Source organism: Pseudomonas sp. P4_C4 (genome assembly GCF_056402055.1).
The window spans coordinates 1-49,275 of sequence record NZ_JBFUID010000049.1 but is presented as its reverse complement, the minus strand read 5'-3'; the positions used below and the strand labels follow the sequence as shown (position 1 = coordinate 49,275).

The following is a 49,275-nucleotide window of genomic DNA, read 5'->3' as shown; positions in this document are numbered from 1 at the left end:
GTGGGTAGTTGCGATGTTCGTATTCGGCAATGAGGGGCCACCTTCTGAAGTTCTGAAATCAGCCGGGGCAAAAATACCAACTCGCCCATATCCGTCATACAAAGGCTGAAGACCCTGGTGGAAGACATAGGGCTGAAACTGGCCTGCGCCAACAGCCTGTGCTGTACGGCGGATACGATCTCCAGAACTGAATCCCCCATCTCCTCTGCGAAAGGCGTCGGCTTCATCGCATCGCCAATACGGACGAAGAGGGGGTCTTCATAAAACTCCCGGAGACGTCGTAGTGCATGGCTCATGGCGCTCTGCGTCAAACCAAGATGCTCTCCTGCTCGAGATACATTGCGCTCTTTCAGAAGCGCATCGAACGCTAGCAAGAGATTCAAATCGAATTTTTTACCATGAGTACCGCGCATATTCTGTATTAGCTCCATGATCTATGCGCATAGATGATCCACCGCTAGCATGGCGTCAGCAAGATAATTTCAACACCAAAAACAAGAAATGAGGTCGACGTCATGCTCGTTCGTAACGCTTGGTATGTAGCTGCTTGGTCGAGTGAGATCCCGGTCGATAAACTTCTCGCAAGAACGATTCTCAACGTGCCAGTGGTGCTATGGCGTGATACCAACGGAAAAGTGGTGGCTTTCGAAGACCGTTGCTGTCACCGAGGCGCTCCACTGTCGAAAGGGCGCCTAGAAGGCGATCAGCTTCGGTGCATGTACCATGGTCTCCTATTTGATACGGTGGGGCGCTGCGTCGAAATACCCGGACAAGAGCGCATTCCTCCGCAGGCTAAGGTGCGCACATTCCCAATTGTAGAGAAGCACAAGTGGATCTGGATCTGGGTGGGTGATGCCAGCCTGGCGGATCCGTCCCTGATCCCTGATACACATTGGCTGGATGACCCCGAGTGGCGAAGCCTGGAGGGTTACACCTATTACACCACCAACTACCTGCTGATCGCTGACAACCTGCTTGACCTCGCACATTTGCCCTACGTTCATCCGAACACGCTGGGCGGTGACGAGGCGTATGCGGCCTGCATACCTACGGTCGAAAAGCTGGAAAACGGCGTGCGAGTAACGCGTTGGGGTGAAGGAATCAAGCCCGCACCTTTTGTGCAGAAAGTCAAAAATTATCCGGGGTCTGTCGATCGTTGGAATATCTATGACTTCCTGCTGCCGAGCATCTTCCTGATGGATTCGGGAATGCAGCCCAGTGGGCAAAATGCCAAGGCGGGAAATCGCGTCAATGCGGCAGAGTTCCGTAGCACTCAGGCACTGACTCCGGAAACGGACGAATCCACGCACTACTTCTTTTCGCAGCCTCATAATTTCGCCATTGATGACCCCGAGGTGACGCTGGCAATCCACAACCAGGTCGTCACAGCGTTCCAGGAGGACAGCGATATGATTCATGCGCAAGATCGCATGTTGAAGTTGACTTCCGATTTCAAAATGATTCCGATCGGAGCTGATGCTGCTCTTTCGTATTTCAGGTGGCTGGTGGCGAATGCTTATAAGGCTGAGCAGGCGATAAGCAATCCCGTCAAGATCCAGGAGGTCTGAGATGAGCGACTGGAACCGCGTTCGAGTGATGGCGATCGTGAAAGCTGCTGACGCCATTATGGATATCCGCTTGCTGGCCTTGGACTGTCAACCTCTTCCTGTGGCCGACGCGGGCTCGCACATTGATGTTCGCCTGCCAAATGGTCTGATCAGGCAGTACTCCGTTCACCGGTACGATCCTTCGGACGGAAGCTACTCAATTGGGGTCGGATTGTCTGAGCCGTCACGGGGTGGCTCAGCGTTCATTCATGCACATCTGCGAGTTGGCGACCTGCTCGAAATTAGCGCGGTTCGCAATAACTTTCCGCTGGCACACGACGCAAGCACCTATTTATTTATCGCCGGCGGTATCGGCATTACGCCGATTCTTAGCATGATTCGTTGGTGCGATGCGAATGACAAACCATGGCAACTTCTCTATTGCGTCCGATCCCGGTCCCGGGCTGCTTACATCGAGCATCTTCCTCGTGGCGGAAAATTAGTATTTCACTCGGATGACGAAATGGCCGGTCGTCCCGATCTGCAGGCGTTTACTCGACAAGCAAAGGCAACGGACCACCTCTATTGCTGTGGGCCGTCACCGCTCATGAATGCGGTACGGGATGCCGCACAGGCTTACCTGCCTTCCGGCCAGGTGCATTTCGAGTTGTTTAGTGCACCTGAGTCGAATGCACCTGAAAAGGAACAGAACAAAAGCTTCGTAGTGGAACTTGCTCGCAGTGGCATGGAGTTAACCGTGCCAGCTGATACCAGCCTTCTAGATGCACTCGAAGAGGTGGGGATAATGGTGCCTTATTCCTGCCGGGAGGGCCTTTGCCGTACCTGTGAGTGCCGGGTGCTAGCGGGTGAAGTTGATCATAGGGACTATGTCCTCAGCGATGAGGAGCGTGCTTCCAATGCGGTCATTCTGCAGTGTGTTTCACGTGCCAAGTCATCAAGGCTGGTGCTTGATATCTGACTGACACTCCACGTCACTCTTTGATTGGTAGGCAAGAATGAGTAGTTGTGAACTGAATGCTATTCGTAATGAACTGCTCTCTCGAAGAGAAAATCCTCCTGGGTCGCTGCAGCAGGCTCGTATAGGTTTTGACCACTTGTGCAAGCGTTTTTCGCCTCCGCCTGATTGCAGCTCCACGGCGTCGACACTCGGTGGAGTTCCTGTGCGGAAGTTAACCTGTGTGGATTCCCAGCGCTCTTTGCTCTATGTCCACGGTGGTGGTTTCATGGTGGGCAGCGCTGAAGGTTTTGAGGGAATCGCCGGCACGCTTGCTGCCGGTACATCTTCCACGGCTTACGTGGTTGATTATCGACTGACACCTGAACATGCATACCCTGCTGCACAGCAAGATGTTCTGACTGCGTATGCGGCGTTACTCGCTAATTGCGAAGGAGCAAACGATATTGCATTGGTGGGGGATTCGGCGGGAGGCCATTTGATCATGGCCGCCCTGATTCACGCCAGGACCATGGGAATGGAAATGCCAGGTTGCGTGGTGCTGTTTTCTCCTTGGCTGGATCTGGCTCTTGCCGGAGAAAGCATCCATACCAAGATTGCAGTGGACTGCTTTCTTACACCTCAGAAGTTGCAAGCCAGTGCTGACGCCTACCTGGGAGATCAGGTCGAGACTGCTATCTTGGAGGCTGACCTGCAGGGGTTGCCGCCAATGATGATTCAAGTGGGGGAGTGTGAAATCCTTCTTGATGATGCAGTACGTCTGGCGAGAAACGCTGGATCAGCGGGCGTGGACACCAGGCTGGAGGTATGGCCCGGTATGTTTCATGTCTGGCAGGCATATGCGCCGGTGCTCTCCGAGGGGCGTGAGGCGCTCGCCGCTGCCGTCAATTTCATAAACGGGGTGCTGGTACGGCAAGGGGCGTTGGCGGTTGACTCTCGTTGCAGGTGATTGCTTTGAGCTACCGAATCAGGAAGCCCGTCTGGTTTCATAGTCATGACGTTAGAGGCTGAGGAAGTTTACTAACTTGCATCGAGTTGAACGGCACCTGGGGGCAGGTGCCTTTGGAGTGCGGTTACAGCCAACCTTTAATCTGTGCGCAAACGGCTTGAGTTGAGATTCCGTAACGATCATGCAACGTCGGCAGGGCACCTGCGTCAAGGAACGCGTCGGGCAAAGCAATCTGCCTGAAAGTTGGCGTCACTCCGTTACGCAGCAGCACCCCTGCAACGGCCTCGCCAAGACCGCCAATGATCGAACTGTTTTCTGCTGTGACCACCAGCCGACCTGGCTTCCTTGCCTCGGCAAGAATGGTTTGCACATCCAGGGGTTTGATCGTCKGTACGTGCAGCACGGCGACATCGACGCCGTCGGTTTGCAGTGCCTTGGCGGCTTCCAGTGCGCGCATGGTCATCAGGCCGGTGGAGATGATCAGAACGTCGTTACCGGTGCGCAGGGTCTTGGCTTTGCCGATCTCGAACTTGTAGCCGTACTCGTCCAGCACCAGCGGCACATTGCCGCGCAGCAAACGCATGTACACCGGCCCCTGATGCGCGGCGATGGCGGGCACGGCCTGTTCGATTTCGAGTGCATCGCACGGATCGACGATCATCAAGTTAGGCATGGCGCGGAAGATCGCCAGGTCGTCCGTAGCCTGGTGGCTTGGGCCGTAACCGGTGGTTAGGCCGGGCAGGCCGCAGACGATCTTGACGTTGAGGTTTTCCTCGGCGATGGCCATGCAGATGAAGTCATAGGCACGGCGCGAAGCGAACACCGCGTAGGTGGTGGCAAACGGCACGAAGCCTTCTCGGGCCATGCCGGCGGCCGCGCTCATCAGCAATTGCTCGGCCATGCCCATTTGATAGAAACGGTCGGGATGGGCCTTGGCGAAGATGTGCAGGTCGGTGTACTTGGACAGATCGGCGGACAGCCCGACGATGTCCTGACGCTGATCGGCAAGCGCGGCTAATGCATGTCCGAAAGGCGCCGACTTGGTGGCTTGGCCTTCCGAAGCAATGGAGGCGATCATCGCCGAGGTAGTCAGACGCTTCTTGATCGGCTCGGCAGTCGAAGTCGGAGTGTTTGCGGCATTGCTCATTGGTTTTTTCCTTCTTCAAGATTGTTCAGTGCCAGATCCCATTCGTGCTCTTCCACGCGAATGAAGTGCGTCTTCTCGCGGGTTTCCAGGAAGGGCACGCCCTTGCCCATTTTGGTGTCGCAGATGATCACTCGTGGCTGGGCGCCGGGATGATGGCGAGCGGCATCGAATGCCGCGACCAGTGCATCGATGTCGTTGCCATCGACGCGCTGGGTGAACCAGCCGAACGCTTGCCAGCGATCGACAATGGGTTCGAACGACAGGATTTCGCTCGAATAGCCATCGGCTTGCTGATTGTTGACGTCGACGATGGCGATCAGGTTGTCGAGCTTCCAGTGCGCCGCCGACATCACGGCTTCCCAGGTCGAGCCTTCATTCAGCTCGCCGTCCGACAGCAGGTTGTAGACGAAGGAGGCCGAGCCTTTGCGCTTGAGACCCAGGCAGGCACCGACAGCGATGCCCAGGCCCTGACCCAGCGAGCCCCCGGTGATTTCCATGCCCGGGGTGTAGGCGGCCATGCCCGACATCGGCAGGCGGCTGTCGTCCGAACCGTAGGTTTTCAGTTCATCGAGCGGGATGATTTTGGCTTCGATCAGGGCGGCATACAGCGCAATGGCGTAGTGACCGATGGAGAGGTAGAAGCGATCACGTTCCTCCCATTCCGGGTCCTCAGGCTTAAGATTCAACGCATGGAAGTAGGACACGGCCAGCAGGTCGGCCGCCCCGAGGGCCTGGCCGACATAACCCTGGCCCTGGACTTGCCCCATGCGCAGCGAGTGACGACGAATATTGTGGGCGCGCTGCGCCAGACTCTTGCTTGAAGCGTGTGAAGACTGGGTTGTCATGATGAAACTCCGTTAACTCAACGATTGACCAGGGCGGCGGGAATGCGCAGGACCAGCAGGGCGCCGCTCACCAGCACACCGGTGATCAGGTACATGCCGATGGCGCTGGAGCCGGTCTGTGTGGTGATCCAGCCGATCAGGTAAGGCGAGCAGAACCCGGCGAGGTTGGCGAAGCTGTTGATTGCCGCAATGCCCGCGGCGGCGGAAACGCCCCCGAGCAATGTGGTGGGCAGCATCCAGAACAGCGACGTCGCCGACAGAATGCCGGACGCCGCCAGGCACAGGCTCAGGATGGACAGGACGATATTGCCGCCCAGCAATGCGGCGAGGGTCAGGCCGAGTGCGCCGGCAATCATCGGGGCGATCAGGTGCCAGCGTCGCTCGCGGTGTTTGTCGCCACTGCGACCGACCAGCAGCATTGCCACGATGGCGCAGAGGTAGGGCAGGCTGGTCAGGAAACCGATGTGCAGCGGATCGGAAACCCCGGCGTTGCGTACCAGTGTCGGTAGCCAGAAGGTGATCGCGTACTGGCCCATTACAACGCAGAAGTAGATGCCTGCGAGCAACCACAGACGACGGTCGCGAATAAACTCGCCCACCGACGCATGGGTGATTTTCTGCTGGTCATCCTCGGCCAGCTCGCGGCGGATCAGTGCTTTTTCGTCGTCATCGAGCCAGGTGGCTTGATGTACGCCATCCTTGAGGTAGCTCAGTACCAGCAAGCCGATAAGAACGGTGGGCACAGCTTCGAGCACGAACATCCATTGCCAGCCGGCCCAACCGTGCAGGCCGGCAAAGTGGTTCATGATCCAGCCGGAAAGAGGGCCACCCACCATGCCCGACAGCGGAATGGCGATGAACCACAACACGGTCATGCGTGCACGGCGGTAGGACGGGAACCAGTAGGTCAGGTACAGCAACAGGCCCGGCGCCAGGCCGGCTTCGGCAATGCCAAGCAGAAAGCGCAAGGCATAGAATTGCCAGGCAGTTTCGACGAAGGCGAACAGGGCCGAGACGATGCCCCAGGTGATCATGATGCGGGCGATCCAGACCCGAGCGCCGACCTTGTGCAGGATGATGTTGCTCGGCACCTCGCAGAGGAAGTAACCGATGAAGAACATGCCCGCGCCCAGTCCATAGACTGTTTCGCTGAGGGCCAGGTCGTTCATCATTTGCAGCTTGGCGAAGCCGACGTTGACCCGGTCCAGATACGCGCACAGATAGCACAGCATCAGGAACGGCATCAGGCGCCAGGCCGTTTTACGGTAGGCGGAGGAGCGCACGGTCGAAACCGCTTCGAGCGACAGGGTTGTCATGATGGTTCGATCTCTTGTTTTTATTGACCGCCAGGGCCCGAGGCCCGGCTGCATCGTCGATCCAGAACCGCACGGGCCGGGCAGGCCCGCCCAGGTGTACTCAGTGAATCAGCATGCCGCCGTTCACATCCAGGGTGATGCCGGTCAGGTAAGAGGATAGGTCGCTGGCCAGGAACAGGGCCGCATTGGCGACGTCCTGAGCTTCCCCCAGACGCCCCAGGGGGATGCCGTCGATGATCGCGTGGCGACGGTCGTCCTGCATCAGGCCGCCGGTGATGTCGGTGTGGATCAAGCCGGGGGCGATGGAGTTGACGCGCACCTTGTCCGGTCCCAGTTCCCGCGCCATGGCTTTGGCCAGGCCCAGCACACCCGCTTTGGCGGCACTGTAGTGAGGGCCGCCGAAAATGCCACCGCCTCGTTGCGCGGAAACCGAGGACATGCAGACGATGCTGCCGCCGGACTGCTGGCGCATCAGCGGAATCACTGCCTGGGACATGAGCAGGGTGCCGCGCAGGCTTACGTCCAGCACCTTGTCGTAGTCCGAAGGGCGAATATCCAGGGTTTTGAGAGGCTGGGTGATGCCAGCATTGTTGACCAGAATGTCGATGCGACCGAAATGCTCGATGATTTTCGCGACGGCCTGCTGAACCTGTGATTCATCAGCGACGTTGGCGGCCAGACCCAGATGGCCTTCGCCCAGGGAGGCGGCGGCATCGCGGGCGGCGGATTCATCCAAGTCGAGGATCACAACCTGTGCGCCCTGTTGCGCGAAGGTGGTCGCTGTCGCGCGGCCAATGCCACGTGCGGAGGCTGCACCGGTGATGATCGCGACTTTGCCTTGGAGAAGCATGGGAGTACCTCATTGTTCTTATTGGAGAGTGCTATTGGGTCGATCCGTAGCGAATCGATGACTCAGCTTGTGCTCCACCCCGTTCCTGAGCAATAACGCGAACTTCACTGGGTACTGAAAAAAATTCAGCACTCGTCATTTTTGCAGTTGGATGGTTGAATGGCTCGATGCCCGGCTCAGGCTATTTACAGCGGAAAAACCATCACCATGCGTTCAACCGGCGAAGTACCCCCGACACTGCCACCCCTGAAAGCCATTCAGGCCTTTGAGCAGACAGCGCGCTTTGGCAATGTCGCCCGCGCTGCCGAATTGCTGGACTTAACGCCTTCGGCGGTCAGCCACCAATTGGCCAAGCTTGAGGCGATGATCGGGCGACAGCTGTTTTTCCGAACCGCCAGAGGCGTGACCCTGACGCCGGTGGGCGAGCAGTACCTGACCGAGGTGTCCGGCATCCTGCACAGCCTTGCCGTGGCGACCGAGCGCGCGACCAGTGACTTCAGCCTCGATTGCCTGCGCTTGCACTCATCGCCCAGTTTCGGACTGCTGTGGCTGATGCCGCGTCTGGAGCAATTCCGCCAGAGTCATCCTGACATCCAGCTCAACCTTTCGTGTTCCTATGAGTCACTGCACTTCAGCCGGGACAAGATCGACGTGGACATCCGCCACGGAATGCCCAACTGGCCCAGTTTCGAAGTGCGCACGGTGCGCAATGAAAAAATCGCGGTCATGGCTTCTCCCAAACTCCTGGAAAAACGACCCATTCATGCCATTGCGGATTTGCTGGACTGCAACCTGATTCTGTCGGAGGCGACGCTGATCAAGTGGCCACAGTTGTTTGCACAACATGGTTTATCGCGCCCTGAAAAGCCTTACACACTGAGTTTTGACCGTTCCTACATGACGCTGGAGGCAGCCAGCCACGGGCTTGGATTTGCCCTGGAAAGCACACTGCTTGCGCAGGATTATCTAGCGCGTGGAACGTTGGTCGAGGTAGTGCCGCAGTTGAGTGCGGCAATCACTGCACACCACCTGGTTTTCCCGAAAGCGCATTCCAACTTCCCAAGGGTCAGAAGATTTCTGGAGTGGATGCAGGCGGAGTTGGGGCATGACTTCAATTATTGAACTGGATGTCATTACACGCCGCATCTCATCAGATTGCCTAGTGAGTGTCTGCTTTTGGCCGTGGTATCAGATGCGTAACTTGTGTCGATCTCGTAGAGCGAGACGAGGGTTTGGAGCCCCACTGATACGTCTTATCAGTGAGGCCATTGAGCAAAATTTACAGCGCCGTGATGAATGCGTGTAGGTGAGGGCGCATGTTTTATAGACATACACCACCTCACCCACTATCGCCGGCTTACAAGCCGCCCAGTGCGACGTACTTGATTTCCAGGTAGTCGTCGATCCCGTATTTTGAGCCTTCCCGGCCAAGTCCGGAGGTCTTCACGCCGCCGAAGGGTGCAACTTCTGTGGAGATCATCCCCTCGTTGACGCCCACCATGCCGAACTCAAGATTGTCGACGACACGGAAGATCAGACCGACGTCACGTGCGTACACATAGGCTGCCAAGCCAAAAGGTGTGTCGTTGGCCATCGCAATTGCCTCGTCCTCAGTCTCGAAACGGAAGAGGGGAGCGACAGGGCCGAAGGTTTCATCATTGAAGATCAGTGCATCGCGTGACACATCGGTGAGCACTGTTGGCTCGAAGTAACTACCGCCCAAGGGGTGACGCTTGCCTCCGGTAGCAATGCGTGCACCTTTTTTCACCGCATCGGCAATGTGCTCTTCGACCTTTTGCACTGCATCCCCATTGATGAGCGGACCCAGTACCACACCGTCATCCATGCCATTACCAACCCTGAGCGCAGCGGCTGCATCCGCGAGCTTCTTCGCAAACTGATCGTAAACACCCGATTGAACGAGCATGCGGTTGGCGGCAACGCAGGCTTGACCTGTGTTGCGGTACTTGGCGGCAATTGCACCTTTCACTGCGGCATCGATATCAGCATCGTCAAAGACGATGAACGGCGCGTTGCCGCCCAGTTCCATACTCGCCTTTTTGATGGTCGGAGCGCACTGGGCCAGCAGCAGCGATCCAACTTCGGTCGAACCTGTGAAAGACAACTTCCGAACGACCGGGTTTGCGGTGAGCTCCCCGCCGATTGCGCGGGCCGAGCCCGTGACGACGTTGCACACACCAGGCGGCAGACCGGCGCGCTCGGCGAGTACGGCCAAAGCCAGTGCCGAAAGGGGGGTCTGACTGGCCGGCTTGATAACTCCAGCGCAACCAACCGCCCAGCCCGGACCGGCTTTGCGTGTAATCATCGCGGAGGGGAAGTTCCACGGTGTGATGGCTGCAAAAACACCGATAGGGGCTTTCTGCACGAGAATGCGCCGACCGTCTACATTCTGCGGAATGATGTCGCCATTCACGCGCTTCGCCTCTTCCCCGAACCATTCGATGAAGCTTGCGGCGTAAAGGATTTCGCCACGGGATTCCACCAAGGGCTTACCCTGTTCGGCCGTCAGGATGACCGCCAGGTCCTCGATGTTTTCAAGCATTAGCTCATAGAGCTTGCGCAGGACCTTTGCACGCTCCTTTGGCAGCGTCTTGCGCCATCCCTGCATGGCGCGTTCGGCCGCTGCGATTGCGCGGCGAGTCTCGGACTCTCCACCGTTTGGTACGCGCGCTACCCATTCACCAGTGGCTGGATTGTGGATCTCGATTGTCTGGCCACTGTCTGCCTGGACCCATTCGCCGTCGATCAACATTGCCTGACGCAGCAGGTCGGGGTCTTTCAGATTCAAGGTTGCGGTGCTATTCATCGGGCAGACCTCAAATGGAGTTACGACCGATGAAGAAGGCTTCATCGAGGTCGGTGGTCGGGTTCAGTCCAGCAGCTTCCAGCCCTTTACGTAGCACAGCCATGTCGCGCTGGTACACACGTTGGGTCGGGTGCGGCATAGGACCACCGTTGTAACCCTGCAACCAGCCTTGGTATTTCCACATCATGCGATTGAGAAGCCCGTTTGCCGCCATTGGGAGGCTTGCAAACGCTTTACGTGCCGGATCCATTTTGTACCAGAGCTGAGTTGCCTCATCGTAGTTGCCCGCACGGATCAACTTGTGGATCTGTGGTAGCAATGGGCCGTAGTAAGAGGAGTAGTTGGTTCCGCAGAATGGGATGTCCATCACTTGTGCCAAAGGCACGTACTCATACTCAAGCGGAGATGAGATAACGACTTCTTCATGGAATTCGCGGTGAACTTCGATCGCCGACATGATGTAAGGCAGTCCGCCTTCGGCTTTGATTGCAACGACGTTGGGGATCTCGTCGACCATGCGACGCAGCACCGCCAGCGGAATATCGGCAGGGTGCAAGCGGCTGAAACCCCAGGCGGGCAGCGGGAAGATGATTACGCCCAGGTTCGTCGCGTCGCAGATCGCCTTGGTGTACTCGAATACTTCGTCATAGGACTTCGGATAGAAGAACGGAGGATAGCCAAGCAGTACAAGGTCGGCGCCGGCAGCTTCGGCTCGCTTCACGGCCTCAATGTTATCTTCCAGCGTGTTGAACACCGCGTGGTGAACGATCACGAGACGGCCGGCTGCTTGATCGGCCATGATTTGACAGAACTCACCGTACTGCTCTTGGGTGATGGCTACCTCCGAGCAGGACAGCGAACCGACGAAGCCATGCTTGATTGCCAGTTCTACGTCGTGGCGAACGGCTTTCTCATTGATGCGTTTGAAGTCGGAGGTCATTGTTGGAATCGTAACGTTGGCGACCCCAACGAGTTTTTCGCGTGCCCAGTCTCGAGCGTCTTTCTTATTGTAATTGGCCATGTAAGGCTCCTGTTAGTCAGGGTTGGTGATAGTCGTCGCTGTTCGCTCAGCGCTTTGTTTCAAAATCGATTGGCAGTGGTGTTGCGAGCCCTGCTTCAAGTGCCTTGGTCAGGATGAGTTCCGCTACCACAATGTCTTGAAGACCACCGCCGACTGACTTAAACATCGGGGCCTTGGCTTGCTTCAACTGCTCACTGCAGGCGCCACTCATCAGGTCAGACAGGCTGAAGGCTTTGTGTCGAAATTCGATCCCGGCGGTATGGGCAGCAAGCATGTCTCCTGTCTCTTCCAGCACTTCTTCCAGGGTGTCGCAGATGATCAAGTCACTGCGCTCTACGACGGAAATGTCTATTTCACGCTGCTCCGGGATGGTCGAACCGATCGAAACGACAATGGCGTCCGGCTTCAACCACTCGCCGAACAAAATCGGCTTTTCATCGCGTGAGCGTGCGGCAGTCAGCACGATGTCGGCGCCTTCCACGGCCTCTTGTGCCGAACCAACTCCGCGAGCGGGTACACCGAGATCTCGCGTCGCCGCTGTGGCAAACGCTTCGCGCCGTTCAGGCGTCGGGCTGTAGACGGTTATTTCGGTCAGTTCGCGGACACTTGCGAAGGCACGGGTGTGCATCGAGGCTTCCAACCCACTTCCAATGACGGCTAGACGAACAGGTTTCTGTGGGGCGAGGCGGTCAAGGGCTGCTGCCGACGTAGCTGCAGTCCGGAATCCAGTCATCAGATTTGCGTCAATGAAAGCGGCAATGCGATTGGTCGTTCGGTCAAACAGAACGATGACGTATTCGATCCCCGGTGGCGCATCGCCCATGTTCGACCCCATCAGCTTGGCGCCGAAGTAGCGTCCACTTGCCGGAATTGCCGGCAAGGTGCGAAGCCAGGTTTTTTCAAGACTTGCAACGGTACGAGGCGGGGTAGCCCTGGCTGGCAAATGTTGCCCATAAGCGGCCTGAAGCGCGGCAATCGCATCTTTCCAACGGAAAACGGCCTGCGCGGCAGCGCTTGAAACGAACACGGGAGACTGGGAATTAGCGGTCATGCGTCGAGCTCCGAAACGGCAGAGAGAGTTGAAGTAAACGCGAGGCGGCCTACGTAAGCCGCGCTCCGGCTATGAATAGCTATCTAATTGAAGGTAGCACTAACAAAACGATGCGTATACAAAGTATTGTTGTCTGAGATTGGCGTTGTCAATGGCTCTATTGCGTAAATCTAGGTTTTACTCGGCATGGTTGCGGAAACAAAACGGAACGTATAGATTTGGTTTGTTCTTAGCAACGCCGATGTCTGGTGAGCGGCATGAAGCGCGGGATGCGAGGGTAGTTGAAGGCTTGGACAGTCCTGCCCAGTGGATTTGCTCGTCGCTGCAATTGAAGCAGTACTGCGCGACGCCTGAAGGCTTGCCGCAGATGACTATACGAGGGCTATACCCGGTCGCGGATGTCTCTTGCCGAGGCGTACTTCGATGTACCGGAATTGGCAAACAAGCTGTGTAATTGAGTAGCAGCTACCACCCGCCATAGAAGCGGAGAGGAGACAAGAATGAGTCAAGTTAAACGCATTTTGATTGTAGGCAGCGGAATCGGCGGTGCCACCGCAGCTTATGCACTGCGCAGGGCGGGAGTGGACGTCCACTGTATTGATATCAAGCCGGGGATTCCCTCGGCAGGGTCTGGCATTTGCCTGTTACACAACACGGTCCGAGCATTGGACATGATCGGATTGGCGGAGCCTTGTCTCGACAGTGGTATGCGATTCGACGCGTTTCGGCAATTCGATTCCTCAGGTCAACTCCTGCGATCGGACCCTGCCCCCCCCAGCTGTGGCATCCGTCGGCCAGAACTTGCTCGAATCCTGGAGTCGGCAGCGCAAGGGGCTGGGGCGGTTCTGGATAAAGGGTTGACGATCGAACATCTCGACGACCGTGGGGACTGCGTCGAAGTTAAATTCTCGGATGGTCGCGAGGCTACCTATGACTTGGTAGTGGCTGCGGATGGAGCCTACTCCAAGCTCCGCGATCAGGTTTTCGGTACTGAGTGCAGGCCGCATTTTGCAGGTCAGAGTGTCTGGCGTTTCAACGCGCCGCGTCCGGCTCAGATTGATGGGTTCTGTCTGTACCGCAGCCCGACAGGGAAAACGGTGGGTTCTTTCCCGACATCGGAGAACAGCTGCTACCTGTTTTATCTCGAGAACAGTGTGGAGCCTCTGCGGGTACCAGAGGATCAAGCGAGCGCGATGATTCGCGAACGCCTTGCCGAATATACCGCGCCCGCTGTATTGGAAGCTCTTGAGCAGGTGACCGATGCCAGGCAGGTTATCTTCCGTCCGCTGGATATCACGCTGGTGCCGGCACCTTGGTACCGCGGCCGCGTAGTGCTCATCGGCGATGCTGCACATTCACCAACACCGCATATGACGTCTGGAGGTGGCATGGCCATCGAAGATGCCGTCGTGCTTGCAGACTGCATATCCAAGACCCAATCTGTTAACGAGGCATTGGCGATGTATAGCGAGCGCCGATTTGAACGGTGCAAAATCATTTGCGAAGCTTCATTACAACTTTGTCGCTATGAGCAGGAAGACCCACTGAAAAATAGAGAGCAGTCGGCGGCTCTATTGCTGAAAACCTATCAATACTTGGGGCAGCCTATCTAAAGCACCAGGTTGACGTTATCTGTCAAAAAGTCCCGATTCACCTCTCAGGGTGAATCGGGACTGAGTCAACTCATACTTTATAACGATCAGCAGCCAAACAGTGCTGTTCAGTTTTCTGAGTTCGTTACTCCCAGCAAGTGGTATATGTAGTCGATATGCGACTTGGCAAACTCCTCGTTCAATGGGGCATGGCCAACCAACAAGCGCATGTAGACTGCTGAGTAGATGATGTCCATAAGCGACTCGACATCGGTGTCGCTTGGGATCTCGCCGCTGCGTTTCCATTCTTCAAGTGTTTCTTTAACTATCGCGCGTCGCCCATAGTGGAATCTCTCTCGAAAGGCTCGTAATACTGAAGGGTCAGATTGTCCCTCGGCTATGATTTGAGCAAGTATTCGGCCTGGCCAACCAGAAAACTGCTCTACCAGTGTGCGGAAATGAGCAGCGATGGCCTTTTTGGGACCGAGTTCAATTGGCAGTGGGGTCTTGAGAAGATGGTTTTCAATGAATGCGTCAATCACGAGCAATGCTTTAGAGTCCCACCATCTGTAGATCGTTGCTTTGCTGACACCGGCTTCCTTTGCAATTGCCTCAATCGAGATGGCCTGAATAGAGTTCTCGTGTAGCAACTTGATGGTCGAATTCAGTATTTGCAGTCGAGTAGCTTCGCTGCGTGGTCGTCCTAAAGACTTCTCCTGCATAAAGTATTCCTTAATAAATGACTAATTTTAACAGGAGCGTAAAGCTGCATGTGCTCACTCTGCGGCGTGGGCGGCTGCCTGCTGAAATCAAGCTGAGGCGTTTCTGATCGTAGCCAACAGACCACTCAAGAAGCAATGTAAAAAAACGCTTTGGGCTTGGCTTGGCGAGTGTGGAAGGCCCATGAGGGCTGACTCTGTAGGCAGGTGAAGGCTGCCAGCTGACGAAACCGAAAAAAGTAAGCTTGCACAAAACGGTACGGATCGTATATTTTTTGTTTCGCGCATATGAAGCCTGTCACGGGCACAACAACAAGAACGCGCGGAGGAAACAAACATGCATCAGGGTTCGAGCCTGAAAGGCGATGTTGCGACCGTTACCATTGTGGGCCGCATCTGGCACTCGACCAGTGAACAGGTGGCTGAACGCGACAAGCAATTCGCGTCCGCTGATTTCCAAAACTTCCCCGTCAACGCTGCTTCGACGCGCGATACCAACGGCTCGATCCTCGACGCCGATCTCAGTCTCTTAATCGGGGTTCAGAGCTCCGCTACATTCCTCAACATTTTCGGGGAGTGAGCATGTCGATCCCCAATATTTCCAATCTCGGATTTGGGCGGCGCCAGTTTCTCGTGTCCACCGCAAGTGCCGCGACGCTCGCCATGCTGGGGGCGCTACCGGTGCTCGCGAAGCCATCCGGAGAGATCGCTCGAGAACCATTCGACCCCAGTCAGTTTGACGTTCGCTTTGTCGTGACGGACCGCCGATTGCCGCAAAGCCTGGCTTTCGCCATTGAGCATGCCAAAAAAGGCAGTGCGCGGCTTGAAGTCACGAATGGACTCACGAGGCTTTGGCAGGAATCGCTCGTACCGTTTTGGCGTGAGCAAGGTGGCGCTGTCGCCGGACTCACCACGCGCGAGGTTTGGCACTGCCTTGCAGAACAAGCACGCAGCCAGTCGCGCCGTACTGTTGTGCTGCATCAGTACGACGTACCGGCGAGCCAACCCAATCCTTTGGTTTCATGGATCATCGCGTGAATTATGAGAACACCCCCGAATGTTTCCCCCGAAGTTTTTTCCGTCGCGCTACAGGCGTTTGCTGGTGTAGTCGGAAAAGAATGGGTCTTCGTTGAGGACGAGGATCTGTTTCCCTACCGTGATTCTTATTCCCCGCTGCGCGACACGCCCGAGGATCGAAGCGCATCAGCTGCCGTGGCGCCCGGTTCGGTTGAAGAGGTGCAGGCGGTCGTGCGCATTGCCGATAAGCACCGCATACCGCTTTATACGATTTCCACCGGCAAAAACCTCGGCTACGGTGGTTCAGCGCCCAATCATGGCGGCAGTGTTGTGCTGGATCTGAAGCGGATGAACCGCATCATTGAGGTCAACGAAAGCAATGGCTACGCAATCGTGGAGCCCGGCGTCAGCTATTTCGATCTGTATAACTACATCCAGGAACGTGGCCTGAAAGTGTGGTTGGATGTCGCCGACCCCGGCTGGGGCAGTGTGGTTGGCAATGCGCTTGACCATGGAGTAGGTCACACGCTGTCGCGCTTTCGCAACCATTTCGATTCGCACTGCGGAATGGAGGTGGTGCTGGCAAATGGGGAGGTGGTTCGCACAGGAATGGGAGCGCTTCCCGGTTCCCAGACGTGGGGGCAATTCAAGATGGGCATGGGGCCGATCCTGGATGGCATTTTTTCCCAGTCCAATTTCGGCGTTGTCACCAAGATGGGCATTTGGTTGATGCCGGCACCAGAAGCCTTCATGCATGGCATGGTGATGGCCGCGCGTTATGACGACCTGCACGCGGTAGTGGAATTGCTCAAGTACGTCGAGAACACTGGGTTAGCCCCTGGTGCTCCGGAAATGGGTAGCCCGCTGCTGGGTGTCAGCAATTACACGAAACACCTTGTCGACGCATTTTATGATGGCCCGCCGCAGTTGCAGAAACCGCATGCCGAGCTGGTTGCGAAAGCCAGCGTTGGCTTTTCGGCAGAGTTGCAGAAGTATGGACAGGACAACAACATTCCTTACTGGGTGCTTAACCTGAAGTTCTACGGACCACCGAAGGTGATCCAGGCCCAGTGGGAGGCGGTACAGGAGCTGGCCGCAAAGTCGATCAAGGGAGTGCGCTTTCAGGCTGGCCAGATTCAGACCGATCCGCGCAAGGCTTCCGCTGAGTGGACGGTTTACCCACAGGATGTGGGTGTACCAAACATGGACTTCTTCGGTATGGGCACGCGTGCCGGAGGCAACCCGCACCCAATGCGCGGCCATATGTGGTTCTCTCCAGTCATTCCACAGACTGCGCAAGGCATCCTCGAAGCCAACCGTGTCTTCGAAGAAGCGCACCGCACCATGCCTGCGCTGCAGAATGTGCCGATCTGGAACCTCAGGCCTTTTGCGTTGCCTGCGCCGTTTTTCGAGCGCGCTTTCCTTTTCATCGTGGGCTTCCCGATTACCGATGATACGGCGATGAACAAAGCCTCCATCAAGGCGTATCGGACGCTGCTCGATATTGGCGCACAGCATGGCTGGGGCGAATATCGTTGCCACCCGGAATTCCAGGACCAGGCCATGGGCCTGTATTCGTACAACAACAACAGCCTGCTGCACTTGAACGAGGTCATCAAGGACGCCATCGATCCTAACGGAACTCTTTCGCCGGGCCGCTACGGCATCTGGCCCAAGCATTTGAGGAAGGGCACCAAATGAAAACGAACAGTTTCATCGTGCTGATGATGCTGGCAGGTCTGGCAGTCGCCTCCGAACCGGCCAGGGACGTCGAACCGGGTCAGCGTGGCAAGCAGGTTTTCGATCAGTGGTGTGCGATCTGTCACGTCGCAGCTTCACGCATGCCTGGCACAGCTTCGCTGGCGGCCAAGTATGGCGGCAGCTTACCGGCTGCATTGGAAGAGCGCACTGACATGCCCCCGGCCTTCATCAAGTATTTCGTTCGCAACGGCGTACTGATCATGCCGGCATTTCGTAAAACCGAAATAACCGACGCCGACCTTGAATTGCTTGTCGGCTACCTAAAGGCTAAAGACCAATGAGCTCACATTCTGTTTCTGACTCTCTGACGAAGGCTGCTGGCAACCGGAAGGAAGCCCGCTACGGTACCGCGGCGCTCGTCATCGGGCATTGCGCTGGCCTGATGGATATCACCACTTTGCCGATCTGGGTTGGAATCGTCCTGATCGGGCAACTGGCACTTGATCCGCAGCGTGCCGGGTTCCTTCTGACTCTGTTCCTCGGGTCGGTCGTGCTCAGCAGCCTGTGTATTGCACCAAAACTATCCCGACTCAACCGCAAGCGCATAACGTCGGCGGCTTATGCCGTGGCGGGTATGGCCTTCGCCAGCATGCCAAGCGTAAGTGGTAGCTATACCCTTTTGGCTTCGGCGCATGTCGTGGCAGGTCTGGCGGTCGGCTGCGGCCTGTCGATCGTTCACGGGACGATGGGTGGCACTGCCAATCCGCACCGCACAGCGGCAATGGCATTTAGCTCGCTGAGCCTACTGTCCATCCTGGTGATGGCGACGCTGCCTCCGCTAGTGGGCAAGAACGGCCCGAACATATTCTTCTACACAATGTCGGGCATCATGTTTACTGCCGCACTCGCCGCACTGCTGGCTTTTCCGAAGGCCGCCCGTGCGATCCAGCACGATCGATCCAAGCTCGCCAAGTTGCCTGCGCGAGTATGGTTCGGCATCGCTGGCGTGAGTCTATTGATGGTGAGCCATTCGATGGTCTTCGGATTCATCGAGCGTGTAGGAGGCTGGCACGGATTCAGCGCGGCGCAGATCACCACGGTGCTTGTCATCAGTGGCTTCGTGAATCTCGTACCTGTCGCCCTTTCCAGTCTCCTTGAACGCCGCTTGCCGGCCTCGGGCGTAGTCATGGCGGGACCTCTGATACAAGCCACTGCAGCAGTTGCTGTGACCCAGTTCAGTGGTTACGGGGTTTACATCGTAGCGACCTCAGTTCTCATCGCCGTCGTCACATTCACCCATGTGTTCGCATTCGGGGTACTTGCGCGACTGGATCCGTCCGGTCGCGTGGTCGCAGCCACTCCGGTGATGGTCATGGCGGGTTCGGCTACTGGCCCACTCCTGGGGGGCGTGCTCGCCCTGCATGTTGGCTATGGCAGCTTGGGCTGGGCGGCATTGGCGTTGGGGCTTTTGTCCGCCCTCTGCTTTCGTCTAGGTACCCGTAAGGCGTGATGTAAAACAACAAAAATATGAAGTCCCTTACGAGAGGATTGGTATGAGCAAGCGATTGCAGGACAAGGTGGTTTTACTGACCGGCATTGGCAGTGGGATGGGGCGCGAGACAGCTCGCCTGTTCGCCAGCGAAGGTGCGATCGTCGTCGGCTGCGACATCAATCCGCAGACGGCCGCAGAAACCGCGAAATTGGTAGAAAGCGATGGTCATTCCATCGACGTGGTCGCTCCTGTTGACCTCAGCGACCGCGACGATGTAGCGCGTTGGATCGATGGTGCTGCCGCTTGGTATGGCCGCATTGACGCGCTCTACAATAATGCCAGTCTGCCGCGTTTTGCGCCTTTTGCGGTGCAGAGCGACGCCGATTATGTCTTCACTATCCAGAATGAACTCGATCTTGTCTGGCGCGCTTGCCAGCTTGCCTGGCCGTATCTGGTGAAGTCCAAAGGTGCCATCGTCAACATCGGCTCCGGTGCTGGCATGCAGGGAGCGAGAGCGCTGCCGCAGGCTGCACATGCCGCGGCGAAAGGTGCGGTCCTTGCCCTGACGCGCCAACTGGCCGCAGAAGGCATCGCTGTTGGTGTACGGGTTAACTCGGTCAGCCCTGGTGTAATGAACACCCCGCCGGTTCAGGCGATGTATCGGGAGTTTGGCGACAAGGCACCCGTGGCCCCGATCGTGGAGCGCACCCTGACSGGTAAGCCGGGCGAGCCGATCGCTGTCGCTTGGGCAGGCCTTTACCTGACCTCTGATGAGTCTAAATGGGTCACCGGGATCAATATTCCCGTGGACGGTGGCGCCAACTCAATCATGTAAGTCGATTCGGATTCAGTTGATTGAACCCGGCAAGCCGACCCTATACAGGCAAGAGTAGTTTTGACCATGACCAACATTTCGATGAATACAAGCAATGCAGCCAAGGTGCTGGCAAGCCCGCTGCAGATCAATGGATTGCAGATTAAAAACCGCATTATCCTTGGGCCGATGGCGGTACTTCGCCCGACCGAGGACGGCCGCCCAAGTGAGCAGACCATCGCGTTCCTCAAGCGTCGTGCGCAGGGCGGGGTGGGCCTGGTCATCGTTGGTGGATCGGTATGCAGCGAACGAGCCTGGAATGAGTCGCCGTTTTCGCCAAACCTTCGCTTTGACAAAGACGCATTCGTCGATGACCTCAAGCGTGTGTCCGATGCTGTACATGAATGTGGTGCGGCAGTGTTCGCGCAGCTGTTTCCGAGCTTCGGCCGCATGGGCGTGCCGCGCAACGGTCAGTGGATTTTGGCGGCCAGCCCGAAGCCGGTGAACCTGGGGGCTGGCGGCTTGCCCAACCATCTCCATATCCCCGGTGGCCGAATAACACCAGTGCCACACGAGGCCAGCATCCAGGAGATCAAGGACATCGAGGCGAGCGTCGTCGCCGGTGCACGCCGGGCCAAGGCTAGTGGTTTCGATGGCGTCGAGATTGGCGCACACATGTGCTACTTCTACTCGTCCTTTTTGTCCCCGTTGGCCAATCAACGCAGCGATGAATACGGTGGTTCGGTTGCGAATCGCGCTAGAGCCTTGCGCGATGTGGTTGCAGCAGTGCGCGCCGAAGTCGGCCCGGATTATCCGGTGGGGGTGCGTATGAGTGTGAATGACCATATGCCCGACGGCCAGGGGCCGGAGGGTTACGCTGAGGTCGCAGCGCACATCGCCGAGGTCGGCCTGGACTTCATCTCCCTAAGCGAGGGCAACTACGAGTCGATGCGTGACAATGTGCCGAGTACTTCCGGCAACATGCTGAACCACGGGGAGCCGCAGGCCTTCCGCAAGGCACTAGGTAGCGGGGTGCTCCTGTTCCTTTCCAGTACTCCAGATCCCCGGCAAGCGGCGGCGGCTATTTGGGACGGCGATGTCGATGCAAGCATGCTGGCACGGCAGATGCTGGCCGACCCTGATTATGCGGTGAAGGTAATCGAAGGTCGTGAGGCTGAGATCGTGTGGTGCGACCATGCCAATTCCTGTTTACGCAGGCTGATACTCAACGCGCCGGTTGCCTGTCATAAAAACCCGGAGATGGGACGCGAGGATCCGAAGGCCAAACGTTCCACTCCGGTTCAGAACCTGGGCGTCTGGGTAGCCGGTAACAATGTGCTGATGGGCGTTGCCGATAAGCTCGTCCGCGCTACGCAAAAGAAATGACCCAATTGGGGCGAGTACTTCGATCAGTCTTATAGCGAGATGAGCGGGGTGTTCGTTTCCAATGGCTCGACGTCGGTATCCGATCAACTCAACGCCTGCGCACTGAACTTGATTAATAACGACTAGGCCTCGGGGTCAGTGCTCTTGACACCCAGTAAGTGGTACACAAAGTTTATATGCGACTCGGCAAACGCTTGGTTAAGTGGGGCGTGTCCAATCATGAGTCGCATGTAAACGGCCCCGTAAATCAAATCCATCAGTATCTCGATATCCGTATCGGGAGATATCTCGCCGCTCACCCTCCATTCCTCTAGCGTTTCTCGAATTATCGCGCGCCTTCCATAATGAAACCGCTCTCGAAAATCTCTCAAAGTAGAGGGATCTGACTGACCTTCCGCGAGTATTTGTGCGACCAGTCGACCGGCCCAACCAGAGTATTGGTCTACGAGGGAGCGGAAGTGCTGAGCAATTGCCTCTCTCGGACCCAGTTCTCGTGGCAAGGCTGTTTTCAACATTTGGTTCTCTATGAACGCGTCGATAACGACTAACGCTTTGGAGTCCCACCACCGGTATATGGTTGATTTACTAACGCCAGCTTCTCGTGCTATCGCCTCGATTGAGATGGCTTGAATGGATTTTTCCTGCAGCAGCCTGATGGTGGCATCCAGGATCTGACGGCGTGTAGCTTCGCTTCGTGGGCGACCCACTATCGATTTGTTGGTCGATACAGGTTTGTTAGTCGACATTTTCAAGATCCCTTACCCAGGTGCATTTGTTTCTAAAAAACAAAAGCCCAGGATGGCTCTCGTCAAGGAAATAATTAGTATACGCAGTGTTTAGTATATTGCCTGTGCGTGAAAAATTCTACCTTGACTGTGCTCAATCCAGCAGGAAAATGTTCGCTCGAAATAAGCTTGTTTTGTTGTTTTTAGCGCGGTATAGGGTGCTCAAGCAGAAGGCTTTGTTGCAGTGAAAATTGCTTCGCTTGGTCGACGCTCTACAAGTCATTGCGTTTCGTTTGTATGAGGCTTTTCGCTCGGATCTGTTGTCGGTAAGTCGGCGGCGCGGGGGGCAAGTCAGGAGGGAAGGGCAGCGGCCATCTTTAAACAGTCAGCGATGAACATCACTTTCAGGTCCATTCTTCTTCGCGTTTTGTTCGTTGCTTAAAGACTCTATGAAAAGTGCAATCTTCTATTTGTAACGTGCATTTTTCGTAGTGCCCCAGCACCTCATACTGAACGGGTGCTGACGCGCTTACCCGCTTGCCATCTAGCGTACGGTGCCTTCTGGCGCTGTTCGCAAGCGTCTGCCAAGCGGAGCGCCACTATCCAATAATAAAGAGACCGCCCATGAAAACTCCAAACCCGCTGCTGGAAGACCTGAAAGGTGTTCTGCCTACTATCGCGGCTAATGCCTTCGAGGCCGAACGCGCGCGTTGTGTTCCCGCCGAGAATATCGCTTTGCTCAAAGGCATTGGTATGCACCATGCGTTGCAGCCGAAAAAGTACGGCGGCATGGAGATCTCTCTGCCTCAGTTTGCCGACTGCATCGCATTGTTGGCCGGTTCCTGTGCCAGCACGGCCTGGGCCATGAGCCTTCTATGTACTCACAGTCATCAAATCGCAATGTTTTCCAGCAAGCTGCAGGATGAGATGTGGGGAAATGACCCCGATGCTACTGCCAGTAGCAGCATCGCGCCTTTTGGTCGCACCGAGGAGGTGGAGGGAGGCGTCACTTTCAGTGGTGAGATGGGATGGAGTTCAGGCTGTGATCATGCCGAATGGGCCATCATGGGGTTCTTTCGCGAGAATGCCGAAGGCACTCGGGATTATTGTTTCGCGGTGCTGCCAAGCAGTGACTACGAAATTCGTGATGACTGGTTTGCCGTTGGTATGCGTGGCAGCGGTAGCAAAACCCTGATCGTCAAGAATGCTTTCGTGCCCGAGCACCGAATCCAGAAAGCCAAGGACATGATCGAAGGCAAGTCGGCGGGCTTTGGTTTGTATCCGGACAGCAAGATTTTCTTCGCCCCTTATCGACCTTATTTCGCCAGCGGTTTTTCGACTGTCAGCCTGGGTATTGCCGAGCGCATGCTGGATGTCTTCCGCGAGAAAACCCGCAACCGCGTCCGTGCCTACACCGGTGCCGCTGTCGGCGCAGCCACCCCGGCATTGATGCGCCTGGCCGAATCCACGCATCAAGTTGCGGCTGCCCGAGCGTTGCTGGAAAAAAGCTGGGAGGAGATTGCCGAATACAGCGAGCGCCACGAGTACCCTAGCCGCACCACGCTCACGTTCTGGCGTACCAATCAAGGTTATGCCACGAAAATGTGTATCCAGGCTGTGGACCGTCTGATGGAAGCGGCCGGCGGCGGCGCCTGGTTTGAAACCAACGAGTTGCAACGCCTTTTCCGCGACGCACATCTTACGGGGGCGCACGCCTATACCGACTATGACGTTTGTGCACAGATACTTGGCCGCGAACTGATGGGTCTTGAGCCCGATCCCTCAATGGCCTAAGGCCGTTCGCCGTCAAGCCACAAGCCCCTCATAAAAATAATCAGAGCGCGCCCAGGGGGCGTGCTCGGGAGTCTTGCATGTCCGATATTAATGAAATTGCAGCTTCTTCTGCCTTCGATTCGCGTGCATTTCGCCGCGCCTTAGGTAACTTCGCCACCGGTGTGACAGTGGTGACAGCCGCCGATCACGATGGCCGAAAAGTGGGGGTGACGGCCAATAGCTTCAACTCGGTGTCGCTCGATCCGCCGTTGATTCTCTGGAGTATCGATAAGCGATCAACCAGCCATGATGTATTTGCTGCCGCTACCCACTTTGCCGTGAATGTACTTGCTGCAGATCAAATTGATTTGTCGAACAATTTCGCTCGTCCGAAAGACGATCGTTTTGCTGGCATCGAATACGAGTCAGGTCACGGAGGGGCGCCCATTCTTGCTGATTGCTCAGCGCGTTTTCAGTGCGAAAAATATCAGCAGGTGGACGGTGGTGATCATTGGATCATGATCGGTAGGGTAATGGCTTTCGATGATTTTGGTCGTTCGCCGTTGCTGTACCACCAGGGCGCATACTCCATGGTGTTGCCCCACACGCGCATGACAAAAAGTGCTGAAGGTCAGCCGCCGAGCAGCCACTTCCAAGGAAGGCTGAGCCACAATTTGTACTACCTCATGACCCAAGCATTGCGCGCGTATCAAGCAAGCTATCAGCCGCGGCAATTGTCGACAGGTTTGCGGACAAGTGAGGCGCGTATGTTGATGGTGCTGGAGAACGATGCAGGGTTGAGCCTCACGGATCTGCAACGGGAGGTGGCGATGCCCGAGCGGGAAATCGAAGAGGCCGTCGCCAATCTCACTCGTAAGGGGCTGGTCTGTGAAGAAGATAAGCGCTTGCGTCTGACCGTTAAAGGTATCGATGAAACAGAAGGATTATGGACAATAGCCCGAGAACAGCAGGAAAAAGTCTTCAGTCAATTCAGCGACGACCAATTGGAAACCTTCAAGACTGTGTTGAAAGCGGTTATCAGGCTCTGACGTGCTCTGGTTAGCGACCAAATGGACGGCGCCTAAATGCGCCGTTTTTTTATGGACGCTAGAAACGTCATCGCTATTTCGGCGTGATAAGATTATTAACATGCTAACTGATTTTTGAGCCGTTTCTAAATGCCCAAGCACCGACAGTCTTTGACACTCAACCTGCTCCAGGCCCGTGAAGTGGCCATGAGCTTTTTCCGGCCTTCTCTGAAGGATATAGGCCTCACTGAGCAACAATGGCGGGTAGTGCGGATTCTCAGCCAGCAGGGCGAACTGGAGATCAATCGCTTGGCGGACTTGGCATGTATTCTCAAGCCCAGCATGACTGGCGTACTGGCGCGGATGGAGACCGCAGAGTTGGTCGAACGACGGCGCTCAGAACACGACCAGCGCCGAGTGCTGGTGAAACTGACCGCTGCCGGAGACCGTTGCTTTGAAAGTATGAGTGGGCGCATGGAAGAGAACTATGAGCGCTTGCAGGAGCGCTTCGGCGCGGAGAAGTTGCAGACGTTGTTGGTGTTACTCAATGAATTGAAGACACTGAAGCGTTGAGGCGGAATGGTCACCGCTGGCATTGATGTCTGCCAGCGGTGAGCATTTGCAATTGACCTGAAATCAGTAAACACCGCCGGTACTGATCGTGGCCGGGGTATTTCTGAACTTGCTTGTCAGTGCTTGCAGGCCTTGCATCAGTACAGAGGTGTCGACGCCGACCGCTACGAATGCCGCGCCGAGCTCGATGTAGCGTCTGGCCAATCTTTCGTCGGCGCTGAGAATGCCGGGCGCTTTGCCGGCATCGCGGATTCGTATGATGGTGTCTTCAATTACTGCTTGAACTTCGGGATGGCCCGGGTTACCGCGATGGCCCATCGCAGCGCTGAGGTCGGCAGGGCCGATAAACACCCCGTCAACGCCTTCGACGTTGACGATGGCATCCAGATTCTCCAGGCCTTTCAGGCTTTCAATCTGCACCAGCAGGCATATTTGCTCGTCAGCCTTGTCCAGGTAGCCGGGCACGCTGTTCCAGCGCGACGCCCGCGCCAACGCGCTGCCTACACCGCGCACGCCACTGGGCGGATAGTGCACGGCACGCACCAGCTCTCGCGCTTGTTCGGCGCTTTCGACCATCGGCACCAGTAAAGTCTGTGTGCCGATGTCCAAAATCTGTTTGATCAACGTTGTGTCGCCAGCGACAGGGCGGATCACTGGATGACTAGTGTAGGGCGCTATCGCCTGCAATTGGCCAAGCATGCTGCGTATATCATTGGGCGCATGCTCGCCGTCGATCAATAGCCAATCAAAGTCGGCATTGGCTGCCAGCTCTGCGCAGTAAGGGTTGGCCAGACCGAGCCAAAGGCCGATTTGAGCCTTGCCACTTTTCAGGCGTTGTTTGAATGTGTTGATGGGCATATCCATGAATCAGTCCTCCAGGAGTCAGACGAAGCGGCAGGAGATGGAGCCCAGCATGTCGTAGTCGACATGGAAGGTATCGCCTGGACTGGCGGCCACTGGACGGGTAAACGACCCTCCCAGAATGATTTGCCCCGGTTGTAACGTGACGTCGTAGGGGGCGAGCTTGTTGGCCAGCCAGGCGACACCTTTCGCGGGATGATTGAGCACCGCGGCAGAAACCCCTGATTCCTCGATCACGCCATTGCGGTACAAAACGGCTGGCACCTTACGCAGGTCGACTTCATGAGGGCGCACAGCACGGCCACCCATGACCACTCCCGCGTTCGCCGCATTGTCGGAAATGGTGTCGAAGACCTTGCGCGTGGCTTTGGTCTCGGGATCGATCTGCTGAATACGCGCGTCAATGATTTCCAGGGCAGGGATCACCCATTCAGTAGCATCCAGTACATCGAAAATGGTCACGTTCGGGCCTTTGAGCGGCTTGCCGAGGATGAATGCCAGCTCCACTTCAACGCGCGGCACGATAAAACGGTTGAAGGGGATATCGGTGCCTTCGTCGAACAGCATGTCGTCAAGCAACGCCCCGTAATCCGGTTCTGTAATGTTTGATGAAACCTGCATGGCCCGAGAGGTCAGGCCAATCTTGTGCCCCACCAGCTTGCGTCCGTTCTTTATTTTCTGCGCCACCCAGGCTCGCTGAATGGCATAGGCATCTTCGATGGTGATCTGTGGATGCGCGATGGAGAACTGCCCGACTTGCTCACGAGAGCGTTCGGCGTTGTCCAGTTGAGCAGCGGCTTGCTGGATAAATTCTTGATCGAGCATGACGTGGATCTCTTAATGAGGATTGACGATGGCGGCAGGCGTGCGCAGCACCAGGAAGGCGCCTGCGACGATCAAGGTCGCGAGGACGTAGAGGGCAAGGCTGGCGCTGTGGGTGGTGTCACGCATCCAGCCAATCAGATTGGGTGTCAGAAACGAGGCAATACTTCCCAGAGAGCTGATCAAGGCGATGCCCGCCGCCTGGGTGCTGTTTGACAGGAATGCGGGAGGCAGCTGCCAAAACATCGGTAGTGCGGCGCTCGCGCCCATACCGGCAATCACCAATCCGCCGATTACCATGAAGGGATCGTCAGGCAAAAGTCCGGCTACGGCGATACCGAGGGCTGACATGAGCAATGGCACACTCAAGTGCCACCGGCGTTCGCGGCGCCGATCCGATGAGCGTCCGCAGGCGATCATGAAACCGCAGCCTGCCAGATAGGGCAGAGCACTGAGCAGGCCGACCTTGCCATCGCTGCCAATCCCGGAGCTGTGAATCAGTGTAGGCATCCAGAAAGCTAGCGTGTTGACCGCCAACATGACCGCGCAATAGATGCCCACCAGCAGCCAGACCTGAGGATCTCGCAGTATTCCGCCAAACGAGATGATGGATTTGCGTTGCTCTTCGCTAGYCAGTTGGTTGCGCAGTTGGTCTTTCTGCTCGTTGCTCAGCCAGCTGACTGACTCGAAGTTGTCAGGCAACACCTTGAGTACCAGCAAGCCGAGAAGCACGACTGGCGCGCCTTCAATCAGGAACATCCACTGCCACCCACGCAGGCCCCCAACATCATGAAAGCCTTGCAGGATACCGCCCGATAGAGGGCCACCGACGACCCCGGCCAGCGGCACGGCAATGGCAAACAACGCGGTTACTTGTGCGCGCCTGCTGGCTGGATACCAGCGGTTCAGGTACACCAAAATGCCTGGGAAAAATCCGGCCTCGGCGACGCCGAGCAAGAAGCGCAACGCGTAGAAACCCTCAGCGTTTTTGATCAACAGCATGCTGGTCGACAGGGTCCCCCAGACGACCATCAACAAAGCGATCCAGCGTCGTGGCCCGATGCGATCCAGAGCGATGTTGCTGGGTACACCGAACATCGCGTAGGCAATAAAGAACAGGCCCGCACCAAAGCCGTAGACGGTATCGCTGAACTGCAGGTCGGCGCCCATCTGCATCTTGGCGAAACCAATGTTGATCCGATCAAGATGAGCAAACAGGTAACACACCAGCAGCAGTGGCATCAGCCGCCAAGTCACTGTGCGGTGGGTGGACATTGAGGCATCGCTCAAAGGCTGTGTAGCGGAAGTGGCTATGCTCATGATTTTGTACTTTTTGTGAGAGTGGCCGTTGGGGGGGAGGGCTTGCTAATTCGCCTGCTGCTTGAGGAAGGCATGCACGTTGTTGAGCTTGAAGTTCAGCTCGGGGTGCAGCTCGATCATTTCAAACGACAGCGCCAGCAGACGTTCCGCCTGCAGCGGAGCAAAGTGCGCGGTAATGACTTCGAACAGCTTTTCAGCGACCTGTTGGCGCGTCGCCAGGTCGCGGCCATGGCCAACCTTCAGCGTCATGTGGACGAAGGCGTAATCGTGTTTACCGTCGGCCATGCGCCACGTATCCAGTCGAACGCCTCGGCTTCGGATACCCCCCAGCGGAAATACACCGCTGCCCCCCAGTGTCGCGTGGACTTTTTCAAAAAGGCCCGGCAAGTCGGCCTGTAGCTCGATGTTGTCGGTGTATTCAGCAATAAAATGCGGCATGTGCCCTCCTGGTAGGCAGTTGCGCTGAACGGCGGGCGCGTCCCTGCCGCTTGAGCGAAATTCAGAGCGGGAAAATGGCGTTGATCTGGCCGGTTCCGGAGCTGCCAAAGGGCTCTGTGAGGACTTCGACCGGCTTGTTGTAGTCCGGTCCGCCCAGCAGACCCAAGAGCATTGCGGTGTCGTGCATCTTGCCCTCGCCGAAGCAGTGTTCGGCGTAATCAGGAAGCATCGCGCAGAACTCTTTGAATCGACCTTCACGCCACAGCTTGACCACGTGCATGTCGACCTGTTTGTCGAATTCGCGYGTCCAGTTGTGGATATTGGCTTCCGCTTCGCGATCGTCAGAGAAACGGTGTGACAGAGAACCGGAGGCCAGCACCAGGACTTTGCGGTCGCTCTTCTCGATTGCGCGGCGTACGGCGGCGCCGAAAGTGAAGCTGTCTTCCAGACGATGCCAGGCACACCAGGCCGCGATGGAAATCACCTTGAGTTTTTCGGCTGCAGGTACATCCATGTGCATGTAGCGCATGGGCACCAGGGTGCCGTATTCCAGTTCCAGGCTCGGGATGTTATGCGACAGCGTGCGCACCCCGGCCGCGTTGGCTTCCTCTGCGATCAGTTGTCCAAGTTCCGGGCAGCCTGGGTAGTGGTAAACCATGTCCTTGATGAAATGCGGTAGTTCATTGCTTGTGTAAACACCACTGAAATGCTCACCGTTGTTCACGTGGTAGCCGCTGTTCACCAGCCAGTGCACGTCGAACACGACGGCGGTGTCGGCACCTAACTCACGCGCGCGACGACCTATTTCCTTATGCCCTGCAATAGCTGCAGCACGGCAGCCGTGGTGTTTGCCCGGCAGTTCGGACAAGTACATCGACGGTACATGGCAAACTTTTGCTGCCAGGACGACTTCGCCCATGATGATTCTCCTGAAATTATTCTTGTCGATTCAATTCAGCGGCCAGTGAGAACCGCGATGAGCTGATGCGCGCCTCATCGCAGCCTTCAGCAGCGGCTATCGGCTGCTCACAATCCCCAGCGAGGGATGTGATGATTGCCCATGGAAATGCAGACGTTCTTGATTTCGGCGAAAACTTCGAAGCTGTATTGGCCACCTTCGCGCCCGGTACCGGAACCTTTCACGCCACCGAACGGCTGACGTAGATCACGCACGTTCTGGCTGTTGATGAATACCATGCCGGCTTCGATGCCGTAGGCCAGACGATGCGCCTTGCCGATGTCCTGGGTCCAGATGTAGGACGCCAGGCCGTATTCGGTGTCGTTAGCCAGTTGCAGGGCCTCGGCTTCATCCTTGAACGGAATCAGGCACACTACCGGACCGAAGATTTCTTCCTGGGCAATGCGCATTTTATTGTTCACGTCGGCGAACACCGTCGGCTGGATGAACTGACCTTTGCTCAAGTGGGCTGGCAGGTTGGCCGGACGTTCCAGGCCGCCTGCGAGGAGGGTGGCGCCTTCTTCGATGCCGATCTTGATGTAGCCGGTGACCTTGTCGTAGTGGGCCTGGGTGATCATCGAGCCGACCTGGGTTTTCGGGTCTTGTGGATCACCGACGATCAAGCGTTTGGCACGTGCCGCGAACTCAGCCACGAACTGCGGGTAAACACTTTCCTGAATGAAGATACGGCTACCGGCGGTGCAGCGCTCGCCATTGAGCGAGAAGATGGTGAACAACGCCGCGTCGAGGGCACGCTCCAGGTCGGCATCTTCAAAGATCAACACGGGGGACTTGCCGCCCAGTTCCATGGAATACTTTTTCAGGCCGGCGGTTTGCATGATTTTTTTGCCGGTGGCAGTGCCGCCGGTGAAGGAGATCGCTCGTACGTCCGGGTGCCTGACCAGCGCGTCACCGGCAGTAGCACCATAGCCCTGGATGACGTTGAGCACACCGTTCGGAATGCCGGCTTCGACGGCCAGGCGACCCAGTTCGTTGGCCGTCAGCGGCGACAGCTCGGACATTTTAAGCACGGCAGTGTTGCCCAGTGCCAGGCACGGTGCTGTCTTCCATGTTGCCGTCATGAACGGCACGTTCCAGGGTGACACCAGGCCGCAAACGCCCACCGGCTGGTACAAGGTGTAGTTGAGCATCTGGTCGTCGACCGGGTAACTGTGGCCGTCCATGCGGGTGCAGACTTCGGCGAAAAAATCGAAGTTGTGCGAAGCGCGCGGAATCAACACGTTTTTGGTCTGATGGATCGGCAGGCCCGTGTCCAGGGTTTCCAGCTCGGCCAGGTGTGGAACATTTTGCTCAATTAGTTCGCCAAGTTTGCGCATGAGTCGTGCGCGCTCTTTGGCCGGTGTATTGGCCCATTTAGGAAAGGCTTCCTTGGCTGCCGCCACCGCCTGTGCAACTTCTTCGGCACCGCCGCTGGCCACTTCACCAATCGCTTCGCCGGTGGCTGGATTGTAGTTGGTGAAGGTATCTTTGCTTTCGACCTCACGGCCATTGATCCAATGTTTGATCATATTGCTCAAGCCTCTTTACGGGCGGAGAAAAAATCCGCTTCGCTGACAATTCGATTAACGAGGCGACCAACGCCTTCGACTTCCACGATCACTTCATCGCCTGGAACTACGTCTGCAAGGCCTTCCGGCGTACCGGTGGCGATCATGTCGCCTGGCTGCAGGGTCATGAAACTGGACAGGTATTCGATCAGGTAAGGAATGTCGAAGATCATGTCTTTGGTCGAGCCTTCCTGGCGAAGCTCACCATTGATCCAGGTGCGCAGTTTCAGATTGCCCGGATCGGGGACATCTGCAACATCGACAATCCAGGGACCCACCGGGGTCGTGGCGTCACGGTTTTTTACCCGCAAATTAGGGCGGTAGTAGTTTTCCAGGTAATCGCGGATCGCGTAGTCGTTGCATACGGTGTAACCCGCCAGATAGCTCAGCGCATCTTCACGCTTGACGTTGCGCGCAGGCTTGCCGATGACCGCAACCAGTTCGCACTCATAGTGCATGTAGGCAACGTTGTCAGGTCTCCAGGTGATCTGATTGTGGCCGGTATAGGTGCCCGTTGATTTAACGAACACCAAAGGTTCGGTTGGCGGCGCGAAGGCGAGTTCGGCAGCGTGATCGGCATAGTTCAGGCCGAGGGCAAACATGTTGCCATGGGCCGGCGGCAGCCACTCGACCTGGTCTTCACTGAGGGAGCGGCCATCGCTCAGATGCACGATGTTGTCTGCATCAACCGTGACGGAATGTATTTGGCTTTCGAATCGGATACGAGCGTGTTTCATACGGTGCCCTCCTGCTCGGCAACGATGACATTGGTCAGGCATCCCAGACCCTGGATTTCTACGTCTACGCGGTCACCTGGCAGGACATCGACACGACCCGAAGGTGTCCCGGTGATCAACACATCTCCGGCATACAAGGTCATGAACTCGCTGATTTCGGCGATCAGCTGAGGAATCTTGCGTACGAAGTTTGCGGTGGAGTCTTCCTGTCGAAGCTCGCCATTGACTCGTAGTTGCAGGGTCAAGTCATGCGGATTGGCAAGCTGTTCGCGCGGTACAAATTCAGGGCCGATGGCGCAGAAACCATCGCGACATTTTGCTTTCACGGCAGGGCGGTAATAGCTCTCTTCCGGAAGACTGAATTCGTTGACGATGGCATAGCCAGCAACGTGATTCATCGCCTCGTCAACACTGACTCGACTGGCATCCTTGCCGATCACCACCCCCAGAGCCGGGCCAGGTTGCAATGAAACTCCTGCACCGGGATGCACCACGGCGCCGCCATGTACGTTGCGCGTATTCGGCGTCTTGATGAACAGAACCGGTTTGACAGGCAGCTTTTGATACGGCGGCTGCTCGAATTCAGAAAGGCGCTTCAGCAGCAATCCCTGGTAGTTCAGCGCTACACCGAGCAGGGTGCCGGTCGCAATGTCATGCAAGGCATGGCTCATGCTTCTCTCCTGGCAGTGGCGGGACTGGAGGTGTCCGGCCTGATTATTGTTAACATGCTATCGTTATAGTTAATATGTTAATGATCGTCAAGCACCTTATCGTTCATGGCGATTTACTCGCAACGGGTGCACCATGGGGGGCGGGGGATGTCGGGACTAAGAAAAATGAGAAGTGTGTGATGAACGATCGGTATCCAATTCCTAACATCAACATCGGCCAGGTCTACGATCAGCGCTACAGCGATAGCGAGGTGCATTACGACAAGCTCGGCAACCTGGCGGGTTTCTTTGGGCGCAACATGCCAGTGCACCGCCACGATCGATTTTTCCAGGTGCATTACGTCAAGAGCGGAACGGTGAGGGTCTATCTTGATGATCAGCAGTACGTCGAGTCGGGTCCCATGTTTTTTCTCACCCCACCGACAATTCCCCATTCTTTCGTGACGGAGGCGGACAGCGACGGCCACGTGCTTACCGTTCGCCAGCAGTTGATCTGGCAATTGATCGAAAGCGATCCCGGGCTGGCACTGGGTCCGCAACTGCCCCCTGCTTGTGTGGCGCTTGATCACCTGAAGCCTGAGCTGCAAAGCGAAGCGCGGCGACTGACATTTCTATTCGAAGAACTGCGAGGGGAGATGAACAGTGGGGCCGCCGGTCACAGTGCTGCGGTGTTAAGCCTGACTCGACTGATCATGGTCAGCGTATTACGGCTGTGCGCAAACCCTCTCGAAGCGACGCCCACGCGACGTGAAGACTTGCAGATCTTTCATCGATTCAATGCGCTGATTGAAGAGCATTATCTGGAGCACTGGGCGCTTGGCCGTTATGCGCAGGCCATTGGTGTTACCGAAGCGCGGCTTAACGACGTCTGTCGACGTATTGCCGATTTGCCATCCAAGCGCTTGGTGTTCGAAAGAGTCATGCAGGAAGCCAAGCGTCTACTGTTGTTCACGGGCAGTTCGGCAAATGAAATATGCTACCTGCTGGGCTTCAGGGACCCGGCGTATTTCAGTCGTTTTTTTCAGCGCAATGCTGCAATGACACCAGGAGAGTATCGCCAGCGACATTCGGGTTTTCGCTAACGACTTGTGTTTTTTTGCGGCTGAATCGTGTTTGTTTCTGGACACAGGTGTGCGGCCGATTTCCAGGCGGTTGCGCTACTGAAGCACCAACCGTAAGCTGTTGGCTTGTTCACATAGCCCAATCAAAATGTCCAATCCCAGACCTTCCTTGACACTCACCTTGCTCCAGGCTCGCGAAGCGGTAATGACGTTTTTCCGTCCTGGCCTTAACGATCATGACTTGACCGAGCAGCAGTGGCGAGTCATTCGAATCTTGCGCCAACAGGGCGAACTTGAAAGCCACCAGTTGGCACATCAGGCCTGTATTCTCAAACCCAGCATGAGCGGTGTACTCAAGCGCCTGGAGCGCGACGGCCTGGTTATTCGCAGGAAATCGGCTGAAGATCAGCGACGCATTTTCCTCAATCTGACTGAGCAAGGACATGAATGCTTTTTGTCGATGAGCGAGGGGATGGAGCGCAATTACCTCGAGATCCAGCGGCAGTTTGGTGAGAAGAAACTGCAGAAATTGGTCGAGCTACTCGAGGATCTTAAAAAGATTAAGCCCTGAAAAGGGCTGGCTGCTTTTTCAAATCGGCGACATCCGCAGTCATGAAGTGCTCATCACAGACTGGGATCGTCAGAGCGTGCGAGTGGGTTTTCACTGAGGGGAGTAATCTCCATCCACCCGGCTTCCAGCGAGTGCAGCAGATGGCCAATCTGATCAAGCTCACCTTCTTCGCTATCGAGCGAAGCGAGGCATTTGGAGCTTGATTCCGCCAGGCGGGTGATGGCGACATCAACCAAGCGCATTCCTTCCTCACTCAATTGAATCAATTGACCTCGGCGATCACGTGGATCGGGAATCCGGTTGGCGACGCCGCGTTCTACCAATTTGTCCGCTCGATAGGTGGCAGCGCCTGACGTCACCTTCAGCAGACGAAAGACATCGGTAGGGCGCATGCAGTAAGGCGGGCCGCTTCGCCGTAAAGCGAACAGCAGCATGAGATCCTTCATTCCCAGTTCAAGGTCGTCCGCGATTACCTCAATGTGGTGATCGATCAACATGGCGAGGCTTCGGATTCGGAGAGTAATCGCCAATCCATGGTGATCCAGATCCGGACGTTCGTTACGCCATGCTTGCGCCACGGCCTCAGGGCTGGCGGCAGGAAACAATAAATCGTTCATGCAAAATCCATCAGGTGGCTTTGAGGTGATCATACCTTAGTGCGAACCAGGTGTGCCTTGCAGCTATGGCGCTGCTGAGGCGATGAACCCAAGTGCATTGAGGCCGACGGAGCGTTCATCGTAAAGCGTTAACATGCTAACGAATTTTCTTGACGATCGGTAAAGGTGAGCATAGCCTAAAACTATCTTAATAATTGAGATACTTCTTTATTAAGATAGTTTTGGCCGCCTGGCTGCGGCTCTTCTAAAAAACAAGAACGGGACTCGCTATGCTGACCGCTGAACAGAACCGCCTGCTGACGGACGTCTCCCCTGGCACACCTCTGCACAGGTATTGGAAACGGCAATGGATTCCTGCACTGCGCAGTGAGGCGCTTGAGCCGGGAGGCACGCCGCAACGTGTCGAACTGCTATGCGAAAAATATGTCGCCTTTCGCGCAGATGATGGCCATGTCGGATTCCTTCATGAGGCGTGCCCACACCGCGGCGTTTCGCTGGCGTTGGGTCGAAATGAAGGTAACCGCCTGACTTGCATCTTCCATGGTTGGAGTTTTGACACGCAGGGCAACTGCACCAAAATGCCAACCGAGAAAGACCAGACTTTTTGCAAAAAGGTAAAGGGTCAGGGGTTCGAGGTTCGCGAGGGTGGCGGTATTGTTTGGGTGTACTTGGGGGAGGGTGAAGCGCCGGCCTTCACCGACTATGCATTCACCTATTTTGATCGTAAGCACGCCAGACCGCGGGCTTCCTATAACGAAGCGAACTGGTTGCAAAACGTCGAAACGTTGATGGACTCGGCCCATATCGGACTGCTGCACCATGACACCACGGCGAACCCGGAGCTTCCCCAAGCTGGGCTTCAGCTCGTCACTGGCAACGACACCCCCAAGTACACGCTGGAAAGCAAGCCGTATGGCTTGCGGTCGTATTCGTTGCGCACCACTGGTCAGGAGCAGGACTACCTTCGGGTTACCGAGTTCGTAGCACCGGCGACCGCTTTCATTGGTACCACCGAACAAGAAGCGGGATTTCTGATCATCGTGGTGCCAGTCAACAATACGCGCAGTCTTCAGTGGTACGTCTATTGGGATTCGCGCCAACCTATCGATGAAAACCTCCCGGATTTCGCGCTACTCGGTACCGATGAGTCCGACGACAACTTCGCAGCGTCCCGCCAAGGTCTTCCCAACTATGGGCAAGATCGCGAAGCAATGCGTGCTGGTCGGAGCTGGACAGGTGTTCCGGGCGTTATTTTTGAGGATTATGCCGTTGCGGAGAGCATTCCCATCGTCGATCGGACACGGGAGTTTCTGGGTAGCGGGGATCTCGCAATTGTCCGTTTACGGCGTGAATTGATGGAGCGGATCCGCCAATCGGAAGCCAATGAAGACAGCATCCAGGCGCAAGCGAGCGATTACCGTTCATTGAGGGCGTTGGCTGACATGATTCCTGTTGGGACCGTCATTCAGGACTACACGGAGCAGGTGCGTCAAGAACGCAGAATGACTTATCTCTGAGCCCGTTAGGCCGTCAGATTGATGAGCTGGCGGCCGAACGCTCCAATAACAATCCATGGTTCGGGCTAGGTTGCGAAATGCCAAACACATTCCAGGTGTACATCAAATCAGTCACCCATGAGGCAGATGGGGTACTGGCGTATGAGCTAAAAGGGCTGGAGGGCGTGACGCTTCCTGCATTTACTCCGGGGGCCCACATTGACGTCATTGCGGAGGCTATTCCTCTGCGCAGTTACTCCTTGCTAAACGAACCGTCCGAGAGAAATCGTTACGTCATAGCGGTAGCCAAAGACCCTAAAAGTCGTGGTGGATCGATCATGATTCACGAACGCTTGCGTCCCGGGGACAGGTTGCAGGTCAGTGAGCCCAGAAATCTGTTCCCCCTCTCTGAAGGCGAGCATCGTTCTGTGCTGATCGCGGGTGGGATAGGGGTTACGCCGCTTTGGTGTATGGCGCAGCATTTGAATAACGAAAACATGGACTGGGAGCTGCATTACTTCGCTCGCAGTGTTAACCACGCCGCGTTGATCGACGCGATGCAAGGTCACATCACCCAGGACAAGGTCCAGTTGCTGTTGGGGTACGACGTCGAGGCTACCGTCGCTCACATCCAGGAGGTTTTCCGTGGTGATGATGGAACCCGGCATTACTATTGTTGCGGGCCTGCGGGGATGATTCAGGCCTATTCTCAGCAAGCAAAGGCGCTTTCCATCGCTGATAGCAGAGTTCACTTCGAGAGCTTTATACCGCTGCAGGAAGCCGCGACATCGGGTGGGTATGAGATCGTACTGGCGAAGACCGGGAAGACCCTCAAGATGGAGCAGGGTAAAAGCATGCTCGATGCGCTGATTGAAAACGGTGTAGAGGTGATGCATTCCTGTCGCGAAGGCATCTGTGGTGCTTGTGAGGTGCGGGTGCTGGAGGGCACGCCAGACCATCGCGATTCAATTCTCAGCGAGGCGGAAAAGCAGGCGGGCAAGACTGTCTTTGTTTGCTGCTCAGGAAGCAAGACGCCTCGTATGGTGTTAGACCTGTAATACCCGTCCTCTGGCGGGTTTATCAAGCATGGGTAGGCTCGTTGACAAAACGATACGTATAGTTTTATATATGGGTACTTTCAACGAGAACAAAAAATGTCCAACGACTCTCTGCGTGTGATGTGGTTTGTCCCTCCTGCCATTGCGGTAGCAGCCTCGTGGCAAATGCCGGCAGATTTGCGCCTCGAGTCTTCGATGACTCAATCGTCTGATGAGCAGTACTCGTCACTGTGTGCAGGAGAGGTCGACGCGGTCGTAACGTCGATCGACAACGTTCTGCACTGGAACCGCCGGCAAGGTCCACAAGACTTCGTGGTGATTGCTCAGATTGAAACCACCACGCCGTTACAACTGGTCGGCTCCTCGGCCATGTCAGCTCCTGCGGATTTGCGCGGTGCCAACATTCTGGTGGATGCCCCCGAGAACGGTTTTGTCATTGCCCTTCGAGCGCTACTCAAGGAAGCAGGACTCGGTGCTGACGACTATCGCCTGACACCCGTTGGCGGGGTGCGTGAGCGGTTTACGGCTCTTGTTGCGGGGGAGGGTGATGCGACCTTGCTCGGGCCGCCGTTCGACACCATGGCGGTTCAGCGGGGACTCAAGAAAATTGCAACAATTCAGGATGTATTTGCCAATTTTCCAGGTCAAGGATTGGTCGTGAGGAAATCGGTGAGTCATGCGAATGAAGCGCTGAAAGCGTGGGTACGCATCCTCAACGCAACGCTAACGACCCTGCCTAGCGACACGGCAAAGCTGACAGAGGCTTTGGAGGTACTTGGCATGCCTGTCGAAGCAGTAACAGCACTGGTGAATACATTCCCTGGAACTCTGACGCCTTCTCGCGAGGGTATTGAACTTCTTATTGGACAGAGAGCGCTGCTTGGGTTACCCGGCGCGGATTTTACCTATGAGCAAATTGTCGACGGCTCATTCTTACAATAATTCGGAGGTGCACATGAAGAAGTTCTCGCTCGGTACATTTTCTTTAAAAACCAATCCGCAGCACCGCTTTGCTGGTCTGGTTGTCGACGGGAAAGTTGTTCCAGTCAGCAGTGTGGCTGAGGAGTTCGGGGTTGATATTCTCCGAGAAAAAAATGTGCTGTCGCTACTGGAAAACTGGGATGCCAGCTGCGCCGCGCTCGAATCGATTGTGAGTAAAGCCATTACTTCCTCTTGGTATAATGAAGATCAACTCACGTTTCGCCCTGCGATTGACCTGCCGCGGCAAGTGTTCTGCACAGGCGCAAACTATCGAAAGCATGTAGTGGATTTGACCGTTGATTCAAATGTCGGACCAGAAGGGCTGAGCAAGGAAGAACTGAGGAAGTGGGCCGAAGATATGATGGATCAGAGGGTGGCTAATGGAGAACCCTATGTATTCACCAAGCCAGTCTCTGCAATTTCGGGTGCCTATGAGGACTTGGTACTTCCACCCACTACCAGCAAGCCGGACTGGGAGTTGGAATTGGCCGTAGTGATAGGCAAGGAGGGGTACAATATCCGGGCGGAAGAGGCCATGGATTATGTCGCCGGTTATACGATCATCAATGATATCTCGGCTCGTGACCTGATTCCACGCACTGACTACAAGATGCTCGGTACCGACTGGCTGAGATCGAAAGGGCAGCCAGGCTTTCTTCCGCTTGGTCCGTATCTGGTTCCCAAGCAGTTCGTTGAAGATCCACACAACCTCTCGATGCAACTGACAGTGTCCGGCAAAACAATGCAGGATGAGACGACTGCAGATATGCTTTTTGGAATTGAACAACAAATTGCATACATCTCGAAGTACGCAAAGCTATTGCCAGGTGATGTGATTTGTACCGGATCCCCTGCAGGCAATGGAACTCATTACAATCGTTTCTTGCGCGACGGCGATATTATGGTTGGCACAATTGCCGGACTGGGTGAGCAGCGGCAGAAGTGCATCAGCTATCCAGGTTGAGGTAACGTATTATGCAAACGATCGATGACAATCCAGATCGGGCCTTTTTGGAGCGTGTTATTTCAGAGGCCCAATTCGACATCCCGTTTGAATTGACTGCTGGACTAAGTGCGCTTGGCGCTCGGTTGGTTCATGGCCACCCTGGAGCTGTCGAACTCAGTTTCGAAGCGCCAGTAACAGCCATTCAGGGAAATGGTGTTATAGCCGGTGGCACCTTGATGACCATGCTCGACTATGCCATGGCTTTTGCAGTGCTCAGCATGCTGCCCTGCGGGCAAACCTGTGCCACTACCAGTATTACGGTGAATATGCAGGCGGCTGCGAAACCGTCGTTGTTGAAAGCAAAGGCAACAGTTGAGCGTGTGGGTCGTCAGATTGCATTCGCCAGAGCCGAACTTCATGACCCTCAGCGAGAAGTGCTGGTCGCCAGTTCGTCAGCAACATTTGTGGTTATGCCGGTGAGTCGCCTAAAGGCGGCATGAGTCAAAAAAAATTTAGTTAATTACGAAACTAAACGAACCGTTTTTGAGGCTTCATGATGAATAACATTACCGAAGTGGCCTATAAGCCAGTACGGAGAATTGTCACTGGTCATAACGAAGCTGGTGAGTCGATTTTCACCAGTGACGCCAATACTCCAAATGTTCTGGCACAAGCTGGTAAACCGGTCGCACAAGTCGTTTGGGCAACGGGTGCGGGGCGCGCRGACGGCTTGGATCCAGCGCCAGCCGGACACAAATTTGGTTTTCATTCTGAGGATGGTTCGCTTCTTCGGATAGTCGACTTCCCACCAGACGAGGCTTATGACCAAGAAAAGTTGGTCGAATTTCTCGATAACGAAGGTGTTCGCGACAAGAAGAAGCCTCGACATTTCTGGTTCCACAAAACGGAATCGCTTGATTACGCCGTGGTACTCGAGGGCGAGATTGTCGCGATGATGGATCACGGTGAGACCGTTATGCGGCCAGGAGACGTACTGGTACAGCGCGCAACGAACCACAGTTGGTCGAATCGTTCAGGGCGTAACTGTCGAATGCTGTTTGTCCTGTTAGCGCTGAAAGAAGGAGAAAAACTGTGAGAAAAATTATCATAACCGCCGCTATCACAGGTGGTGCTCATACGCCGTCGATGTCTCCTCATCTGCCGGTTACTCCCGAAGAGATTGGCGATCAGGCGATCGAAGCAGTAAAAGCGGGAGCGGCGATCGTTCATCTTCACGCCCGAAACCCTGAGGATGGTCGGCCCACTGGCGATCCTGAAATCTTCCGTCAGTTCGTGTCTCGAATTAAGGCCGAAACGGATGCCATCGTGAACATTTCTACGGGCGGTGGAGGCCCGGGAATGGCAATTAGCGAGCGTGCGGCGGCAGGTGTTGCGCTGCAACCGGAGATGTGCTCCCTGAACATGGGGTCTATAAACCTAAACCTTTCCGAAATGGCCAGCAAGGATCGAGAGTGGCGTTACAGTTGGGAAGTGGAACATCTTAATGCCACAAAGGATCTTGTCTTCCGCAATACTTTTTCCGATATCGAATGGATCCTGCGAACCATTGGGGATACCGGTACCCGCTTTGAGTTCGAGTGTTACGACGTCAGCCACTTGTACACGCTAAAGTATTTCCTGGATAAAGGACTGGTTAAGCCGCCGTTGTTCATCCAGACAATTTTTGGTTTGCGTGGTGCCATGGGGGCTCATATCGAAGATGTGATGCATCAGAAGCGAACCGCAGATCGTCTATTTGGTGATCAGTATCACTGGTCGGTATTGGGCGCAGGTAAAGACCAGATGCCACTAGCGACTCTCGCGGCCATTATGGGCGGCAACGTCAGAGTGGGTCTTGAAGATAGCTTGTACATTGGGCGCGGTGAGTTGGCGGTTTCTAATGCCGCACAAGTGCGGAAAATCCGAAGTATCGTGGAGCAGTTGGGATTTGAAATCGCTACGCCTCAAGAGGCCAGGGAAATGCTCGCGCTAAAAGGAAAGACAAATACTGCGTTCTAGATCCAGCTGGCCCACCAAGTGGCTGGGCATCCTGTAGATAAAGCATTGACTCTGTTGTGAAATACAAATGCCGGCCATCAGGCCGGCATTGTATTTTGGAAACTATAACGATCTTCAGAATTTAGAGCCCAGCAATTCGCATATGTAATTGATATGCGATTCAGCAAAGGATTCGTCCAGAGGGGCGTGACCTATCATCAGGCGCATATAAACCGGCCCATAGATCAAGTCCATTAGCGCTTCGAGATTTGAATCTTTTGAAATGTCGCCGCTGTTTTTCCACTCTTCAAGCATCTCTCTGACGACTGCTCTGCGGCCGTAATGAAATCGCTCACGGAAGACTCGAAGAATGGCAGGATCAGATTGACCCTCGGCAATGATTTGAGCGACGAGCCGGCCAGGCCATCCCGAATACTGCATCACCAAAGAACGGAAATGATGTGCTATGGCGTCGCGTGGGCGCATTCCTCGAGGAAGCGTTGTTTTTACCAAATGCTGCTCAATAAACGCATCGATGACCACAGAAGCCTTAGATTCCCACCATCGATAAATGGTCGCCTTACTGACACCAGCCTCTCGAGCTATTGCTTCGATAGATATCGCTTGAATCGATTTGTCCTGAAGAAGGCTGATAGCAGCCTCCAGGATCTGTCGACGCGTCGCTTCACTGCGAGGGCGTCCAGCAGGCGATGAGGTTTTCTTGACCTGCATTGGGCTCTTTGGTTCTGAGGGCTTGAAGTGGTCTGACTGATTCATTGTACAATCTTAAAAACGAAACGAAACGAGACGAATAGTATATTGTTTGTCTAGCTAAATTGCCACCTCAGCTGTTTCGGTTCCCTCAAGTCCCTGTGGCTCTAGCCAGGAAAAGGGTCTGGCTAGAGCCACAGGAATCAATCGATACCCATCCTGGTTTTTGCTCTTTACAAAACGGTTCGTGTCGTATAGATTTGAGCCCTACAGACCTGATTCAGGCTCATTTAGTCAATAAAAAGAGGGAGATCACATGAAGCTCGGCCGAATTTCTGTTAACGGGCCTGACGGCGCGGAAGCTCGTTTGGTGCTGGTAGTCCCAGAGGAGCGCCGGGTCATTGACCTGAAGCGCGCGCTCCATGAACAGTTGGTCAAGGACGGCTCTTCCCGGGAAACTGCTCTGCAATACGCAAATGCTGTTTTCCCTGGCAGTATGTCGGCGGCAATTGCGCTGGGCACACCGTTTACCCAGGCAGCTGAAAAGATCAATGCAAAGCGGCCGGATGCACATTCAATTTCATTCGATAGTGTGCAGTGGTTGCCAGCCTCGGATCCCTCTGTGGTGCGAGATGGGCTGACTTTCGTGGGGCACATCAAGGGTTTCCATGAAAAAATTGGCCAGCCGCCAACGCCTAATCTTTTGAAGGTGCCTGGCTATTTCAAAGGTACCCCGCATACGGTCATTGGGCATGAGGCGGAAGTTCCGTGGCCAGGATACATCCAGCACATGGACTACGAGCTGGAGCTTGGCTACGTCATCGGAAAGCGTGGAGAAAGTCTGCGTCCTGATAACGCGCTTGATCACCTGTTTGGTATCACCATCTTCAACGATTTCAGTGCCCGCGATTGTCAGGCAGTCGAAATGCCGATTGGGATGGGCCCCACCAAGTGTAAAGATTTCGCCTACGGTATCGGGCCTTGGATTACCACCGTAGATGAATTCAAAGACCTGGACCGGATCGGCATGGAAGTTCGCGTCAATGGCGAGACTTGGGGCAAAGGTGACAGCTCCAATAAGCTGTGGACGATTGGCGAGCTCATTGCCTGGGCCAGCCTTGGTGAAGCCATCGTGCCTGGCGATGTGATCGGTTCGGGTACCATGGGCGGTGGTTCAGCTTTGGAGCTTGATCGTAAGCTCCAGCCAGGTGATGTCGTCGAAATGATTGTTGAGGGGGTCGGAACCCTGCGCAACACAATGGGGCAACCTATCTCGGGTCTTTGGTGGCCCGAAGAACGCAAGCCATTCATGTGACGTGTATTTGAAATTCACGCGCGCATCAGAGCTCTCAGACCCGGCAAAAGTACGGGTCTGATAAAACAAAAACGCATTCTTTGATAGGTGTTGAAATGAACATCCTTGGCCCGGACACTTTGTATTTTGGTGTTGACGATGTCGCGCTCTGCGAGCGCTTCCTGGAGGATTACGGCCTTGAGCCGGTAGGGGGTGGACGCTTTGAGGCATTGGATGGAACTGGTGTAGTCATCAAGCATCGTGACGATCCGGCTTTACCTGCCTGGAATTTGCCGACTGCAAACATGTTGCGCAAGACAGTGTACGGCGTAAAAGACATCGCGACTCTCGAGAGCATCCAGAAGGAGTTTGAGGGCGAGCGTGAAGTCAAGGTTTTGGCCGATGGTTCGCTGGAGCTAGTGGACGATCTCGGATTCTCTCTGGGTTTCCAGGTCTCGATCAGAAAGCCACATAAACTGGCCGCCGAGCGTGTCAACGCGCCAGGAGATATTCACCGTCCTGCGAACAAGATCGGTGTAGATGACAGTTCAGAGCTCGCTCCCAAGCCACGAACGCTCTCCCACGTTGTCTATTTCGTCCCTGATGCCGAGAAGGCCGAGCGCTTTTATTCTGATCGTCTGGGCTTCAAACTCACAGACAAATTCGTCGGGATGGGCCCATTCCTGCGTCCCGCTGGGACTTTCGATCACCATACCCTTTTCTTCATTCAAACCCCGCCGCATTTGCAAGGATGTGAGCATTTTACTTTCCACATGGGCGGGCCACAGGAAGTACTGCAAGCCGGCTACGCGTTTGCTGCTAAAGGTTACGAATCATATTGGGGGCCTGGGAGACATAAGTTTGGGTCTAACTGGTTCTGGTACTTCAACACCCCATTGGGTTGCCACATCGAGTACGACGCCGATATGGATCAGCACGACGATGAATGGTCACCACGCGTAGCCCCTGCAATCACCGATAACTCCCAAGTGTTCCTGTTCCATTGGCGTGAAAAATGGGCTCCCGGCGGAAAGCCCGATTGATAAGGGGGTAGGTCAAAGATGGCAAAATCTGATCGCCGCAGGCTTTGCCATCTCGAGCAAATTGCGCCAGGGCAATCTTTGGGGTTCAGGACGGAAAGCATAGGTCAAGACGATATTTTTTTAGTCAATGATCGCGGAAATATTGTTGGCTACAAAAACTCTTGCCCCCATTGGCCCGGTTCGACTATGCCGGTGCGCAAGAATCGATATCTCGACAGTGGGTCCAAGCATATCGTTTGTAGTGGTCATGGTGCGTTGTTTGAAATCAATTCGGGTTTGTGCATAAAAGGCCCCTGTCTTGGCTTGCGTTTGACTCCTGTGAGTTTGGAAATTTCTGAGGCGGGAGAAATATTTTTCTTGGGAGAGTAGCATCCCAAAGATTTTTGGCGGATTTTCAGTTATTTAATTGCGTCAGTACCATTGCCAAAAACAAGAACAAGAAAGGAAAGTGTGATGAAAACTCCAGCTGATTTTCGCCTGGTGATTTGTGTTGGTGTATTGCTGTTTTCCGCCCAATCGATTGCGCTTGAAGGTGGCACTTCCAGTTATCCATTGGGTATTGTAACTGTCATGAGTGGGGCAGTAGGTGCTCCAGGCGAAACTCATGCCTACACATACAACAAAACTGTTGCCATAGACTCAATTCGAGATGGGCAAGGGAATAAAGTATTTCCGAAGGCTAAAGGAAGAGTCCACGCTCATGCTTTGAGGTTAGTACACACGCTTGATGGGCCAACACTACTTGGCGGTAACGTTTCATTGCAGCTCGCAGTTCCTTACGTTGACGGTCACCTGGATATCCCTGCACTGGGGCCATTTGGTAGAGACTCCTCGAATGGAATGGGCGATCCATTATTCGGTGCCTTGGTCAGTTGGCAGTCTCCAACCTATCTCCATAACCTGGAGCTGGATTTTGTAGCGCCTTGGGGAAAATATGATGAGCACGCATTAGTCAATCCAGGAAACAATAGTAAAGCAATCTATGCTGCTTACGCTTTTACCTGGTTTCCAATGCCGCAAGTTGAGGTCAGCTCGAAGGTCAGTGTTAACTACAGTTACGAAAATCCAAAGACTGATTATAAGTCTGGTATCCAGGTCGCTGTTGACTATGGATTTAATTATCGGCTGACCCAGAATTGGCTAGCAGGTATTGGTGGGTATTTATCGACGCAGTTGAATGATGACCAGTCCCACGGGGATGATGTAGGTAATCGAACCAAGTCAATAAAAGTCGGACCACAACTGGGCTACGCAAGTCGGGACTTTGGAATAGTACTCAGCTATCAGAAAGATGTTTATGCTCGAAATACCTCGGAAGGTGACGCAGTGATGCTCAACGGAATGTTTAAATTTTAATTAGGTGCTGCAATTTTCACGCTTGGCTTCTAATGCAAGCGTTTTTTTAAATGTAAATCACTGCTGGGGGATGTTGGTTTTACTGAACTCTTGACCTCTACCCGCCATTCAGCGCGTATCGATTCTTAAAATACAAGAGAAGCGATACGTGACGCTATTTTGTCCCGTTCAACGACGACCTCAAAACGTTAACTTTTCTTGCAGGCGCTCTTGCAAAACATTACAAACGTTAATTTGCTAAACGGTTCGTATTGTTTCATTTATAATTGTCACCGCTTAGCAGCTGAGAGGTGAGGTTGCGCTAGCGCTTCGTCTGTTCAGGCGTCAGGAAAGGGGGCGGCAGCTTCCAAATCTCAAAAGATTATAACTCTCTGTTCTTTCACCCTTGCTGGTAGTGGTTCCGCGGATTTTCTGGCTGCTGGGGTAATGGGACACCAGGCAAAAATCCCCTGCCAGAAAACCGTAGGCAAAACACATCGCCACGGGCTTGACAGGCATAGCTGACAGCTGTAAGTATACGAAACGTCCCGTATCGTAAAAAATTGGTGGAAATTATCTTGTCGCTGGTGCTCGGTGAGAGCCGGGTAGGTTTTGTGAGTTTTCGGGAGGAGCGGTTAGCGGCGTCAAAATTGAAATTCAGCGAAGCCTAATACAAAAACAAAAGAGGTTCGTATATGCGTGTATTCAAGTCTACTGCGTACTCATATCCGGCGCCTTCAGGGCGGCCGAAGTACTTGGCATGCGTTCTCGCTGGCGGTGCGGTGAGTTTGATATCGATGAGTGCCAGTGCATTTCAAATTGACACGGGCGACAGCGATATTCGTGTCCGCTGGGATAACACCCTCAAGTACAGTTCTGCATGGCGTCTGAAGGACCAAAGTAGCAAGCTTTCCAAAAGCCAAGTCAGCCTGAACCAGGATGATGGTGACCGTGCTTTCGATAAGGGCCTGATCTCTAACCGTTTCGACCTTCTCTCGGAAATGGATATCGCTTACCGCAATTTCGGTGGTCGTGTGAGCGGGGCAGCCTGGTTCGACACCGAATACCAGAAGGACAACGATAACAACAACCCCGCACGCGCGAACCAGGTCTCAGTTGCCTATGACGAATTCACTGATGACACTCGACATCTGCATGGCGGCGACGGTGAGTTATTAGATGCATTCGTCTATTGGAATGGTGAAGTTGCAGATCGTGCTTTGTCCGTTCGCTTGGGACAGCATGCCTTGATTTGGGGGGAAAGTCTGTTTTTCGGGTCCAACGGGATTGCGGGCGGCATGGCTCCGGTGGACGTGGTGAAGGCTATTTCAGTACCGAATACCCAGTTCAAAGAGATCACCAGACCAGTAAGTCAGTTGTCTACTTCCTACCAGCTTACTGATGCGCTCTCGTTAGGCGCTTTCTATCAGTTTGAGTGGGAAAAAACACGGTTACCTGCTGTCGGTAGCTATTTCTCCACTCTCGACATACTTGGAGAGGGGGCCGAGCGCTTGATTGTTGGGGAGCCATTCCCGAATTTTCTTGGTGGTAATCCAAGTAGCCCTGCGGCTTTTTTCCACGGCAAGGACAAGCAAGCCAGGAATTCTGGACAGGGTGGATTGCAGTTGCGCTACGCAGCTGAAACCGTCGATTACGGGCTTTATGCTATCCAATACCACGATAAAACGCCCCAGTTGTACCTCCGTCCTAGTGTATCCGGCCCGAATTTTGCCACCGGGCAAGTGGGTGATTTCTACTGGGTGTATCCGGAGGATATTCGCGCACTGGGCGCAAGTTTCACTAAATCAGTGGGTGAGTACAGCTTTGCTGGGGAAGCGTCTATGCGCTGGAACATGCCCCTGGTATCGAATGGTCAGGTCGTACTGCCTGGTGTAGAAGCTGACAACAACAACCATCCGCTATATGCGGTCGGGCGGACAGCCCATGTTAATTTGAACGTTCTCGCTTCACTTGAGCCATCCATCATATCCAATGAGGCCAGCTTGATAGGTGAAATAGCCTGGAACCGGCTGCTGAAGGTTACTGAAAACCGATCAGCATTGGATCCGAATGCTACAGACGACGGTGTAGGACTGAAGTTGGTGTATACGCCAACTTATCGTCAGGTCTTCTCGGGCATCGATCTTAGTGTTCCGTTGGGTGTCAGCTATTTCCCTATGGGTAAGTCGTCTGTGGTCGGCAGTTTCGGGCCTGATAAAGGTGGTGATTTCAATATCGGTGTAACCGCCACCTACCTTGATCGTGTCACTTGTGGTCTGACGTACACACATTATTACGGTCCAGAAGACACCACGCTCAATGAAGCAAGCCAGTTCAATTATAAGCAAGCATTAAAGGATCGGGATTACTTGGCCTTCTCGATCAAGAGCACTTTCTAAGAGGATTTTGACATGACTTCTCGATTTAAATTTAGTGCCGCTTACTTTTTCATAATGAGTGCTGTTGCTCTAAGTGCGTCCGCGATGGCTTCCGGAGTAGATGATTTGGGTAAAAGCCTGACACCGTTGGGGGCGGAGCGGGCTGGTAATACTGATAAAAGTATCCCGGCATGGGATGGTGGATATACCACTGTTGATCCGGCTTATCAGAAGGGTGGCAAGCGTGGTGATCCTTTCGCCGCGGATAAGCCTCTTTTCAGCATTACTTCAAAGAACATGGCCCAGTACTCAGAAAAGCTGAGCGATGGTGTTAAAGAAATGTTCAAACGGTATCCAGACACCTATCGAATGGATATCTACCCAACGCGTCGAACGGCAGCGGCTCCGCAGTGGGTATATGACAATACAGCCAAGAATGCGGTTAATGCCAAGCTGGTAGAGGGTAGCGCGGGTCCAATGCCTGAAGGGGCCTATGGTGGCATCCCGTTTCCGATTCCGAAAAATGGCGACGAGGCGATGTGGAACCATCTGCTGAGTTGGAGCGGTACTTCGATTACAAGGGACGCTCGCTTCTATCTGATGACAGCCGATGGTCAACAGGTCATGACTACCGATGGTCGTGCTATCCAGGAGATGCCTTATTACTTCCAGGATGGCTCAGCGCAGACTTTCGATGGCGATTATTGGATGATCCGCCTGCTTAATATTGGTCCGCCCATTCGAGCCGGTGAGCAGGCGATGGATCGGGCCAATATCAATGCCGACAAATCACAAACGCATATCTACCTTGCCGGTCAACGGCGAGTGCGAAAGGTACCTAACTCCTGCTGCGACACGCCGGCGCCATCAACAGCAGGCGTGATGGCATATGATGAACTGTCCGTTTATAAAGGGCGACTCAATCGTTTCAACTGGAAGCTGGTAGGCAAAAAGGAATTATATATTCCCTATAACACCAATAAATTCTTTACCGCGGGCAAACCTGAAGATGTACTTGGCAAGCGGCATCTTAATCCGGACGTCTTGCGTTGGGAATTGCAT

50 protein-coding genes are annotated in these 49,275 nt (G+C 55.0%); 30 read left to right on the top strand and 20 right to left on the bottom strand.

What is annotated here, in order from left to right; genetic code table 11:
- Nucleotides 1-413: LysR family transcriptional regulator (locus tag AC1DXW_RS22820; protein WP_477760482.1), on the bottom strand; the 413-nt coding region annotated here is incomplete at its 3' end.
- A gap of 102 nt (nucleotides 414-515) precedes the next feature.
- Here AC1DXW_RS22820 and AC1DXW_RS22815 point away from each other — a divergent pair.
- From AC1DXW_RS22815 to AC1DXW_RS22805, 3 genes are all read left to right on the top strand, one after another.
- Nucleotides 516-1,568 (top strand): aromatic ring-hydroxylating dioxygenase subunit alpha, encoded by a 1,053-nt coding sequence (locus AC1DXW_RS22815; protein ID WP_477760481.1) that lies wholly within the window; start codon nucleotides 516-518, stop codon nucleotides 1,566-1,568.
- Nucleotide 1,569: 1 nt separating this feature from the next.
- Nucleotides 1,570-2,526 (top strand): PDR/VanB family oxidoreductase, encoded by a 957-nt coding sequence (locus AC1DXW_RS22810; protein WP_056723315.1) that lies wholly within the window; start codon nucleotides 1,570-1,572, stop codon nucleotides 2,524-2,526.
- Between the two features lie 202 nt (nucleotides 2,527-2,728).
- The gene (locus AC1DXW_RS22805) at nucleotides 2,729-3,472 is read left to right on the top strand and encodes an alpha/beta hydrolase (protein WP_477760480.1); all 744 of its coding nucleotides are present in this window, start codon (nucleotides 2,729-2,731) and stop codon (nucleotides 3,470-3,472) included.
- A gap of 124 nt (nucleotides 3,473-3,596) precedes the next feature.
- Here the strand turns inward: AC1DXW_RS22805 and AC1DXW_RS22800 are convergent, their stop codons facing one another.
- The 4 genes from AC1DXW_RS22800 to AC1DXW_RS22785 form a co-directional block, all read right to left on the bottom strand.
- On the bottom strand, nucleotides 3,597-4,619 hold the full coding sequence (locus tag AC1DXW_RS22800) for a transketolase family protein (protein WP_477760479.1): 1,023 nt from the start codon (nucleotides 4,617-4,619) through the stop codon (nucleotides 3,597-3,599).
- Nucleotides 4,616-5,464 (bottom strand): transketolase, encoded by an 849-nt coding sequence (locus tag AC1DXW_RS22795; RefSeq protein ID WP_477756422.1) that lies wholly within the window; start codon nucleotides 5,462-5,464, stop codon nucleotides 4,616-4,618. Before AC1DXW_RS22795 ends, AC1DXW_RS22800 begins: the two co-directional genes overlap by 4 nt.
- A 17-nt stretch (nucleotides 5,465-5,481) precedes the next feature.
- Nucleotides 5,482-6,780, bottom strand: a complete 1,299-nt coding sequence (locus tag AC1DXW_RS22790) for an MFS transporter (RefSeq protein WP_056723308.1) — start codon at nucleotides 6,778-6,780, stop codon at nucleotides 5,482-5,484.
- A gap of 100 nt (nucleotides 6,781-6,880) precedes the next feature.
- On the bottom strand, nucleotides 6,881-7,630 hold the full coding sequence (locus AC1DXW_RS22785) for an SDR family NAD(P)-dependent oxidoreductase (protein ID WP_056723307.1): 750 nt from the start codon (nucleotides 7,628-7,630) through the stop codon (nucleotides 6,881-6,883).
- Between the two features lie 207 nt (nucleotides 7,631-7,837).
- Between AC1DXW_RS22785 and AC1DXW_RS22780 the strand changes: the two genes are divergently transcribed.
- A complete protein-coding gene (locus tag AC1DXW_RS22780; RefSeq protein ID WP_056723421.1) occupies nucleotides 7,838-8,752 on the top strand; it encodes a LysR substrate-binding domain-containing protein in 915 nt (304 codons plus the stop codon).
- A 235-nt stretch (nucleotides 8,753-8,987) separates the two neighbouring features.
- On the opposite strand, the gene AC1DXW_RS22775 is transcribed toward AC1DXW_RS22780, so the two are convergent.
- The 3 genes from AC1DXW_RS22775 to AC1DXW_RS22765 are packed head-to-tail and all read right to left on the bottom strand — an operon-like array spanning nucleotide 8,988 to nucleotide 12,529.
- A complete protein-coding gene (locus tag AC1DXW_RS22775; protein WP_477756147.1) occupies nucleotides 8,988-10,439 on the bottom strand; it encodes an NAD-dependent succinate-semialdehyde dehydrogenase in 1,452 nt (483 codons plus the stop codon).
- A gap of 28 nt (nucleotides 10,440-10,467) precedes the next feature.
- On the bottom strand, nucleotides 10,468-11,478 hold the full coding sequence (locus tag AC1DXW_RS22770) for a dihydrodipicolinate synthase family protein (protein WP_056723304.1): 1,011 nt from the start codon (nucleotides 11,476-11,478) through the stop codon (nucleotides 10,468-10,470).
- A gap of 46 nt (nucleotides 11,479-11,524) precedes the next feature.
- Nucleotides 11,525-12,529: an ornithine cyclodeaminase family protein gene (locus tag AC1DXW_RS22765; RefSeq protein ID WP_056723302.1), complete on the bottom strand. Its 1,005-nt coding sequence runs from the start codon at nucleotides 12,527-12,529 to the stop codon at nucleotides 11,525-11,527.
- A gap of 500 nt (nucleotides 12,530-13,029) precedes the next feature.
- On the opposite strand from AC1DXW_RS22765, the gene AC1DXW_RS22760 reads away from it, so the two are divergent.
- Nucleotides 13,030-14,142: an FAD-dependent oxidoreductase gene (locus AC1DXW_RS22760; protein ID WP_477760478.1), complete on the top strand. Its 1,113-nt coding sequence runs from the start codon at nucleotides 13,030-13,032 to the stop codon at nucleotides 14,140-14,142.
- 107 nt (nucleotides 14,143-14,249) lie between these two features.
- Here AC1DXW_RS22760 and AC1DXW_RS22755 read toward each other — a convergent pair whose 3' ends face one another.
- Nucleotides 14,250-14,843: a TetR/AcrR family transcriptional regulator gene (locus AC1DXW_RS22755; RefSeq protein ID WP_056723297.1), complete on the bottom strand. Its 594-nt coding sequence runs from the start codon at nucleotides 14,841-14,843 to the stop codon at nucleotides 14,250-14,252.
- A gap of 334 nt (nucleotides 14,844-15,177) precedes the next feature.
- Between AC1DXW_RS22755 and AC1DXW_RS22750 the strand changes: the two genes are divergently transcribed.
- The 7 genes from AC1DXW_RS22750 (at nucleotide 15,178) to AC1DXW_RS22720 (ending at nucleotide 21,250) form a co-directional block, all read left to right on the top strand.
- The gene (locus AC1DXW_RS22750; protein ID WP_218497874.1) at nucleotides 15,178-15,420 is read left to right on the top strand and encodes a hypothetical protein; all 243 of its coding nucleotides are present in this window, start codon (nucleotides 15,178-15,180) and stop codon (nucleotides 15,418-15,420) included.
- A gap of 2 nt (nucleotides 15,421-15,422) precedes the next feature.
- Nucleotides 15,423-15,878, top strand: coding sequence for a hypothetical protein (locus AC1DXW_RS22745; RefSeq protein ID WP_218497875.1), 456 nt, complete (start codon nucleotides 15,423-15,425; stop codon nucleotides 15,876-15,878).
- A 3-nt stretch (nucleotides 15,879-15,881) separates the two neighbouring features.
- Nucleotides 15,882-17,558, top strand: a complete 1,677-nt coding sequence (locus tag AC1DXW_RS22740; RefSeq protein WP_477760477.1) for an FAD-binding oxidoreductase — start codon at nucleotides 15,882-15,884, stop codon at nucleotides 17,556-17,558.
- Nucleotides 17,555-17,899 carry a c-type cytochrome gene (locus AC1DXW_RS22735; RefSeq protein WP_477754713.1) on the top strand — a complete coding sequence of 115 codons (345 nt, stop codon included), beginning with the start codon at nucleotides 17,555-17,557 and terminating at the stop codon, nucleotides 17,897-17,899. The genes AC1DXW_RS22740 and AC1DXW_RS22735 overlap by 4 nt, the downstream gene beginning before the upstream one ends.
- Nucleotides 17,896-19,068, top strand: a complete 1,173-nt coding sequence (locus AC1DXW_RS22730; protein WP_477760476.1) for an MFS transporter — start codon at nucleotides 17,896-17,898, stop codon at nucleotides 19,066-19,068. The genes AC1DXW_RS22735 and AC1DXW_RS22730 overlap by 4 nt, the downstream gene beginning before the upstream one ends.
- 43 nt (nucleotides 19,069-19,111) lie before the next feature.
- A complete protein-coding gene (locus AC1DXW_RS22725; RefSeq protein ID WP_477754711.1) occupies nucleotides 19,112-19,885 on the top strand; it encodes an SDR family NAD(P)-dependent oxidoreductase in 774 nt (257 codons plus the stop codon).
- Between the two features lie 66 nt (nucleotides 19,886-19,951).
- Nucleotides 19,952-21,250, top strand: a complete 1,299-nt coding sequence (locus AC1DXW_RS22720) for an oxidoreductase (RefSeq protein WP_477754710.1) — start codon at nucleotides 19,952-19,954, stop codon at nucleotides 21,248-21,250.
- 122 nt (nucleotides 21,251-21,372) lie between these two features.
- Here the strand turns inward: AC1DXW_RS22720 and AC1DXW_RS22715 are convergent, their stop codons facing one another.
- Nucleotides 21,373-21,996 carry a TetR/AcrR family transcriptional regulator gene (locus AC1DXW_RS22715; protein ID WP_477754709.1) on the bottom strand — a complete coding sequence of 208 codons (624 nt, stop codon included), beginning with the start codon at nucleotides 21,994-21,996 and terminating at the stop codon, nucleotides 21,373-21,375.
- Nucleotides 21,997-22,599: 603 nt separating this feature from the next.
- Here AC1DXW_RS22715 and AC1DXW_RS22710 point away from each other — a divergent pair.
- The 3 genes from AC1DXW_RS22710 to hpaR (AC1DXW_RS22700) all read left to right on the top strand — a co-directional run bounded on the left by AC1DXW_RS22710 (nucleotide 22,600) and on the right by hpaR (AC1DXW_RS22700) (nucleotide 25,349).
- Nucleotides 22,600-23,769, top strand: coding sequence for a p-hydroxyphenylacetate 3-hydroxylase oxygenase component (locus AC1DXW_RS22710; protein WP_056723282.1), 1,170 nt, complete (start codon nucleotides 22,600-22,602; stop codon nucleotides 23,767-23,769).
- Between the two features lie 77 nt (nucleotides 23,770-23,846).
- Nucleotides 23,847-24,797 carry a p-hydroxyphenylacetate 3-hydroxylase reductase component gene (locus AC1DXW_RS22705; protein WP_477754708.1) on the top strand — a complete coding sequence of 317 codons (951 nt, stop codon included), beginning with the start codon at nucleotides 23,847-23,849 and terminating at the stop codon, nucleotides 24,795-24,797.
- A 129-nt stretch (nucleotides 24,798-24,926) separates the two neighbouring features.
- Nucleotides 24,927-25,349 (top strand): homoprotocatechuate degradation operon regulator HpaR, encoded by a 423-nt coding sequence (hpaR, locus tag AC1DXW_RS22700; protein ID WP_477754707.1) that lies wholly within the window; start codon nucleotides 24,927-24,929, stop codon nucleotides 25,347-25,349.
- Nucleotides 25,350-25,412: 63 nt separating this feature from the next.
- Here hpaR (AC1DXW_RS22700) and hpaI read toward each other — a convergent pair whose 3' ends face one another.
- The 8 genes from hpaI to AC1DXW_RS22660 form a co-directional block, all read right to left on the bottom strand.
- Nucleotides 25,413-26,213, bottom strand: coding sequence for a 4-hydroxy-2-oxoheptanedioate aldolase (hpaI, locus tag AC1DXW_RS22695; protein ID WP_218497878.1), 801 nt, complete (start codon nucleotides 26,211-26,213; stop codon nucleotides 25,413-25,415).
- Between the two features lie 18 nt (nucleotides 26,214-26,231).
- Nucleotides 26,232-27,035, bottom strand: a complete 804-nt coding sequence (hpaH, locus tag AC1DXW_RS22690) for a 2-oxo-hept-4-ene-1,7-dioate hydratase (RefSeq protein ID WP_477754706.1) — start codon at nucleotides 27,033-27,035, stop codon at nucleotides 26,232-26,234.
- 12 nt (nucleotides 27,036-27,047) lie between these two features.
- Nucleotides 27,048-28,352 carry an MFS transporter gene (locus AC1DXW_RS22685; RefSeq protein WP_477760475.1) on the bottom strand — a complete coding sequence of 435 codons (1,305 nt, stop codon included), beginning with the start codon at nucleotides 28,350-28,352 and terminating at the stop codon, nucleotides 27,048-27,050.
- 45 nt (nucleotides 28,353-28,397) lie between these two features.
- Nucleotides 28,398-28,790: a 5-carboxymethyl-2-hydroxymuconate Delta-isomerase gene (locus tag AC1DXW_RS22680; protein ID WP_223457532.1), complete on the bottom strand. Its 393-nt coding sequence runs from the start codon at nucleotides 28,788-28,790 to the stop codon at nucleotides 28,398-28,400.
- A gap of 61 nt (nucleotides 28,791-28,851) precedes the next feature.
- Nucleotides 28,852-29,709 (bottom strand): 3,4-dihydroxyphenylacetate 2,3-dioxygenase, encoded by an 858-nt coding sequence (hpaD, locus tag AC1DXW_RS22675; RefSeq protein WP_095152395.1) that lies wholly within the window; start codon nucleotides 29,707-29,709, stop codon nucleotides 28,852-28,854.
- A 107-nt stretch (nucleotides 29,710-29,816) separates the two neighbouring features.
- Nucleotides 29,817-31,277, bottom strand: a complete 1,461-nt coding sequence (gene hpaE, locus AC1DXW_RS22670; RefSeq protein ID WP_223457533.1) for a 5-carboxymethyl-2-hydroxymuconate semialdehyde dehydrogenase — start codon at nucleotides 31,275-31,277, stop codon at nucleotides 29,817-29,819.
- Between the two features lie 5 nt (nucleotides 31,278-31,282).
- The gene (locus tag AC1DXW_RS22665) at nucleotides 31,283-32,053 is read right to left on the bottom strand and encodes a fumarylacetoacetate hydrolase family protein (protein ID WP_223457534.1); all 771 of its coding nucleotides are present in this window, start codon (nucleotides 32,051-32,053) and stop codon (nucleotides 31,283-31,285) included.
- Nucleotides 32,050-32,724 carry a fumarylacetoacetate hydrolase family protein gene (locus tag AC1DXW_RS22660; RefSeq protein WP_223514704.1) on the bottom strand — a complete coding sequence of 225 codons (675 nt, stop codon included), beginning with the start codon at nucleotides 32,722-32,724 and terminating at the stop codon, nucleotides 32,050-32,052. The genes AC1DXW_RS22665 and AC1DXW_RS22660 overlap by 4 nt, the downstream gene beginning before the upstream one ends.
- 179 nt (nucleotides 32,725-32,903) lie before the next feature.
- Here AC1DXW_RS22660 and hpaA point away from each other — a divergent pair, with 179 nt between their 5' ends.
- Both hpaA and hpaR (AC1DXW_RS22650) read left to right on the top strand, forming a co-directional pair.
- Entirely contained in the window at nucleotides 32,904-33,806 is a 903-nt protein-coding gene (gene hpaA, locus AC1DXW_RS22655) for a 4-hydroxyphenylacetate catabolism regulatory protein HpaA (RefSeq protein WP_477760474.1), read from the top strand.
- Nucleotides 33,807-33,933: 127 nt separating this feature from the next.
- The gene (gene hpaR / locus AC1DXW_RS22650; protein WP_477756763.1) at nucleotides 33,934-34,356 is read left to right on the top strand and encodes a homoprotocatechuate degradation operon regulator HpaR; all 423 of its coding nucleotides are present in this window, start codon (nucleotides 33,934-33,936) and stop codon (nucleotides 34,354-34,356) included.
- A gap of 53 nt (nucleotides 34,357-34,409) precedes the next feature.
- Here the strand turns inward: hpaR (AC1DXW_RS22650) and AC1DXW_RS22645 are convergent, their stop codons facing one another.
- Complete coding sequence (locus AC1DXW_RS22645; RefSeq protein ID WP_223514710.1) at nucleotides 34,410-34,973, bottom strand: MarR family winged helix-turn-helix transcriptional regulator; 564 nt, start codon at nucleotides 34,971-34,973, stop codon at nucleotides 34,410-34,412.
- 269 nt (nucleotides 34,974-35,242) lie between these two features.
- Between AC1DXW_RS22645 and AC1DXW_RS22640 the strand changes: the two genes are divergently transcribed.
- The 7 genes from AC1DXW_RS22640 (at nucleotide 35,243) to kce (ending at nucleotide 41,473) form a co-directional block, all read left to right on the top strand.
- Nucleotides 35,243-36,490 carry a Rieske 2Fe-2S domain-containing protein gene (locus tag AC1DXW_RS22640; protein ID WP_477760473.1) on the top strand — a complete coding sequence of 416 codons (1,248 nt, stop codon included), beginning with the start codon at nucleotides 35,243-35,245 and terminating at the stop codon, nucleotides 36,488-36,490.
- Between the two features lie 77 nt (nucleotides 36,491-36,567).
- Nucleotides 36,568-37,527 carry a PDR/VanB family oxidoreductase gene (locus AC1DXW_RS22635; protein ID WP_477760472.1) on the top strand — a complete coding sequence of 320 codons (960 nt, stop codon included), beginning with the start codon at nucleotides 36,568-36,570 and terminating at the stop codon, nucleotides 37,525-37,527.
- A 96-nt stretch (nucleotides 37,528-37,623) separates the two neighbouring features.
- The gene (locus AC1DXW_RS22630) at nucleotides 37,624-38,469 is read left to right on the top strand and encodes an ABC transporter substrate-binding protein (RefSeq protein WP_477760471.1); all 846 of its coding nucleotides are present in this window, start codon (nucleotides 37,624-37,626) and stop codon (nucleotides 38,467-38,469) included.
- A gap of 13 nt (nucleotides 38,470-38,482) precedes the next feature.
- Nucleotides 38,483-39,472: a fumarylacetoacetate hydrolase family protein gene (locus tag AC1DXW_RS22625; RefSeq protein WP_477756252.1), complete on the top strand. Its 990-nt coding sequence runs from the start codon at nucleotides 38,483-38,485 to the stop codon at nucleotides 39,470-39,472.
- An 11-nt stretch (nucleotides 39,473-39,483) separates the two neighbouring features.
- Nucleotides 39,484-39,954, top strand: coding sequence for a PaaI family thioesterase (locus AC1DXW_RS22620; RefSeq protein ID WP_477756253.1), 471 nt, complete (start codon nucleotides 39,484-39,486; stop codon nucleotides 39,952-39,954).
- A 56-nt stretch (nucleotides 39,955-40,010) separates the two neighbouring features.
- Nucleotides 40,011-40,550 (top strand): cupin domain-containing protein, encoded by a 540-nt coding sequence (locus AC1DXW_RS22615; RefSeq protein ID WP_223457553.1) that lies wholly within the window; start codon nucleotides 40,011-40,013, stop codon nucleotides 40,548-40,550.
- Nucleotides 40,547-41,473 carry a 3,5-dioxohexanoate:acetyl-CoA acetone transferase gene (gene kce / locus AC1DXW_RS22610; protein WP_223457555.1) on the top strand — a complete coding sequence of 309 codons (927 nt, stop codon included), beginning with the start codon at nucleotides 40,547-40,549 and terminating at the stop codon, nucleotides 41,471-41,473. Before AC1DXW_RS22615 ends, kce begins: the two co-directional genes overlap by 4 nt.
- A 114-nt stretch (nucleotides 41,474-41,587) precedes the next feature.
- On the opposite strand, the gene AC1DXW_RS22605 is transcribed toward kce, so the two are convergent.
- On the bottom strand, nucleotides 41,588-42,184 hold the full coding sequence (locus tag AC1DXW_RS22605; protein WP_477756254.1) for a TetR/AcrR family transcriptional regulator C-terminal ligand-binding domain-containing protein: 597 nt from the start codon (nucleotides 42,182-42,184) through the stop codon (nucleotides 41,588-41,590).
- 295 nt (nucleotides 42,185-42,479) lie between these two features.
- Between AC1DXW_RS22605 and AC1DXW_RS22600 the strand changes: the two genes are divergently transcribed.
- The 6 genes from AC1DXW_RS22600 to AC1DXW_RS22575 all read left to right on the top strand — a co-directional run.
- Complete coding sequence (locus AC1DXW_RS22600) at nucleotides 42,480-43,478, top strand: fumarylacetoacetate hydrolase family protein (protein WP_477760470.1); 999 nt, start codon at nucleotides 42,480-42,482, stop codon at nucleotides 43,476-43,478.
- Between the two features lie 95 nt (nucleotides 43,479-43,573).
- Nucleotides 43,574-44,500 (top strand): VOC family protein, encoded by a 927-nt coding sequence (locus AC1DXW_RS22595; RefSeq protein WP_477760469.1) that lies wholly within the window; start codon nucleotides 43,574-43,576, stop codon nucleotides 44,498-44,500.
- 18 nt (nucleotides 44,501-44,518) lie between these two features.
- Nucleotides 44,519-44,869, top strand: a complete 351-nt coding sequence (locus AC1DXW_RS22590; protein ID WP_477760468.1) for a Rieske (2Fe-2S) protein — start codon at nucleotides 44,519-44,521, stop codon at nucleotides 44,867-44,869.
- An 84-nt stretch (nucleotides 44,870-44,953) separates the two neighbouring features.
- Nucleotides 44,954-45,856: a SphA family protein gene (locus AC1DXW_RS22585; RefSeq protein WP_477760467.1), complete on the top strand. Its 903-nt coding sequence runs from the start codon at nucleotides 44,954-44,956 to the stop codon at nucleotides 45,854-45,856.
- Nucleotides 45,857-46,530: 674 nt separating this feature from the next.
- On the top strand, nucleotides 46,531-48,234 hold the full coding sequence (locus tag AC1DXW_RS22580; protein WP_477755480.1) for a DUF1302 domain-containing protein: 1,704 nt from the start codon (nucleotides 46,531-46,533) through the stop codon (nucleotides 48,232-48,234).
- 12 nt (nucleotides 48,235-48,246) lie between these two features.
- Nucleotides 48,247-49,275, top strand: a 1,029-nt coding sequence (locus AC1DXW_RS22575) for a DUF1329 domain-containing protein (RefSeq protein ID WP_477760466.1), incomplete at its 3' end; no start/stop codon positions are given.

Excerpts from the sequence above, each read along its gene's own strand:
- AC1DXW_RS22815 (WP_477760481.1), top strand. The coding sequence starts at position 516 with ATGCTCGTTCGTAACGCTTGGTATGTAGCTGCTTGGTCGAGTGAGATC.
- AC1DXW_RS22810 (WP_056723315.1), top strand. The coding sequence starts at position 1,570 with ATGAGCGACTGGAACCGCGTTCGAGTGATGGCGATCGTGAAAGCTGCT.
- AC1DXW_RS22795 (WP_477756422.1), bottom strand. The coding sequence starts at position 5,464 with ATGACAACCCAGTCTTCACACGCTTCAAGCAAGAGTCTGGCGCAGCGC.
- AC1DXW_RS22790 (WP_056723308.1), bottom strand. The coding sequence starts at position 6,780 with ATGACAACCCTGTCGCTCGAAGCGGTTTCGACCGTGCGCTCCTCCGCC.
- AC1DXW_RS22785 (WP_056723307.1), bottom strand. The coding sequence starts at position 7,630 with ATGCTTCTCCAAGGCAAAGTCGCGATCATCACCGGTGCAGCCTCCGCA.
- AC1DXW_RS22780 (WP_056723421.1), top strand. The coding sequence starts at position 7,838 with ATGCGTTCAACCGGCGAAGTACCCCCGACACTGCCACCCCTGAAAGCC.
- AC1DXW_RS22770 (WP_056723304.1), bottom strand. The coding sequence starts at position 11,478 with ATGGCCAATTACAATAAGAAAGACGCTCGAGACTGGGCACGCGAAAAA.
- AC1DXW_RS22765 (WP_056723302.1), bottom strand. The coding sequence starts at position 12,529 with ATGACCGCTAATTCCCAGTCTCCCGTGTTCGTTTCAAGCGCTGCCGCG.
- AC1DXW_RS22760 (WP_477760478.1), top strand. The coding sequence starts at position 13,030 with ATGAGTCAAGTTAAACGCATTTTGATTGTAGGCAGCGGAATCGGCGGT.
- AC1DXW_RS22755 (WP_056723297.1), bottom strand. The coding sequence starts at position 14,843 with ATGCAGGAGAAGTCTTTAGGACGACCACGCAGCGAAGCTACTCGACTG.
- AC1DXW_RS22750 (WP_218497874.1), top strand. The coding sequence starts at position 15,178 with ATGCATCAGGGTTCGAGCCTGAAAGGCGATGTTGCGACCGTTACCATT.
- AC1DXW_RS22745 (WP_218497875.1), top strand. The coding sequence starts at position 15,423 with ATGTCGATCCCCAATATTTCCAATCTCGGATTTGGGCGGCGCCAGTTT.
- AC1DXW_RS22740 (WP_477760477.1), top strand. The coding sequence starts at position 15,882 with ATGAGAACACCCCCGAATGTTTCCCCCGAAGTTTTTTCCGTCGCGCTA.
- AC1DXW_RS22735 (WP_477754713.1), top strand. The coding sequence starts at position 17,555 with ATGAAAACGAACAGTTTCATCGTGCTGATGATGCTGGCAGGTCTGGCA.
- AC1DXW_RS22730 (WP_477760476.1), top strand. The coding sequence starts at position 17,896 with ATGAGCTCACATTCTGTTTCTGACTCTCTGACGAAGGCTGCTGGCAAC.
- AC1DXW_RS22720 (WP_477754710.1), top strand. The coding sequence starts at position 19,952 with ATGACCAACATTTCGATGAATACAAGCAATGCAGCCAAGGTGCTGGCA.
- AC1DXW_RS22715 (WP_477754709.1), bottom strand. The coding sequence starts at position 21,996 with ATGTCGACTAACAAACCTGTATCGACCAACAAATCGATAGTGGGTCGC.
- AC1DXW_RS22710 (WP_056723282.1), top strand. The coding sequence starts at position 22,600 with ATGAAAACTCCAAACCCGCTGCTGGAAGACCTGAAAGGTGTTCTGCCT.
- AC1DXW_RS22705 (WP_477754708.1), top strand. The coding sequence starts at position 23,847 with ATGTCCGATATTAATGAAATTGCAGCTTCTTCTGCCTTCGATTCGCGT.
- hpaR (WP_477754707.1), top strand. The coding sequence starts at position 24,927 with ATGCCCAAGCACCGACAGTCTTTGACACTCAACCTGCTCCAGGCCCGT.
- hpaI (WP_218497878.1), bottom strand. The coding sequence starts at position 26,213 with ATGGATATGCCCATCAACACATTCAAACAACGCCTGAAAAGTGGCAAG.
- hpaH (WP_477754706.1), bottom strand. The coding sequence starts at position 27,035 with ATGCTCGATCAAGAATTTATCCAGCAAGCCGCTGCTCAACTGGACAAC.
- AC1DXW_RS22680 (WP_223457532.1), bottom strand. The coding sequence starts at position 28,790 with ATGCCGCATTTTATTGCTGAATACACCGACAACATCGAGCTACAGGCC.
- hpaE (WP_223457533.1), bottom strand. The coding sequence starts at position 31,277 with ATGATCAAACATTGGATCAATGGCCGTGAGGTCGAAAGCAAAGATACC.
- AC1DXW_RS22665 (WP_223457534.1), bottom strand. The coding sequence starts at position 32,053 with ATGAAACACGCTCGTATCCGATTCGAAAGCCAAATACATTCCGTCACG.
- AC1DXW_RS22660 (WP_223514704.1), bottom strand. The coding sequence starts at position 32,724 with ATGAGCCATGCCTTGCATGACATTGCGACCGGCACCCTGCTCGGTGTA.
- hpaA (WP_477760474.1), top strand. The coding sequence starts at position 32,904 with ATGAACGATCGGTATCCAATTCCTAACATCAACATCGGCCAGGTCTAC.
- hpaR (WP_477756763.1), top strand. The coding sequence starts at position 33,934 with ATGTCCAATCCCAGACCTTCCTTGACACTCACCTTGCTCCAGGCTCGC.
- AC1DXW_RS22645 (WP_223514710.1), bottom strand. The coding sequence starts at position 34,973 with ATGAACGATTTATTGTTTCCTGCCGCCAGCCCTGAGGCCGTGGCGCAA.
- AC1DXW_RS22640 (WP_477760473.1), top strand. The coding sequence starts at position 35,243 with ATGCTGACCGCTGAACAGAACCGCCTGCTGACGGACGTCTCCCCTGGC.
- AC1DXW_RS22635 (WP_477760472.1), top strand. The coding sequence starts at position 36,568 with ATGCCAAACACATTCCAGGTGTACATCAAATCAGTCACCCATGAGGCA.
- AC1DXW_RS22630 (WP_477760471.1), top strand. The coding sequence starts at position 37,624 with ATGTCCAACGACTCTCTGCGTGTGATGTGGTTTGTCCCTCCTGCCATT.
- AC1DXW_RS22625 (WP_477756252.1), top strand. The coding sequence starts at position 38,483 with ATGAAGAAGTTCTCGCTCGGTACATTTTCTTTAAAAACCAATCCGCAG.
- AC1DXW_RS22620 (WP_477756253.1), top strand. The coding sequence starts at position 39,484 with ATGCAAACGATCGATGACAATCCAGATCGGGCCTTTTTGGAGCGTGTT.
- AC1DXW_RS22605 (WP_477756254.1), bottom strand. The coding sequence starts at position 42,184 with ATGCAGGTCAAGAAAACCTCATCGCCTGCTGGACGCCCTCGCAGTGAA.
- AC1DXW_RS22600 (WP_477760470.1), top strand. The coding sequence starts at position 42,480 with ATGAAGCTCGGCCGAATTTCTGTTAACGGGCCTGACGGCGCGGAAGCT.
- AC1DXW_RS22595 (WP_477760469.1), top strand. The coding sequence starts at position 43,574 with ATGAACATCCTTGGCCCGGACACTTTGTATTTTGGTGTTGACGATGTC.
- AC1DXW_RS22590 (WP_477760468.1), top strand. The coding sequence starts at position 44,519 with ATGGCAAAATCTGATCGCCGCAGGCTTTGCCATCTCGAGCAAATTGCG.
- AC1DXW_RS22585 (WP_477760467.1), top strand. The coding sequence starts at position 44,954 with ATGAAAACTCCAGCTGATTTTCGCCTGGTGATTTGTGTTGGTGTATTG.
- AC1DXW_RS22580 (WP_477755480.1), top strand. The coding sequence starts at position 46,531 with ATGCGTGTATTCAAGTCTACTGCGTACTCATATCCGGCGCCTTCAGGG.